The sequence below is a fragment of the Corynebacterium amycolatum SK46 genome, from assembly GCF_000173655.1.
In the GTDB taxonomy this organism is placed as follows: domain Bacteria; phylum Actinomycetota; class Actinomycetes; order Mycobacteriales; family Mycobacteriaceae; genus Corynebacterium; species Corynebacterium amycolatum_A.
In genome coordinates, this window is the sequence record NZ_ABZU01000005.1 from 1 (window position 1) to 57,671 (window position 57,671).

Annotated in this window: 41 protein-coding genes (1 of these 41 running past the window's edge); 22 read left to right on the plus strand and 19 right to left on the minus strand. The window is 58.6% G+C overall.

Annotated elements, in window-relative coordinates:
• Positions 1–158 precede the first annotated feature (158 nt).
• The gene (locus CORAM0001_RS04605) at positions 159–2,546 is read left to right on the plus strand and encodes an MMPL family transporter (RefSeq protein ID WP_050773599.1); all 2,388 of its coding nucleotides are present in this window, start codon (positions 159–161) and stop codon (positions 2,544–2,546) included.
• A 77-nt stretch (positions 2,547–2,623) separates the two neighbouring features.
• Here the strand turns inward: CORAM0001_RS04605 and CORAM0001_RS04610 are convergent, their stop codons facing one another.
• The 3 genes from CORAM0001_RS04610 to CORAM0001_RS04620 are packed head-to-tail and all read right to left on the minus strand — an operon-like array spanning position 2,624 to position 5,825.
• Positions 2,624–3,271 (minus strand): response regulator transcription factor, encoded by a 648-nt coding sequence (locus tag CORAM0001_RS04610; protein ID WP_005510456.1) that lies wholly within the window; start codon positions 3,269–3,271, stop codon positions 2,624–2,626.
• Positions 3,268–4,437 carry a sensor histidine kinase gene (locus CORAM0001_RS04615; RefSeq protein ID WP_005510470.1) on the minus strand — a complete coding sequence of 390 codons (1,170 nt, stop codon included), beginning with the start codon at positions 4,435–4,437 and terminating at the stop codon, positions 3,268–3,270. The genes CORAM0001_RS04610 and CORAM0001_RS04615 overlap by 4 nt, the downstream gene beginning before the upstream one ends.
• A 56-nt stretch (positions 4,438–4,493) precedes the next feature.
• Positions 4,494–5,825 (minus strand): MFS transporter, encoded by a 1,332-nt coding sequence (locus CORAM0001_RS04620; protein WP_005510569.1) that lies wholly within the window; start codon positions 5,823–5,825, stop codon positions 4,494–4,496.
• 153 nt (positions 5,826–5,978) lie between these two features.
• Between CORAM0001_RS04620 and CORAM0001_RS04625 the strand changes: the two genes are divergently transcribed.
• The 3 genes from CORAM0001_RS04625 (at position 5,979) to CORAM0001_RS04635 (ending at position 10,469) form a co-directional block, all read left to right on the plus strand.
• Complete coding sequence (locus tag CORAM0001_RS04625) at positions 5,979–6,458, plus strand: universal stress protein (RefSeq protein ID WP_005510532.1); 480 nt, start codon at positions 5,979–5,981, stop codon at positions 6,456–6,458.
• A 196-nt stretch (positions 6,459–6,654) separates the two neighbouring features.
• Positions 6,655–6,849 (plus strand): DUF2613 domain-containing protein, encoded by a 195-nt coding sequence (locus CORAM0001_RS04630; RefSeq protein WP_005510537.1) that lies wholly within the window; start codon positions 6,655–6,657, stop codon positions 6,847–6,849.
• A gap of 29 nt (positions 6,850–6,878) precedes the next feature.
• Complete coding sequence (locus CORAM0001_RS04635) at positions 6,879–10,469, plus strand: alpha-(1->3)-arabinofuranosyltransferase domain-containing protein (protein WP_040361200.1); 3,591 nt, start codon at positions 6,879–6,881, stop codon at positions 10,467–10,469.
• 6 nt (positions 10,470–10,475) lie between these two features.
• On the opposite strand, the gene CORAM0001_RS04640 is transcribed toward CORAM0001_RS04635, so the two are convergent.
• Positions 10,476–11,768: an acyltransferase family protein gene (locus CORAM0001_RS04640; protein WP_005510473.1), complete on the minus strand. Its 1,293-nt coding sequence runs from the start codon at positions 11,766–11,768 to the stop codon at positions 10,476–10,478.
• A 196-nt stretch (positions 11,769–11,964) separates the two neighbouring features.
• Here CORAM0001_RS04640 and pgfA point away from each other — a divergent pair, with 196 nt between their 5' ends.
• Positions 11,965–13,125, plus strand: a complete 1,161-nt coding sequence (pgfA, locus tag CORAM0001_RS04645; protein WP_005510513.1) for a cell envelope lipid trafficking protein PgfA — start codon at positions 11,965–11,967, stop codon at positions 13,123–13,125.
• An 81-nt stretch (positions 13,126–13,206) separates the two neighbouring features.
• Positions 13,207–15,039 carry an MmpA family trehalose lipid delivery protein gene (locus tag CORAM0001_RS04650; protein WP_005510534.1) on the plus strand — a complete coding sequence of 611 codons (1,833 nt, stop codon included), beginning with the start codon at positions 13,207–13,209 and terminating at the stop codon, positions 15,037–15,039.
• On the opposite strand, the gene CORAM0001_RS04655 is transcribed toward CORAM0001_RS04650, so the two are convergent.
• On the minus strand, positions 15,019–16,197 hold the full coding sequence (locus CORAM0001_RS04655; protein WP_005510451.1) for a glycosyltransferase family 4 protein: 1,179 nt from the start codon (positions 16,195–16,197) through the stop codon (positions 15,019–15,021). The genes CORAM0001_RS04650 and CORAM0001_RS04655 overlap by 21 nt on opposite strands.
• A 93-nt stretch (positions 16,198–16,290) precedes the next feature.
• Here CORAM0001_RS04655 and CORAM0001_RS04660 point away from each other — a divergent pair, with 93 nt between their 5' ends.
• The 15 genes from CORAM0001_RS04660 (at position 16,291) to CORAM0001_RS04730 (ending at position 36,130) form a co-directional block, all read left to right on the plus strand.
• Positions 16,291–17,163 carry a class I SAM-dependent methyltransferase gene (locus tag CORAM0001_RS04660; protein WP_005510563.1) on the plus strand — a complete coding sequence of 291 codons (873 nt, stop codon included), beginning with the start codon at positions 16,291–16,293 and terminating at the stop codon, positions 17,161–17,163.
• Between the two features lie 173 nt (positions 17,164–17,336).
• A complete protein-coding gene (locus tag CORAM0001_RS04665) occupies positions 17,337–18,407 on the plus strand; it encodes an iron-siderophore ABC transporter substrate-binding protein (RefSeq protein ID WP_040361202.1) in 1,071 nt (356 codons plus the stop codon).
• 122 nt (positions 18,408–18,529) lie between these two features.
• Positions 18,530–19,450, plus strand: a complete 921-nt coding sequence (locus CORAM0001_RS04670) for a FecCD family ABC transporter permease (RefSeq protein ID WP_040361237.1) — start codon at positions 18,530–18,532, stop codon at positions 19,448–19,450.
• Positions 19,447–20,502, plus strand: a complete 1,056-nt coding sequence (locus tag CORAM0001_RS04675; RefSeq protein ID WP_040361204.1) for a FecCD family ABC transporter permease — start codon at positions 19,447–19,449, stop codon at positions 20,500–20,502. Before CORAM0001_RS04670 ends, CORAM0001_RS04675 begins: the two co-directional genes overlap by 4 nt.
• Before the next feature lie 36 nt (positions 20,503–20,538).
• Positions 20,539–21,345, plus strand: a complete 807-nt coding sequence (locus tag CORAM0001_RS04680) for an ABC transporter ATP-binding protein (RefSeq protein ID WP_005510445.1) — start codon at positions 20,539–20,541, stop codon at positions 21,343–21,345.
• Positions 21,346–21,385: 40 nt separating this feature from the next.
• The gene (locus CORAM0001_RS04685; protein ID WP_005510463.1) at positions 21,386–22,387 is read left to right on the plus strand and encodes a siderophore-interacting protein; all 1,002 of its coding nucleotides are present in this window, start codon (positions 21,386–21,388) and stop codon (positions 22,385–22,387) included.
• A 238-nt stretch (positions 22,388–22,625) separates the two neighbouring features.
• Positions 22,626–23,861 carry an acetyl-CoA C-acetyltransferase gene (locus CORAM0001_RS04690; RefSeq protein WP_005510480.1) on the plus strand — a complete coding sequence of 412 codons (1,236 nt, stop codon included), beginning with the start codon at positions 22,626–22,628 and terminating at the stop codon, positions 23,859–23,861.
• Positions 23,862–23,935: 74 nt separating this feature from the next.
• On the plus strand, positions 23,936–26,167 hold the full coding sequence (locus CORAM0001_RS04695; RefSeq protein ID WP_005510475.1) for a 3-hydroxyacyl-CoA dehydrogenase NAD-binding domain-containing protein: 2,232 nt from the start codon (positions 23,936–23,938) through the stop codon (positions 26,165–26,167).
• 442 nt (positions 26,168–26,609) lie between these two features.
• Positions 26,610–27,887 carry a type IV toxin-antitoxin system AbiEi family antitoxin domain-containing protein gene (locus CORAM0001_RS04700; RefSeq protein WP_005510572.1) on the plus strand — a complete coding sequence of 426 codons (1,278 nt, stop codon included), beginning with the start codon at positions 26,610–26,612 and terminating at the stop codon, positions 27,885–27,887.
• 31 nt (positions 27,888–27,918) lie between these two features.
• Positions 27,919–28,662, plus strand: coding sequence for an MOSC domain-containing protein (locus CORAM0001_RS04705; RefSeq protein WP_100066787.1), 744 nt, complete (start codon positions 27,919–27,921; stop codon positions 28,660–28,662).
• A 48-nt stretch (positions 28,663–28,710) separates the two neighbouring features.
• A complete protein-coding gene (locus tag CORAM0001_RS04710; RefSeq protein ID WP_005510567.1) occupies positions 28,711–30,330 on the plus strand; it encodes a protein adenylyltransferase SelO family protein in 1,620 nt (539 codons plus the stop codon).
• Between the two features lie 483 nt (positions 30,331–30,813).
• Positions 30,814–32,559, plus strand: coding sequence for a peptide ABC transporter substrate-binding protein (locus CORAM0001_RS04715; RefSeq protein ID WP_005510425.1), 1,746 nt, complete (start codon positions 30,814–30,816; stop codon positions 32,557–32,559).
• Positions 32,560–32,563: 4 nt separating this feature from the next.
• Positions 32,564–33,490, plus strand: coding sequence for an ABC transporter permease (locus CORAM0001_RS04720; protein ID WP_005510533.1), 927 nt, complete (start codon positions 32,564–32,566; stop codon positions 33,488–33,490).
• Entirely contained in the window at positions 33,483–34,451 is a 969-nt protein-coding gene (locus CORAM0001_RS04725; RefSeq protein ID WP_005510560.1) for an ABC transporter permease, read from the plus strand. The genes CORAM0001_RS04720 and CORAM0001_RS04725 overlap by 8 nt, the downstream gene beginning before the upstream one ends.
• Positions 34,448–36,130, plus strand: coding sequence for a dipeptide ABC transporter ATP-binding protein (locus CORAM0001_RS04730; RefSeq protein ID WP_005510499.1), 1,683 nt, complete (start codon positions 34,448–34,450; stop codon positions 36,128–36,130). Before CORAM0001_RS04725 ends, CORAM0001_RS04730 begins: the two co-directional genes overlap by 4 nt.
• Before the next feature lie 226 nt (positions 36,131–36,356).
• Here the strand turns inward: CORAM0001_RS04730 and CORAM0001_RS04735 are convergent, their stop codons facing one another.
• The 8 genes from CORAM0001_RS04735 to CORAM0001_RS04770 form a co-directional block, all read right to left on the minus strand.
• Positions 36,357–37,100: a response regulator transcription factor gene (locus CORAM0001_RS04735; RefSeq protein ID WP_005510450.1), complete on the minus strand. Its 744-nt coding sequence runs from the start codon at positions 37,098–37,100 to the stop codon at positions 36,357–36,359.
• Positions 37,101–37,106: 6 nt separating this feature from the next.
• The gene (locus CORAM0001_RS04740; RefSeq protein ID WP_005510555.1) at positions 37,107–39,710 is read right to left on the minus strand and encodes a sensor histidine kinase; all 2,604 of its coding nucleotides are present in this window, start codon (positions 39,708–39,710) and stop codon (positions 37,107–37,109) included.
• Between the two features lie 46 nt (positions 39,711–39,756).
• Positions 39,757–40,347 (minus strand): K(+)-transporting ATPase subunit C, encoded by a 591-nt coding sequence (kdpC, locus tag CORAM0001_RS04745; protein WP_040361209.1) that lies wholly within the window; start codon positions 40,345–40,347, stop codon positions 39,757–39,759.
• Positions 40,348–40,428: 81 nt separating this feature from the next.
• A complete protein-coding gene (gene kdpB, locus CORAM0001_RS04750) occupies positions 40,429–42,537 on the minus strand; it encodes a potassium-transporting ATPase subunit KdpB (RefSeq protein ID WP_005510541.1) in 2,109 nt (702 codons plus the stop codon).
• Positions 42,534–44,186 (minus strand): potassium-transporting ATPase subunit KdpA, encoded by a 1,653-nt coding sequence (kdpA, locus tag CORAM0001_RS04755; protein ID WP_005510487.1) that lies wholly within the window; start codon positions 44,184–44,186, stop codon positions 42,534–42,536. The genes kdpB and kdpA overlap by 4 nt, the downstream gene beginning before the upstream one ends.
• Positions 44,183–44,509: a potassium-transporting ATPase subunit F gene (locus CORAM0001_RS11395; RefSeq protein WP_208854634.1), complete on the minus strand. Its 327-nt coding sequence runs from the start codon at positions 44,507–44,509 to the stop codon at positions 44,183–44,185. Before CORAM0001_RS11395 ends, kdpA begins: the two co-directional genes overlap by 4 nt.
• A 451-nt stretch (positions 44,510–44,960) precedes the next feature.
• A complete protein-coding gene (locus tag CORAM0001_RS04765) occupies positions 44,961–45,641 on the minus strand; it encodes a YdhK family protein (RefSeq protein WP_005510497.1) in 681 nt (226 codons plus the stop codon).
• A 76-nt stretch (positions 45,642–45,717) separates the two neighbouring features.
• Positions 45,718–47,217 carry a YeeE/YedE thiosulfate transporter family protein gene (locus CORAM0001_RS04770; RefSeq protein ID WP_005510430.1) on the minus strand — a complete coding sequence of 500 codons (1,500 nt, stop codon included), beginning with the start codon at positions 47,215–47,217 and terminating at the stop codon, positions 45,718–45,720.
• 204 nt (positions 47,218–47,421) lie between these two features.
• On the opposite strand from CORAM0001_RS04770, the gene CORAM0001_RS04775 reads away from it, so the two are divergent.
• Complete coding sequence (locus CORAM0001_RS04775; protein ID WP_005510458.1) at positions 47,422–48,432, plus strand: hypothetical protein; 1,011 nt, start codon at positions 47,422–47,424, stop codon at positions 48,430–48,432.
• Here CORAM0001_RS04775 and CORAM0001_RS04780 read toward each other — a convergent pair.
• From CORAM0001_RS04780 to CORAM0001_RS04805, 6 genes are all read right to left on the minus strand, one after another.
• The gene (locus CORAM0001_RS04780) at positions 48,429–49,223 is read right to left on the minus strand and encodes a CDP-alcohol phosphatidyltransferase family protein (RefSeq protein ID WP_005510429.1); all 795 of its coding nucleotides are present in this window, start codon (positions 49,221–49,223) and stop codon (positions 48,429–48,431) included. The genes CORAM0001_RS04775 and CORAM0001_RS04780 overlap by 4 nt on opposite strands.
• Before the next feature lie 657 nt (positions 49,224–49,880).
• Positions 49,881–52,553, minus strand: coding sequence for an AMP-binding protein (locus CORAM0001_RS04785; RefSeq protein WP_005510512.1), 2,673 nt, complete (start codon positions 52,551–52,553; stop codon positions 49,881–49,883).
• Positions 52,554–52,570: 17 nt separating this feature from the next.
• Positions 52,571–53,437, minus strand: coding sequence for a hypothetical protein (locus tag CORAM0001_RS04790; RefSeq protein WP_157752532.1), 867 nt, complete (start codon positions 53,435–53,437; stop codon positions 52,571–52,573).
• 322 nt (positions 53,438–53,759) lie between these two features.
• Positions 53,760–54,755 (minus strand): hypothetical protein, encoded by a 996-nt coding sequence (locus CORAM0001_RS04795; RefSeq protein ID WP_005510564.1) that lies wholly within the window; start codon positions 54,753–54,755, stop codon positions 53,760–53,762.
• Positions 54,756–55,860: 1,105 nt separating this feature from the next.
• Positions 55,861–56,025: a hypothetical protein gene (locus CORAM0001_RS11330; RefSeq protein ID WP_005510474.1), complete on the minus strand. Its 165-nt coding sequence runs from the start codon at positions 56,023–56,025 to the stop codon at positions 55,861–55,863.
• 925 nt (positions 56,026–56,950) lie between these two features.
• A protein-coding gene (locus CORAM0001_RS04805) for an aldehyde dehydrogenase family protein (protein ID WP_005510437.1) crosses the window boundary here: on the minus strand, positions 56,951–57,671 show its end. 848 nt of this gene lie beyond the right edge of the window; the window shows 721 of its 1,569 coding nt (coding positions 849–1,569); the start codon falls outside the window, past its right edge; the stop codon is at positions 56,951–56,953.

Consider the following 57,671-nt stretch of genomic DNA (forward strand, 5'->3'; position numbering starts at 1 on the left):
CGCCCGAAAAATGACTTGAAAGTGCTATAAACTCCCACAGTTTCACATTTGCAGCCCATACCAAAAATACAGCCTGAAGCCCTGCCACCAATCCTATCTCCCGTGGTCAGCGCTATAATCGATAGAAAGTATCCTCAAAATTTGAAAACGTTATAGTTATGGCTTCATTTTTGTACAGAATCGGAAAATCGGCCTATCTTCACCGCTGGCGTTTCCTCATTGTGTGGCTGCTGCTCATCGCGGGTATGGGCACCGCGACTGCGACGCTGTACAACGGCACATCGGAAAACTTCACCTTTCCGGGCCTTGAATCTGTAGAAACTCAGAAAGAGATTCAGCAGCGCTTCGCCACCGACGAAGACCAATTACTCGCCCCCACGGGCACTGTGGTGATTAAGGCTCCAGAGGGCAAGACTCTCGACGACCCAGCTGTCGCAGGTGAAGTCAATGAACTGGTCGCCGCCATGCGGGGTTCTGAAGGCCTGGCTAAGACCGACGAAATTGTGCCACCAATAATGGCCGCCGAGGGGATGAAGCAGCAGGCGGTCCCCGCAATGCAAGCCCAGGGCTACCCCGAGGAGCAGATCAATTCGAACCTGGAGGCCGTTTCCCCACTGAGTGCCGATAAGACCACCGGTACTATTTCTGTGACTTTCGATGCTGCCACCAGTATGGATATCGAAAGCGGAGTCCGGGATGCGTTCACGGCAACCGTCGAAAAGCACAAGGGTGACCTGGACGTAGCCTGGTCGGGCAACGCATTCCAAATGAACGAGATTTCCGCGACTGCGGAAATTATCGGCATCATCGTGGCCGCATTCGTGCTAATCGTTACCTTCGGCAGCTTCGTCGCAGCCGGTTTGCCACTGCTGTCGGCCGTTATTGGACTGGGCATTGGCATGGCTGGGATCTTCGCCGCCACCGCTTTTACCGACACCATCTCCACCATGACACCGACGCTAGCTTCGATGATTGGCCTGGCTGTCGGCATTGACTACGCACTGTTTATTCTGGCTCGCTTCCGCAATGAGCTGGTTGCACACGTCAATGCATCCAATCTCGAGCCGAAGGACCTGGCTGCCGAGTTGAAGAAAATCCCGCGCGATGAGCGTGCGCATTTGGCCGGCCTAGCAGTGGGCAAGGCTGGTTCTGCGGTTGTGTTCGCAGGGCTGACCGTTCTGATTGCGCTTGCGGCGCTGTCGATTATCAATATCCCGTTCCTGACTGCCATGGCGCTGGCCGCGGCGTTCACCGTCGCTATGGCGGTACTCGTTGCCATCACGCTGCTGCCGGCTATTCTCGGTCTGTTCGGTACGAAGGTTTTCGCAGGCCGCGTGCCATTTGTGAAGGCTCCGGACCCGGAGAACGACACCCCGACTATGGGGCTGAAGTGGGTACGCATTGTGCGCAAGCGCCCACTGGCGTTCGTTTTGGGTACCGCCGTTGTCCTCATTCTGTTGGCCATCCCCGCTGCAAATCTCCGTTTGGCCATGCCCTCCGACGGCATGATGGCCAAGGGCTCACCCAACCGCACGGCATACGAAATGACCGAAGACGCTTTCGGCCCCGGCCGCAATTCCCCGATGCTGGCGCTGGTGGATTACAAGGAGCTCGCCGCGCCGGAGAAGCAGAATGCCATGATGGCTGCCCTGACAGAGCTACAGAGTGTCGATGGCGTGGTAAATGCCCAGGTGATTGCCACCAACGGCAATCCGCAGGATCCGCGTGATCTCGGCGATGCCGCCCAAATTCTGATTACTCCGGCCTACAGCGCGACCGATGAGCGCGCTGCCGACCTACTGCAGTCCATCCGGGATACAGAGGACAAGTACAACGAGGCCACGGGCGCACGCTACTCCATCACCGGCGTCTCGCCCATGTACGAAGACATCTCCCAGAGGCTTTCCGACGTGCTGTTGCCCTACATCGGCATCGTGCTCGTCTTGGCCTTCCTGCTACTGATGCTTGTCTTCCGCTCCATTTGGGTGCCGCTTGTCGCAGCGATCGGCTTCGCACTGTCTGTGGCCGCAACCTTCGGTGTCACTGTCGCCCTGTGGCAGGAAGGCGCGCTGGGCATCATCGATGACCCGCAGCCGCTCATTTCCTTCCTGCCAATCATGTTGATTGGTATCGTCTTCGGCCTGGCCATGGACTACCAGGTGTTCCTGGTTACCCGTATGCGCGAGGGCTGGGCCCACGGCAAGACCGCAGGAAATGCCACGGCCAACGGTTTCAAGCACGGTGCCCGCGTGGTCACTGCTGCCGCACTGATTATGATTTCGGTGTTTGCCGCCTTCATCCTGATGGATGAACCGTTCATTAAGGTCATGGGCTTTGCCCTGGCAGCCGCAGTTCTCTTCGATGCCTTCATTGTCCGCATGACCTTCATCCCGGCAATGATGTTCCTGCTCGGCGAGCGCGCCTGGAAGATTCCGGGTTGGTTGGACAAGATCATTCCGGCTGTGGATGTGGAGGGTGAGAACCTCAATAAGCAGTTCGGCGATGCTGGAGTAGTCGCTAACACTGAGGCTGCTGAAGCCAAGTAGCACCAGTTAGATAGCCATAAGCCCCGCACCGGCTCCGATCTCGAAGGAGTCGGCGCGGGGCTTTTGCGCAGCACAACCTAAGCCGACGGCGATGGCGCGGTATATCTCAGCCACCGCAACACTGCTTTGACACGACGGTTGTTATCTTCCGGTTGGAAGCCAAGCTTCAAGAACACATTCGCCACATGTTTACTCACAGCGCCTGCGGTTAGTACCAGGCGTTTTTCCATTTCCTTATTACTGAGCCCCTGCGCCATCAGGTCGAGCACTTCGCGCTCACGTGGAGTCAGCTCGGCGATGCCGTCCTGCTTTGCGGCCAGTAGCGTCGAAACCACTTCAGGATCGACCACGGTACCGCCGCCGCGGACCTCTTCCAGTACTGCGACGAAGTGCTCGACATCTGAGACACGTTCTTTCAGCAAGTACCCAAAGCCACCATGCTGCAGCAGGCAATCCAGGTAGCCGGCCGCCACGTATTGGCTGAGCACGACAACCGGCTGGTCGGGGTTGACCTGGCGAAGTGTGGAGACCGCGAGCAGTCCGTCGTCACGCATGTTCGGCGGCATCCGGACATCGGTGACGATGACATCGAACGCCTGCTCCTTGACTGTGGCGAGAAGCTGATCCGCATCGCCGACGGCGACGACCTCGTGCCCCAGCGCCCGCAGCAGGCCGGTCAGCCCCTCGCGCAGGAGTACGGAGTCCTCTGCCAGCAGTACTTTCATCGCGTCCTCCCTTGGCGAATCGGCAGTTCCAGCAGCAATTGGGCACCACCATCGGCGTTGGTGAGCGTCACAGTTCCACCGAGCGCTGCCGCCCGTTCGCGCAGGCCCGCAATGCCGGTTCCACTGTCATGCTTTACGACGTCTACAGCGTCTGCACTCGTTGGTTTTTCCAGGCCTTCGCCATTGTCGCGCACAGTGACCGTAAGCGTACCCAGATGAGACACGAGCGCCTTCTTCGGAGTCTGAACCGCGAGAGTGATATCAGCTCGATCGGCATGGCCATGCTTGGTGGCGTTGGTCAGACCCTCCGCTGCGCAGTGGTAAGCGAGCAACGCTGTGGTTTCGTCAATCGGGCCGAAGTCGGAGACACCGTCCTCACGAACAGAAACCTCCATGCCAGAGTGCGCTGCCAATTCCTCTACTGCTGCGACTAGGCCATTTTCGAAAAGCACTGGCGGGGCAATACCAAGCACCACGGAGCGCAGCTGTGCAAGAGCCTGCGTTGCATTGCGGTCGGCGGCGGAGAGTGCCTCGGCTACTTCTTCCTCAGTCTTGCCCATGCGAGCAGCGGCAATGTTGAGTTTCAAGGCGGTCAGGTGTTGCTGTGGACCGTCGTGAAGCTCGCGCTCAATCCGACGGCGCTCGCCTGAGAAGGAGTCGATGAGCACATCGCGGGACTGGCTGACTTCCTCGCTGGATGGTGCGAGGATGACGCGGGAGAGCCAAATGGACAGCAGGCCGGCACCGAGGTTGATGGCGATGGTCAGCACTAAAGAGAGGATGGCGAAAACCCAGGCAACACCGATTTTCTGTGTGGGGTCAGTCAGAGTCCAGCTGAAAAACTGCACTTCATCAACCAGGAATGGTGCAGCGAAGAGCACTCCGACAGTGAACCCGCCGCCGACCCACGCTGTGAAGGTGACAAAGCCAATGGCCAACTGGACGAGCAGGTTGACGAAGTTGCGGATGTCGAACCAGCGATTGGTCACGCGGTTGGCAATTGGGGTGCCGGACCACGATGCTGCCCAGCGGGAGAGCCAATCGGCACCGCGGCCGATGAGCGGAATCCAGGGCAGAAGAAAAGCGGAGACAATCAATCCCGGAATGAACAGCAGTCCGAGAATAAAACTCCAGGCCAGAGCGATTAGATTCTTTTTCTTTGTCATAGTTTCAAAGCTAAGTTGGCCCGTGCCCAAATACAGTGGAGCTAACTCCCCTAAATTCAGTCGAGCTGAATACGTCCCGGCTTCTTTTCGCCGATACCTCGGTCGGCCAGTTCGTCATCAATGTACGTTGGCCGACCGACAATCAACCCCAGCACTGCCAGCACCACCGTGGTGCCAAGCAGCACGACCAGAATCGGCGTCCACGTTTCCGCGGTTCCGGCGGCCACGCCTACCAAGAATGGTCCAACTGCGGAGAAAATGTAACCGATTGGCTGCACGAAGCCGGACAACCTCGCGGTCAGCTCATGACTGCGCGTGCGGCCCGGAATCAGTGCGATGGCCATGGGGAAACAAAAACCACCGACTCCCAGCAGAAACGCAGCACCGATTGCGTATCCCACACCAGTTTCCGCCGCTCCCCGCTGGTCAATCAAAATCATCAATGCATAGCCGAGGAAGAAAAGGCAGCCGAGGCCAAAGGCGACGTAGGACATGGTGCGGAGCCGTGCAATCAGTGGCGGCATCAGCAGACCACCGATGATGCCCAACCCTTGAACAATCATGGACGCTGCAGTGGCTATGTTTACGCTGATGCCAGCGTCGATAAGCATTTTCGGCATCCACCCCATGAGCACGTAGGCGTTCATCGACTGCACGCCGAAGAAAACCGCCAGCGCAATGGCTGTCGGCGACTTCCAGATTGGCGTATTTGCCGAGGAACTGACCGGCGCCTTCGGGTAGTCGAATCCGATGCGCGCACGCAGTGGAACCCACACGATGAGCTGCACAAAAGCGGTGATCGCCCATGCGGCAATAGCCCAGCGCCACATGTCGATACTGTCTGCGGACGCTTCGGGTGAATCGCTAATTAAAAACGCCGTCGCCGGCCCCAGGCCACCACCAAGAGCGAGCATGCTGGAGTACAGCATCATCAGCACAACCGTATGACGGCCGCCGTGCACCTTAATCCACGCAGGTAGCAGCACATTTCCAAGCGCAATGCCAGCAACCGACAACGCGGTAAACAACAGGAATAGCCAGATGCTGCTCACCCACGGGCGCACCGCAAGGCCAACAAAAAGCAGCGTCGCCGACAGCGTCAGCGCGCCGCTTAGGCCCATCCGCTTGCCGACGGACACCGCGGACAGGCCAATCGCGAAGAATGCGAGCCCCGGAATGGCCGTAATTAGACCACCAAAGGCCGAAGATGCACCGAGGGCGGAAAGGAGCTGATCGAGCACCGGGCCGATCGAAGCGATGCTCGGGCGCAAGTTCAACGCCGCCACGATTACGGCAAGCACAAGCAGGGGAACGCTGAGTGCAATGGCGTTCTTCGCGGGTCCAGCAGCTCTTGCTTGTGACTGCCCGGGATTTTCTTCTGTCGCCATAACTACGGACGTTACCTTTTCCCGATGGAACTGAATACCTTCAAGAACTGGCGTGCTTAGTCGCGCTGTTGTCCTATCCTGGACTACAACGACAGCTTTTTTCTTTATCTAGTGATATTTTCGGCTAACTCTGACGTAAGGATTGAACTGAAAATGGTTGAACCGATTTCTGATTCCATGCTCATTGCCTACGACGGCTCCGACGAAGCCAAGCGGGCGCTGGCCTACGCCGGAAAACTGCTGCGCGTTAAGAAGGCCTACATTCTGACTGCATGGGAGCCTCTACAGCGTGCTGCTGCTCGCACTGCTGGCGCCTCTGGCATGATGCAGCCCGACTGGGATGCCACTACTGAAGACGGCGATCCGGCACACGACGAAGCTGTTCGTATTTGCCGTGAAGGTGTTCAGATTGCCGCCGAGGCTGGCTTCGTCGCCGAGCCCTACTTGGTAGAGACTGAAACTACTATCTGGTCGGCCATCGTCGATGCAGCTCACGACCTCGATGCGGGCGTGATTATCTCCGGCACTCGTGGTGTGACTGGCTTGCGTGGTCTGTTTACCGCCTCGACCTCTGACGCGTTGCTGAAGAATGCTGGCCGCCCAGTCCTCGTCGTCCCGGGGGAAAAGGAATAATTTCTAGAAAATTTTTAAAAACTTACTTAGCTGATAGAAAATGGGTTAATCTCTCAACTAAGAAAACTCAATGACCGATGAAACCACCCAAAATTCAAGGCAGGGAGAGATTCCCAGCTGTTCCACTGGTTTACAGAAGTCACAGAGTGTAGTTTCATAAACAGTATTGACTTAATGCACACGAGGAGTCCTCAACATGGCATACGAAACTGATTCCGAGCAGCGTCGTAGCGTTGGCCCTGCCCTGGCCTCGGCGCTCATTGGCGCCCTTCTCGGTGGTGCCGCTATCTTCGGCATCGGCCAGGCTCTGACCGAAGACCGAATTCCGGAAGCACAGGCTGTTTCCACCGATGACGCTCTGCTTGGCGGTGTCGAGTACGGTCAGCGTTAAGCCTTTAACGCTAACCCTCCTTTAAAGCTATGCCCACCTTTGTTCGAGCGCGTAAGCGCGTGCTTGTACCTTGGTGGGTTTTGCTGTGCCTGCTGGCATTCATTCAGTCCCCCGGCAAGACTGTCGCTGACACAAAGCACGACCTGACGGAAGACCCCATCGGGTTTTTGTCCGCCTCGCTCAACATGTGGTCAGACACCATGCCACTGGGACAGCTTCAAAACCAGGCATATGGCTATCTCTTTCCACAGGGTGCATTCTTCGCACTGTTCAGCTTGCTGCCCGATGTCCTAGCGCCCGGCTGGATCATCCAGGCGCTGTGGTGGAGTCTTACTCTCTGCTTGGCTTTTACTGGCGCATATCGCGTGGCCGAAGCTATAAACGTCGGCACGCATACCTCTCGCGTACTGGCGGCATTGCTGTATGCGTTGTCGCCGCGAGTGATTACGACGTTGGGCGCGATTTCGTCCGAGACCTGGCCCGTGGCACTGGCACCGTGGATTCTGCTTCCGCTCCTGCGAGTCGCGGCCCGGCGCGAGGAACTGCCCTGGCGTGCGACTGCCCGTGCCGTATTGCTGTCCGGCCTAGCGGTACTGTGCACTGGCGCGGTCAATGCGGTCAGTACAGCGGCGGCTTGCATCCCCGCAGGTCTGATGCTGCTCTTCTTCGCTATTACGGGGCCTCGCCGCGGGCGTGCGTGGGCGATGCTCGGCGGTTGGCTGGCTGCGTGTGCAGCAGTCAGCATGTGGTGGATCGTGCCTCTACTACTGCTGGGCAAGTACTCACCACCGTTTACGGACTACATTGAGTCCTCCGGCGTGACCACTCGTTGGTTGAGTCTCGGCGAAACGCTCCGCGGTTCCACCTCGTGGACCCCGTTCGTCTCTTTCGAGCGAGTGGGCGGAAATGCGCTGGTCGCGGAACCTATTCTCATTTACGCCACTCTGGCTGTGGCGGCGATTGGTCTGCTTGGCTTGGTCATGCGCTCACTGCCGCTGCGTCGAATGTGGCTGATGATGATGCTCATCGGGCTTGTCATCATGACGGCCTGGACGGAACCATTCGGGCTGGTGTGGGAATCGGCTCGAGAGGTGCTCGATTCCACGCTCGCAGCAGTACGCAACCTGCACAAATTCGACACAATTGTGCGCCTGCCGCTTGTTATCGGCTTCGCTCATGCGACAGCCCAGCTGCCATGGCCGTGGCGAGAGCCGGCGAGCGAGCGCACGAACGAGACGGCGAGCGATTCAGCGACCACTGGCTGGCAGCAGTGGCTGCATCCGGAGAAGCACCCGCGCGCTATCGCATCGATGCTGGTTCTGGTGGTTATCGCCAGTGCCACCGCCCCTGCGTGGAGCGCACGCCTCGCTCCGGCAGGCGGTTTTTCCGAGGTTCCGGGCTACTGGCACGAAGCTGCCGACTGGCTGAATGAGCAGGGCGAGGACACCCGCACGCTGGTGGTGCCTTCATCTCCGTTTGCTGATCAGACGTGGGGCAATACTCGCGACGAGCCGCTCCAGCCGCTTGCCGACGTGCCCTGGGCCGTCCGCGATACCGTGCCACTAGTACCCCCAGAGGCGATTCGCGGCCTCGATGGTCTGCGCAATTCGCTGACTCGGGGCCGTGAGGTACCGGCACTGGATGCCACTCTGCGCAACAACGGCATCGGCTATGTGCTGGTCCGCCGCGACTTGAGAGTTACCTCAAGGGGCGATTCGCTGCGCGCCATCACCTCTACGCTGCAGGACTCTCCGACCATGGAAAAGGTGGCGGAGTTCACGGACGAGGACGGCCATACTGCTATCCAGATTTGGGGCGCGGGCCCGAAGGAGCTACGCAATCACGCCCTTTCACCGCGGTTGGTGGACACTACACAGGTGCCGCTGGTCGCCGGTGGCCCCGAAGTGCTCCCGAGGCTTGATGAAGTCGATTCCGATGCCCCGGTGCGCATCCTGTCCGGCAAGAACGCCGGCACTGTCACCGACACTCCCGCACGCCGCGGCCGCAACTATGGCGAAGTCGTCGGTGCGGAGTCAGCAATCCTGGCCGAAGACGAGGACTCATATGTCCGCAACCTCGTTCCGGACTACCCCGTCGCGGGACTGCCGCTAACACAGACAGCAACGGGTCGCGCCACAATTGAGGTTTCATCGTCGGCCTCTGAGCCATACAACGTCGGTGGTGCATCGGCGGACCACTCGGTCAACGCAATGCTCGACGGCGACACCTCCACCTGGTGGGAGCCCTTGGCGAGCAAGAGTCAGGCTGAGTGGGTCAAGCTGTCGTGGAAGGAACCGACCGATAACGCAGTGCTCAACCTGACCGGCGCTCGCGTTCCGGTACAACTGCGCATCCAGACCGATACGGCTTCCAGCTCCGTACAGTTGGTTCCGGGGGAAACGACTCGCATTCCGCTGCCCGGCGGCAAGACCACATCTGTGCTCATCACAGCAAAGATTGCTCCTGTGGGCTTTGCTATCTCCGAGCTAGGACTGGTGATTCCAAAGCGGGACACTGGCTTCGACGCATTCGAATCCACCAACTCCGATTCCGATGAAGAGGCGGAACCTTCCGCCGAGGATATAGCGGAGGACCTCACGCCGGTTCGTGTCCCGGTGGTGCCGAATTCCTCGTCGTTGGCTCAGCGTTGGGTCTTTGGCCAGGAGATTCACGAGGGTACGCTGGTGCGCCTGTTCACCGTTCCGAAGCCGGTAAAGGTGAAGGTCGATGCTGATACCTGCCGCAGCAGCATCGGAGACCCGTGGGCCAACCTCCAACGAGGTGACGGTTCTGATCACCGCGAGCTGACCTGTGGTGAAGAGATTGAGCTCTCACCGGGGCCATGGCGCATCGATGCCAAGTCCGATTGGGTATCGCTGACCTCGACTGACTACTTCGCGCCGTCAGCCGAGCAGCAGAAAGTCACGCCAATCGACCTGAACAATCCTATTGACGCTGCCGACCACGATCGCATCGTGTGGTTGCCAATCTCTGTCAATGCTGGCCACGAGCTCCGTGTCGGAGGTGCCGCCATGAAGCCGGTAACGGTCTCTGGTTGGCAGCAGGGTTGGACAATTCCGGCTGGAATTGGTGGTGCGGTCGAGCTGACCTATCCACCGCAGCAGACCTGGCGTACTGGAATCCTCGCAGGCGGTGCGCTCGCAGCCGTGTACGCACTGGTCGCTGTGGGGCTGGCTTTCGCTTGGCGACGCTTCGCTCTCACCTCCCCGATTCCCGCATCTTCGCTGAACAATGACTTGCCGCGGGCGGCTATTGGCATTGCGGCTGCCACGACAGTGACGATGGTATCCAGCTGGCCTGGCGTGGTGGTTGCCCTCGTGGTGGTTGCCGCTACCCTTGGCGCGGTTTTCTGGGCACGGAAGCGTGGGGACGTCGTCAAGCCATGGCTGAACGTGCGAAACACACTAATTGTGGCGCTTGCTGCGACGATGTCGATTGCGGGCTTGATGCTGGCGGCGAACCCGTGGCCGAAGGATGACTACGCCGGTGCCGGCTGGCCGCTTCAGTTACTGCTGACGGCGGCGCTGACAATCGTGGCGTGCTGCTCGCTACTTTCCGGTGGCGCTCCTGATGACGACACCGACAACACCGCTGATTAAAAGCCGTTAGCGGTTGACCCAGACACGTGCGAAGAAGCGGCGGGCGGGTTCCTCGACGAGCGCGTAGGAGGCGGCGGCCACCGGAATCGACAGTGCGACCGTGACAATGGTGACACTGAGCAGATGGCCGGTGAACAGCTTCACGCCAAGCAGCGGGAATGCAATGGAGAGCATAGCCACGTGCCAGAGGAAGATGCCGTACGACCAGCGCCCCAGCGCCTGCATGATGGGGTGTTCGAGGAAGCGCGACTCCGGCGCCATCGTCCAGGGGCCGATGATGGCGGCACCGAAGACCAGACCGCACAGCAGGCGGCGAGTGAATTCCCAGTTGGTGAGCTCTACAAGCCCTTCGGGCCCCAGATAGGAAGCCAGGACCAGCGCACCCACGGCAATCGCCAGCCACAATGCGCGACGGCGCGCCCAACGCTGCATGGTTTCCACCTTCGCGCGGGCGGCATCGGTATCGACGCCCTGGAGCGATTCCAGTTCGGCGAGAATCATGCCAGCTGCGAACCAGGAAAAGTGTGCAATCGGCTGAATATGTGGGTTAACGCCTTCTGGGTACGGCAGTGGCAGGTAAGGCCAACCGAAGCTCAAGATCGCGAGCAGGGAAATCGCCACTATGCGGTGCCCCTGCTGGCGATGCGGGTCCAACCGGCTAAGCCCAATGGCAAACAGCGGCAGCGAGATGTAGAACGCGACCTCCACCGACAACGACCACAGGTGCGTCAACCCACCGTGCAGCGAGCCGGAGAAATACACCTGTGTCAGCGTCAGGTTTGTTAGCCAGATCTTGAGGTCCGCGCCGCGACCCACCGGCAGTGCGATGAGCACAATAAGCACCAGCACCCAGTACGCGGGCATAATGCGCGCGACGCGCTTCTTGTAGTACTTCGCCCAGCTCTTCTTCCGTCCGCCGTCGGCATCGGCCAATGCTTTACGACGGGGAATGCCGCCGTAACCCGAGCGGTGAGAACGCCACAACAGGAATCCGGACAGCACGAAGAAAACGGCCACGAAGAAGTCGAAGCGGCCGAGGATACGCTCCCACAGGGCTCCCACATCATGCCCGGTCTGGAATGCGACGTGCGTACCGATGATGCCCATCGAAGCCACAGCTCGTAGGCCCTCCAGCGAAGGAAGGAAGCCTGGGCGGAATGTGGTGGCAAAGCTCGATGCAGTGGTCGATCCCGAGCTGGACCCCGAGCTGGATGCAGTGCTCGGCGTAGAGTTCGGCACAGAGCTCGACACTGTGTCTTGCCCAGCGTTTGGCGCTGCCGCAAATGCCTTGGACGTCATAGTACTTTCTTACACGGATACCAGAATGAGTAAAATCACTTGTATTTTATTATGAAATAAGTCCTGTTCAGGCCGGTTTTTCCAAAATTCTTTTGTTTTCCCGACAAGTTATTTTTAAAAAACGCACCACATAACTCCTAACTTCCTGCTAGGTTTTGCAGCAGAAAGTTACGTACAGTTAAAGGACTATCCGCTGATGAAGAGAACTCTCGGACATGCACTGATTATCATCGGTGCTGCATTGATTGTCATTGCCGTCCTTCTGCCAACCTTCCTGGTGCCTCGCCTCCGGGTCATCCCACTTGACACTGTGAGCGACACCGTCACGGAGGTGCGCGACGGCACTCTGTTGGACTCCAGCCAGCTGGGCAAGAATGAGCCAACGCCAAACCGCAAGAATGACCCGCGCTGCAAGGCAGAGACGGACGAAGAGAAGCGCGATCTCCCGGTCCACTGCTTCATCAATGACAAGACCCCTATCCAGTCGAAGCGCCACGTGGAGATTGAGGAGCCGGCTGACGACAAGATTGCAACCCTCCAGGTCGGTACCACTCTGCTGCGCGATGACCGCGAAGAGCCGAAGAACCTCATCAACGCGACCCTCGACCGCATCACTGTTGACCGCAGCACTGCGTACCCGGTAGATGACCCGATCTCCAGCGTTGCTATTAACGCACCGCAGGGTGGTTCGGACACCAAGCCGCCGACGTTCACTCGTCCGGGCATCCAGTACCAGTTCCCGTTTGGTGCTGAGAAGAAGTCCTACCCGTACTTCGATGTTCAGGCTATGCGTAACTTCGAGATTGACTTCGTCGGTGAGGAAACTCAGGATGGCGTCAAGGTCTACAAGTACTCCATGACCATTCCGCCGCAGAACCTCTACGAGTCCCTGACCGAACACTTCACTCGCGACGGCCGCAAGCTCACCGAGGCTGACAAGTCCTCGCTGGCTTCCATGCGCCTGAGCTTCCCGGCTCACAAGTGGGGCCTGGAGGGTGACGACGACGTCGAGTTGGATCGTTACTACACCAACGTCCGTACTGTCCGCGTCGAGCCGACCTCTGGTGTGATTGTCAACGGTACTGAAGAGATGTTCATGTACTACGCCAAGGACGACAAGGAAGCTGAAGAGATTGCTTCCAAGGCTGGTCGTGAAAAGGAGGCCAAGGAGCAGAACCGTACCGCGATGAAGTACACCGCTCAGTGGGACGAAGGCTCCAAGGGCCGCCAGATGGACCGCGCTAAGGAAGCACGTAAGTCGCTGACTATCGGCGGCACTGTCGCACCGTGGGTCCTCGGTATCCTCGGCCTGGTCCTCATCGTGATTGGCTTCCGTGTTCGCAGCAAGTCTGCCTAAGACGCCAAACTACGGTGCCTCAGGCTCTCGCTTACCCTAAGTATCACTGAGGAAAGCGAAAAATAATTTAATATAGGGCACGTGACACAACGTTTCCGCACTACTCTGACCCAGTCGGCTCGCTCTCATTCGGAGCGAGTCGCCTGGGTTTTTGTGTTGTCGTGGATTCTCTTGCTGACCGCTGCCGTTTGCTGGCCTCTCTTTGCACCCCACAAGGCCCCGGCTGATGGTCGCTTTGGGGCACCGATGTTCCTGCTGCGTGACATGGTCATCCCCAATCACCCACCGCTTACCGACGCGGCCCTGGGACTCAGCTCCGCTGCGGCACGAGCTGTTCCGCAAGACACCGCTCTGTGGGCACTGGGCTACTTTGTGGATGCCAGTCATTGGGTGCGCTTCGGCATGGTTGGCGCCTGTTTGATTGGTGGTCTTGCGGCTGCTGAGCTCGCCCGCAGGCTCACTCGCCACGGCTCGGGCACCAGTAGCGTATCCGGTGCGAGCCTTGTCCCCATGACTCCGAGCTTGGCCAGCCAGCTGATTGCACCGACGATGCTGCTCTGGAACCCGTTCGTGGTCGAGCGTTTACTCCAGGGGCAGTGGTCACTGGTCATCGCCGTATTGCTACTTCCGGCAGTTGTTCTGGCAACGCAGATGGGTAGCGCCTTGTGGCGCACCAGTGCCATTGCCGCTGCGGGCCTCACACCGACCGGTGCCCTTTTGGCTGGTATCACCGGCATTGTTGCCGCTCGCAATAACCGCGACCGCGCTTGGATCGCGGCCACAACAGTAGCAGTCAGTTCACCGTGGCTGGTGGCATCTTTGCTGAACCCGAGTGCAGCTGGGTCCTCCGATGTGGCTGGCGCTGCCGCATTTGCGGCCAGAGCAGAGGCTCACGTCGGCACGCTCGGAAGCCTGTTGGGATTGGGTGGCATCTGGAATAAGCAGGCTGTGCCACTGACGCGCGAGGTTGGTTTTTCGGCGATTATGGTGCTGGCACTCCTGGTGCTTATGGGTCTGGGATTCCGTCGGGTCTGGCATTCGCAGGAGCGCTGGCGGGGGCTGATTATCACTGGCGCCACGGCCATCGTGCTGGTGGCTCTCGCCGCAACAACGCCGGGCATTTTGATGATGGGTTGGGCGCTCGAGCACATCCCGGGGGCAGGCCTGCTTCGTGATGCGCAGAAGTGGATCGCGCTCGCTGTCCCCGCGTATGTCATCCTCGCCGCCAGCGGTGCGGAGTACCTGGCACGCCGCGCTCGCGGCGCCACCGCCAATATCGGCCAGTGGTTGGCTACTGGCGTCAGCGCGCTTATCATCATCGCCGCTGTCCCCACGCTGCCCGCCGATGTCGCTCCGCTCCGCCCCATTCCGTCATGGGAGGGCTGGTCGGCGGTTTCCGGTGTGGTCGCGCTTGACGACGATCACGTTGCGGTTCTACCTGCCGGTTCTTACCGCATTATTGATGGGCGTCCTGTCCTCGACCCGGCTACGAAGATTTTGCCCGCTCCGGTGGTGAGCTCTGGCGAACTGATTGTCTCTGGGCAGTCGGTGTCTGGCGAGGGAGCCACAACCGTTGAGCGCACGCTGCTCGGTGGTGCGAAGAGGCAGGAGGAGCTTGAGTCTGCGCTCCAGAGTCTTCGAGACCAAGGCGTTGGCTGGGTCCTAGTGGAGAATTCGCCCGGCAACTTCGGCGACTCCGCTGACATTGTGGCAGCGTTAGATCCCGTCTATGAAACCCCTGACCTGCAACTATACCATGTCCCCGGCGTTATCGAGCCGGCCACACAACCAAGCCCGGGGGCCTATGCAGCTGCGTGGACAGCCTTTGGAATCTGGACTCTTTGCCTACTCGCTGGGCTGCTGGCGGGACTACTGACTGGAGTAATGGAAGCGCTACTGCCCCGCCGCAGGTAGCAACTTGTCCAGTGTTGGGTTTTCCAAGACATTCAGAACTGCCTCGCCGGTCTTGTCCCAGCCAAACTCTGCGGCACGCGCGACGCAGGCCTTGGACATGGCGCGATGCAGTTCGCCGTTATCGAGAATCTGCCGCGTCTTGGTAATTAGGTCCGCTTCATCGCTGGCCAGCAGGCCAGTTTCACCGTCGTTGACCGAATCGCGCAAACCCGCCGAGGAGCGGTAACCGACCGTCGGCACGCCGTGCTGCGCTGATTCGATGACGGCGAGCCCCCAGCCCTCCTTGCGCGAAGGCATCAGGTGCAGACACGCCTTGGAGAGGATGCGGTGTTTGTCCGCCTCGGTGACCTGCCCGTGGAATACCACGTGGTCCGAAACACCCTTGTCACGGGCATATTCCACGAGGTTGTCGTGCCACCATCCCGAGCCAATAACATCGAGAATCGCACCTGGCCGATCTTGTACAAGATCTGCAAGCACATCGATGGCGTGCTCAATCTGCTTATGCGGGACCAATCGCGACAGCGTCACCAGATGCGGCGCTGGACCGTCGCACTCGGATAGGTCCGCCATGATTTCAGTCGACTGCAACTCCTCCGGAATCGGGTCCACACCATTGCGGATTACCGCGATACGCCCCGGAGACACTCCGAGTCCTACCAGTTCAGCGGCACTTGGCTCGGAAACGGTGATGTAGCGGCAGCGGCGGTGAATCATCGGCGACAGACGCGACTCGATGAACCACCCCAGCTTGCTAATAATCGGCCCTGCCACTGGCCACTGTTCGCGGTGGCAGTGATGTGTCAGCAGCACCGTCGGCGCGCCGGAGAAAATCCGCGCGAAGAAGGGGACACCGTTTTGGGTATCGACCACGACATCCGGCTTGCCGCCGAGCGCCTTGGCAATTGGGCCCACGCCAAATCGCGCACCCAGCATCGCAGTCCAGGAGCGCACGTAGACGGAGAAGTTTCCACCAGCGCGGGAGAAAGTCACACCGTCACGACGCGAAAGGGCTGGTGCGCCTGGGTAGTTGGCCGTGCGGAACACCACAGTATGGCCTTGGTCGGCAAGGTAACCTGCGACGCGCTCCAAATAGCGCTCACTACCTCCACCTTCGGGATGGCCAGTGTCGCGCCAACACAACAGTAAGATTTTCATAACAATATGAGCCTAACGCTCGGCGCGACTTTCGTTGCCGCTTTAGCTCAAATCCATACTCCCAAACCCAACCAGTCCATTAGATTGTTTGACGTGACCAGCTTTCGCTTTCCCGCTTTTATCGTTCCGCCCGCTCTGAAAGAGCTCCGCAGCTTTGCTACGCTGTCGCGCTCATTCGGGCTGCTCAACGACTTCAAATACGAGCAAACCGATCCCGATATCTTCTACGGGCACCTGGCCGAGGACACCATCGGCCTGCTGGAAGGCATCGCGGCTGGGGCGAATGCTTCGGTGGGCACCGCCGGTACGGCGGGGTCGGCGGGCGCAGGGGGCACGTCGTCAAGCGTTACGACGAATACCGCACTGCGCGGCAAACGCATCCTTGATGTCGGCGGCGGCCCCGGTTACTTTGGCCGCGCATTTGCCCAGCGTGGCGTGGAGTATTACACCTGCGAACCCGATGTGGGCGAGATGGCGGCGGCGGGTATCAAGCTGGAGTCGTCGGTACGCGGATCGGGGCTGGAACTGCCATTTCGCGATGATGCTTTTGACCTGACGTACTCGTCGAACGTTGCCGAGCACGTGCCCGAGCCGTGGACGATGGGCGAGGAAATGCTGCGTGTGACCAAGCCGGGCGGGCTGGTCGTTTACTCGTACACCATTTGGTACGGCCCGTTCGGCGGCCACGAGATGGGGATGACGCACTACCTGGGCGGCGACCGCGCGCGGCGCATGTATGAGAAGAAGCACGGCAAGCGACCGAAGAACTACTTTGGCGAGTCCCTGTTCAAGGTCGGTTGCGGTGAAGGCTTGAAGTGGGCACGCGCTGCGGCGGAGGCTGGCGACTGCGAACTACTGGCCGCTTTCCCGCGCTACCACCCATGGTGGGCCTGGTGGATGGTGCACGTGCCGGTGCTGCGCGAGTTCGCGGTGTCGAACCTGGTGCTGGTGCTGCGGAAGCGGTAGGGGGGGATTCATAGAGGAAGCCTTTAGCGCCCCTCAACGCACACCGACACTTTAACCCCAACACGACCCCTGCTTTTAGGCTAGCCTGCCCTTTGTTACTCTTGCCGGCATTCGGTAAACTGCTGGACTCGGAAGTACTCAACGAGACTCTTCGCACACAACAAAGGACCTACATGAACAAAACCTTCAGGACCCTGGCAATCGCGGTGGCCAGCGGAGCCATCGCATTCACCATGGCAGCCTGCGGAAGCAGCGACACGAGCAGTGAAAACAATGCCAGTAGTGTCAGCGCCTCGGACGCCAACACACAGTTACCTGTGACCATCAAGCACGCGTTCGGCGAGACCGCTATCAAAGAGGCACCGCAGCGAATCGCAACTGTCGGCTGGGCGAACCATGAAGTCCCGCTTGCTCTGGGACAGGTGCCCGTTGGTATGAGCAAGGCCACCTACGGTGACGATGACGGCGATGGCATCCTCCCGTGGGTTGAAGACAAGCTGAAGGAACTCGGCGCAGACTCCGGAGACAAGAAGCCGGTGCTTTTCGATGAAACCGACGGCATCCCGTTTGAAAAAGTCGCAGACACAAAGCCTGACATTATTCTTGCTACTTACTCCGGGATTTCGCAGGAGGACTACGACACACTCTCCAAGATTGCGCCCGTCGTTGCCTACCCAGACATGGCATGGGGCACATCATTGGAAGACATGATTCTGATTAGCTCCAAGGCGATCGGCAAGGGCGATGAGGGCAAGAAGCTGTCCGAGAACTTGGACAAAACTATTGCCGACGCTCTTGAGAAATACCCGAACCTCAAGGGCAAGAAGGCACTCTTTACCTCCTTCGGCGGCAGCTCCGACCCGTCCAAGCTTGGTTTCTTCTCCACCGAAGATCCACGTATGGGATTCCTCGTGAACCACGGTCTTGCGGCACCGAAGATCGTCGAGGAACAGTCCAGGACTGCCGATAAGTTCTGGGTTGAAGTCTCCACTGAGAACCCGGAGCAATTCGATGACGTCGATGTCATCATCTCCTACTCCTCGGGCGATAAAGCCGAGGATGACAAGAACGTCAAGGATATGCAGGCGGATCCACTGCTTTCCAAGATTCCGGCGGTGAAGAACGGCAACATTGCCTTCCTTGAAGATGGCCCGCTAGGAGCCGCCTCGAACCCCTCTCCGCTCTCCATCCCATGGGGCATCGACCGTTACTTCGCAGCGCTTAACGAAGGATTGAAGAAGTAATAGTGCCAACCTCAATCCAGGCTGCTTCAGCAAGGTCCACTCCCCTGCCTTCGACTACCACCAAGTCAGCTGTATTTGTTCTCTTGCTGATACTTGGACTGGTATCGGTGGTTCTGTCGGTGATGTTCGGCATACGCAGTATTACGTTCACCGAGGCGCTTTCCGCCTTAGGCGGAGCCACCGACACCGCGGGAGAAGCTGCAGCGTGGACACGCATTCCGCGTACCGTGCTGGCACTGTGCGCGGGCGCAGCGCTCGCCACCTCGGGCGTAGCCTTTCAAGCTGTTACTCGAAACCCGCTCGCAGACCCCGGAATATTCGGGGTTCTTGCTGGCGCTTCTCTATCAGTTGTTATCGGTATTACCTTTTTCAACATCAGTCGCACACTGCCGACAATGCTGATTGCGTCAATGGGCGCCTTCGCAGCTGCAGTGTTTGTCTACTGCGTGGGATCGATCGGCCACGGCGGCGCCACTCCACTCAAGCTAGCTCTTGCTGGAGCTGCCACGGCCGCCGCCCTATCCAGCCTGACCAGCGCCATCTTGTTGCCGCGCGCCGATGTCATGGACGAGTTCCGCAACTGGCAAATCGGCTCCGTCAGCGGTGCGCAGTGGGAATCACTGACGGCCGCCTTCCCGTTACTTGGTCTCGGGTTCATCATCGTCTTTTTCACCAGCAGCGGCCTCAACGCACTCTCTCTTGGCGATGATGTCGCCACCAGTCTCGGCATCAACTTAACCCGCACACGAGTCCTGGCAACACTCGGCGCGGTGCTGCTCTGCGGGACCACCACTGCCGTCACTGGTCCGATTGCCTTCGTCGGTCTCATCGTCCCCCACGTTCTCCGGATGATTCTCGGAACCGACCACCGCGTTCTCATCCCAGCAAGCGCTCTGGCAGGAGCAGTATTGCTCACGCTTGCTGACACCGTCGGACGCCTCATCGGTGACCAATCCGAGATTGCCGTCGGCATCATCATGCCTTTCCTCGGAGCCCCACTGTTTATTTGGATCGTGCGACAGACAAGGATGCGGGAACTATGACAAACCTCGCCCCCGAAACGCGCCCGCAGAATAGGGTCAGCGAACTAGCGACCGCTATCCAAGAACAACGCGGTCACGCCCGAATTCGTTTTACGCTCACATTATTGGTTCTGGCAGCGATCACGGCCGTACTGTGGCTACTGAGTCTCATGCTCGGAGACTCCTTCTATTCCCTTGCCGATGTCATCAGCGTCATTCGCGGTGACACCGTCCCCGGGGCATCTTTCACAGTGAGAGAGCTACGCCTACCACGCGCCACGATTGCAATTGTCGCCGGCTTTGCGTTTGGCGTATCGGGAATAATCTTCCAAACGATGCTGCGAAACCAGTTAGCCTCACCGGACATTATCGGTATTTCCGCTGGTGCGGCCGCTGCCGGTTCGACCATGATTGTGCTGTTTCAGTCCTCTCAGACTGCCGTGTCAACGGTGGCGCTGATGGCGTCGTTAAGCGTGGCAGCCCTGACCTATCTATTGGCGTTGAAGTCGGGGTTTACTGGCACCCGCCTGATTCTGACGGGAATTGGCATTGCTGCGATGCTGCAGGCGTGGACCACCTACGTGTTGTCGAAGGCTTCCGCGTGGGATCTGCCGACGGCCACACGTTGGTTGACTGGATCGCTGAATAACATCTCGTGGGAGCGCGGATTACCGCTGGTTACTACCGTTCTTGTTGTGACGCCGCTGCTATTGATTGGCGCGCACAGGCTATCAATCTTGGAGCTTGGCGACGACATCGCCACCTCACTCGGACTGCGCGTGAACCTGCTTCGCGGAGCTCTTATTGTCGGCGCCGTCATGCTCATCGCAGTGGCAACATCCGCAACCGGACCAATCTCATTTGTCGCATTCATGGCAGGTCCGATAGCGACGCGAATCTTTAGGCCCGGCGCGAACCTCATAGTGCCATCTGGATTGGTTGGAGCCTTCTTGGTGCTTGCCGCAGATTTAGCCGGCCAATACCTCTTCGGTACGCGTTACCCCGTCGGCGTTATTACCGGCGCGCTCGGAGCGCCCTTTTTGATTTACCTGCTCGTCAGAACATCTCGATAGCTGCGCTTTGTTCATCAAACCAAGGAGTCACTCACCGTGTCCGCACAACTGAATGCTCAGTCCCTTACCTCTGGGTATGGGGAAAAACCCATTGTGAAAGACCTGACTTTGTCATTCGAAGCAGGCAAGATTACTTCGATTGTCGGACCAAATGGTTGTGGCAAATCAACGTTTCTACGGACGCTAGCTCGATTGATTCGACCATCAGCTGGATCCGTCGAGCTGGACGGCAAGGAGCTGGGTTCCTATTCTTCCCGCGAATTGGCAAAACGGCTCGGGCTGCTTCCGCAGAGCCCCATCGCTCCTGACGGCATCACTGTTGCAGATTTGGTCGGCCGTGGTCGAACCCCTTACCAGGGAATTCTGGGCCGCTGGAGTTCAGCCGACTACGACATCGTCGCCGAAGCTATGGAAGCTACCCGAGTTGCAGACCTCGCGGGGCGATGCGTCGAAGAGCTCTCCGGTGGCCAGCGTCAGCGTGTGTGGATTGCGATGGCACTCGCGCAGCAAACCGATGTGCTGCTTCTCGACGAACCTACAACCTACCTAGATCTAAAACATCAATTAGAGGTCCTGGATTTACTAACTGATCTCAATCATCGCCGTGGCACCACCATCATCATGGTGCTGCACGACCTCAACCTGGCTGCTCGGTATTCGGATGTTCTCGTCGCTATGCGCGACGGCCGACTGCATTCCGCAGGAGCGCCTGTCGACGTGCTCACACAAGAGTTGACCCGGGAGGCGTTCGACCTCGAGTCACTGATTATTACCGATCCAGTCTCAGGGCTGCCCACGGTGATGCCCATTGGGCGCCACCACTCGAAACTCGCCCAGCACTAGCTCAGTAGATGTAAGCAACTCATCAGATTTAAGGATTCCCATGGGATACCAGCCACACCGCGTCCGCGTCGCCCGCACGCGACAGATTTCCCCGCACTTTCAGCGCATAACACTTCACGGCGTGGAGAATGTCGGTCCGAAGGACACAATTCGGGACATCCGTATCAAGGTCATTATCCCAGCCGCTGGTCAGCTTCCAGCGCTGCCGAAGGAGAATTGGTTCGCTACCTGGCAAACCCTTGACCCCGAGACTCGGGGCTATGTCCGCACGTATTCCATCCGCGCTTTTCGACGCAACTTGCCAGACGACGCTCCCGATGAACTCGACATCGATTTCGTGTTGCACCCCGATGCCGCTGGACCAGCCTCTGCGTGGGCTGCAAAGGCACAGGTCGGCGATGAGCTGCTCATCATCGCACCGACACGAGATGATGAATCCGGCACTGGCATCGAATTCGCCCCTGGAGCTAGTAGTCACATCGTGATGCTTGGAGATGAAACTGCCTTACCTGCAATTGCGAAGACCCTGGAGGAATGGCCAGCGGAAGTGCAGGGAGAGGTGTTTATTGAGATTCCATGTACAACCGATGCCCAGGAGCTAGAGGTGCCATCTGGAGTCTCGGTGAAGTGGCTGGCGCGAGCGGAAGATGAGCACGACACTTCGGGCGAGCTGCTGTACTCCAATCTGGTGAAGCTTGTCAGCAATGCGCTAAGCCCGGTCGCGCGAGAAGCCCTGTCAAACGTTCTCGAGGGGAATACGGCGGCGACCACTGCGTCGACAGGCGGGGATGACCCCAACTTTCTGGTGTGGGAGACTCCAAGCTATTCCCAGTCGGGTGAAGATATTTCCAATTCCAGCGACGAAGATAAGGCCAACGCCGAATCCCCGAATCCGACACTAACCGGGACCTACTTTTGGATTGCGGGCGAGTCTTCAGCGGTGATTCGGATGCGGAGGCTGCTGGTGAAGGAATGCCACGTTCCGAGGAAGCAGGTGTCGTTCATGGGATATTGGAAGCGGGGTCAGGCAGCGAAGGGATAGTTTTTAAATCTGCTGCGCTGCCAGGTGACTGAGGCTCAGCCGGATTGGATGGCTGATTGGAAGGCTGACGGCACTCAAACTACTTATGTAATTACCCCCGGTTTCTCCCATAACCGCAGGTGGGAGACTACGGCGAGTCAACTTTCTCCCCAGCACCCCTCAAATCACCCCCGGCAATCCGCCATTCGTTATAGAGTGACGCACGACACTTTACGACGAATCTGTGAGGTAAAAACACATGACTTCCGCCACCATTCAGCCGGGCGGCGAAGCCTTCATCTACGAGGCAATTCGCACCCCGCGCGGCAAGGGCAAGAAGGACGGCTCCCTCCACGAGGTACGCCCGGTATCACTTCTCGTCGGCCTCATCGACGAAATTCGCAACCGTTTCCCTGACCTGGACGAAGAGCGCATCAGCGACCTCATCGTGGGCTGCGTCAGCCCGGTTGGCGACCAGGGCGCGGACATTGCCCGCACCGCAGCACTCACCGCAGGTCTGCCGTACCGCACCGGCGGTGTCCAGATCAACCGCTTCTGCGCTTCCGGCCTCTCCGCCATCAATTTGGCTGCTCAGAAGGTCCGCTCCGGCATGGACGAGCTCGTCCTCGCCGGCGGCGTCGAGTCCATGTCCCGCGTGCCAATGATGTCCGACGGCGGCGCAATGGCGATGGATGCACAGGTCTCGTTCGCGACCGACTTCGTCCCGCAGGGAATCTCCGCTGACTTGATTGCATCGCTCGACGGCTTTGACCGTGAGTCCCTCGACGAGATGGCCGCACTCTCCCACGCCCGTGCCGCAAAGGCTTGGTCTGAGGGCCGCTTCGACCGCTCCGTCGTCCCAGTCAAGGACGCGAACGGCCTGACCATCCTCGACCGCGATGAGACCATCCGCGAAGGCGTTTCCGCAGAGTCCCTCTCCGGCCTGCGTGCTGCCTTCACCATGATGGGCGAGCAGGGCGGCTTCGACGCTGTTGCTCTGAAGAAGTACCCACAGCTCGAGTCCATCAACCACGTCCACCACGCAGGTAACTCCTCCGGCATCGTCGATGGCGCTGCACTGACCCTGGTTGGTTCTGAGAAGGCCGGCGCAGACATGGGTCTGACGCCACGCGCACGCGTTGTCGCCACCGCCGTTAATGGTGTCGAGCCGACCATCATGCTCACCGGTATCGAGCCGGCTGTTCGCGAGGCTCTGGCCAAGGCCAACCTGACCGTCGACGATATCGACGTCTGGGAAATCAACGAGGCGTTTGCCGCCGTCGTCAAGCACGCTCAGCAGAACCTGGGCATCGACTACGACAAGCTCAACATCAACGGTGGTGCGATGGCCATGGGTCACCCGCTGGGTGCAACCGGTGCCATGATCACCGGCGCCGCAATCGATGAGCTGCACCGCACCGGTGGCCGCTACGCCCTCATCTCGCTCTGCGTGGCTGGCGGCATGGGTGTTGCAACCATCATCGAGCGCGTCTAAAGCAAACCGGAACGAAACTCACAGCGACAATTACCGCGGTCACACCGCGATAACCACAAAGGACTGACTGATTTATGAGCACAGATAACATGTTCCGGTGGGATCAGGACGACGCCGGAATCGTCACCCTCACCATGGATGACCCGAATGCGCCGGTCAACACCATGAACAAGACCTTCCAGGACGACATCCGCGCCACCGTGGAGCGCCTGGAAAACGAAATTGGCGACGGCTCTGAGACCTCCATCAAGGGCATCATCATCACCTCCGCGAAGAAGACCTTCTTCGCAGGTGGTGACATCAAGCAGATGTCCAAGGCCACCGAGGACGATGCAGCTGACATGTTCGGCATGGTCGAGGACATGAAGGCCTCCCTGCGTCGCCTGGAGAAGCTCCCGGTGCCAATTGTTGCTGCCATCAACGGCGCAGCACTGGGCGGCGGCCTCGAGGTCGCGCTGGGTGCTAACCACCGCGTTGCTGCCGATGCCCGCGGTTCCAAGATTGGCCTGCCAGAGGTCACCCTCGGCCTGCTGCCGGGCGGCGGCGGTGTTTCCCGCGTCGTTCGCATGCTGGGCATTCAGGACGCACTGATGAAGGTCATTCTGACCGGCGCGCAGATGAACCCGGCCAAGGCTCTCGCAGCTGGCCTCGTTGACGAGGTTGTTGCCCCGGAGCAGCTCATCGACACCGCTCGCGCATGGCTGACCAGCGAGAATGCTAAGGCAACCCAGCCGTGGGACGAGAAGGGCTTCAAGATCCCGGGTGGCGACCCGAAGACTCCTAAGTTCGCAATGAACCTGCCGTCCTTCCCGGCAAACCTGACCAAGCAGCTCAAGGGCTCCCCGATGAAGGCTCCGCGCCTTGCTATGCAGGCTGCCATCGAGGGTTCTCAGGTCGACATCGACACCGCACTGCGTATCGAGTCCCGCTACTTCACCGAACTGGTCACCGGTACCCAGTCGAAGAACATGATGCAGGCGTTCTTCTTCGACCTCAACCACGCTCAGGGCGGCGGCTCCCGTCCGCTGCAGGCTGACGGCACCCCGTACCCGAAGCGCGAGTTCAAGAAGGTGGCCGTTGTTGGCGCCGGCATGATGGGCGCAGGTATCGCCTACGTGTGTGCAAAGGCTGGCATGGAAGTTGTCCTGAAGGACATTTCCCTGGAGAACGCCGAGCGCGGCAAGTCCTACTCCGAGGGCCTGGAGGCGAAGGCTCTCAAGCGCGGTCGCACCACTGAGGAGAAGTCCGCAGCACTGCTGAACCGCATCAAGCCGACCGAGTCCTACGACGACCTGGCCGACGTCGACCTGGTCATTGAGGCCGTCTTCGAGAACACCGACCTCAAGCACAAGGTTCACGCCGAGATCGAGGCCGCAGTTCCGGAGACCTGCATCCTGGGCTCCAACACCTCCACCCTGCCGATTACCGAGCTGGCTTCCCACGTCAAGCGTGAGAAGGACTTCATCGGCCTGCACTTCTTCTCCCCGGTGGACAAGATGCAGCTGATCGAAATTATCTCCGGCGATAACACCGACCCGGCAATCCTGGCTGCTTCGCTGGACTTCGCTGTTGCGATCCGCAAGATTCCGATCGTCGTCACCGACTCCCGCGGTTTCTACACCTCCCGCGTCATCGGCACCGTTATCAACGAGGCCCTGCGCATGGTTGCCGAGGGCTACGACCCGGCCATCATCGAGGCCGCTGGTCGCCAGGCTGGTTACCCGGCACCGCAGCTCCAGCTTGCCGACGAGCTGAATCTCAAACTCATGGAGAAGATTGCTGGCGAGACCCGCGCTGCCGCCGAGGCTGCCGGTCAGACCTTGGACGAGGGCGGCGTACCGGCTCTGGTCGAGGCCATGCTGCACAAGTTCGAGCGCCCGGGCAAGCTCGAGGGCAAGGGCTTCTACGAGTACGTCGACGGCAAGCGCTCCGGTCTCTGGCCGGGCCTGTTCAACGAGCTCCGTGAGGAGCTGAACATCACCCCAATCGCTCCGGAGGACACCGACCTGCAGGAGCTGGTCGACCGCATGCTCTTCATCGAGGCCATCGAGACTCAGAAGTGCGTCGACGAGGGCGTTCTGCTTCACGACGCCGACGGCAACATCGGATCCATCTTCGGTATCGGCTACCCGGCCTGGACCGGTGGTACTCGCCAGTTCATTAAGAACTACGATGGCGCCACTGTTGTCGACCCGGCTGCAGCTCACCCGGAGCGCCGCGGCGTCGCGGGCTTCGTCGAGCGCGCCGAAGAGTTGGCCGCTAAGCACGGCGAGCGTTTCAATGCTCCGGAGTCTCTGAAGAAGTAGGGCTCTTTTCGCCCCGGCTAGCTAGTTCACTAGTTCATACGGCTTAGGCCATACAGCACACCAACCAGCCCCGACCGGCAGTTTTGAACTAACTGCGGGTCGGGGTTTCGGCTTTTCGAGGGAAGGTTGGTGGACTTGGATCCGTCGTAAAGCGAAAACAACGGTTATCGCCATTTAACAGGGGTGTTTTGACGTAGACTCGCATGTTTGGTGGGCTTCAAATTAGAAACTCCCAGGTCAGCTTCCTGGATTTGGGCAAAAAGGCACCAAACATGCGAGTCTAGGTAATTTTGACCCTTGTAAACGCCTTTAACCGTTACTTTTGGATCTGCAGTCTGACTCAATTGATGTGTTATCCACAGTCCGAAAACTATCCACAGAAAGTTGATTTTCAACGGTCTTTGGCCAGCGGGCTTCCGCACCATCGATGAGAATGTCCGCCATGCGGAAAACGAGCGAGCTCATTTTCAATTCCTCCGGAATTGTGCACCTGCGAGAACAGACTCATATCAGCCGAAATACAGCACGAGGAATTCTCAGCCGGGCGGTCGAGCGCGGCGAACTTGTTCAGTTGTTTCGGGGCACTTACGTGGATGCACGAATATGGCCATCTAACAGCGATTTTCCACGAGGAATTCTTGCCATTAAGGCGGAACTCATCCGGGCACGGATTCAATGCATTGCCATTTCACAGGCACACCCAGATCGCGCATTAACCGGAATCGCAGCAGCGCTGATACATGGCCTGTCACTGCTCGATATTCCGCAAACGCTGACGCTCAGTTCCAGTGTAAAAAGTGGGTCGTCGACACTTAAAACACACCATGGCCTGCAATTTCATCAGAATTACTCAGCATTGCCCTCAAGTGCCACGACCACCATCGATGGCGCGCGGGTCACTACTCTGGCGCGAACCGTGGTTGATATCGCTGCTGCTCAGCCGCGCGTCGACGACGCCACGCGCCGCAAACCCGAGGTCTTTCGACGCTTTGCCGAAGCTATCGCGCTTGCCGACGGCGCCCTGCGCGGCTCGGTCGGAACACTTGGCTCGACGGGAATGCAGCCTCAGCAAGCCCTGCCGTGGCCGGAGGCGCCGCCGCGCTTCGAGCCACCAAATTGGGATATTGAACAGGAGTTTCCGCAGCTCGCAGCGCCGCGGCATGTGGCCATTTCCAGTACTGATTTCTTACCCCACGTGCACGACCAACGGGGTCGAGTGCGTGGGCCCCGCACGCTGGAGGTGCTGATGGTGGCATCGCCGTGGTCGGAAAGTGCATTTGAGTCGGTGACAAAGGCGTTGCTCGTGGAGCTAAAGCTGTCATTTGTGCAGCAACCGCGAATAGTAGATGAGACCGGGGTGTTCGTTGCGCGTGTGGATTTCCTGCTTCCGGCTCACGGAATCATCATCGAGTGCGACGGGCGAATGAAGTACGAGCCCGCGCAATCGAGAATGCAATCAACAGTGCAATCAGAAACGCGCGCTGGCGCCGGCCAACACCACGCGGGCACAGCAAGGATCTGGCATGACCGGCGTCGCGACTACCAACTCACCAACCTCGGCTACGCCATCATCCACCTGACGTGGAATGCAATCTTTGACGGCTCTGCGGCGGGCATGATTCGAAAGGCATTGGCAGCCTCACCGACACCGCGCGGACGCTGGTTTGATGCCATTACCACACTTCCAAAAGGCGCATACAAATTCTCCTTTTCTGGCTAAAACGCTTCCAGTCAGATGACAGACTCAAAACATGAGCCCGCAGACCCAGCCAAGCCACCAGCGACCAAGCCAGGAACAACCAAGCCACCAACTCCCAGAACTCATCGGCCGAGTGCGCCGTGTCCGCACCGGCCCGGTAGTGACGCAAAAGTGGAGCGGCCGTGAAATCAGCACCGGTGCCGCCAAATCACCACGCACGGGCCGCGTAATAGTCGCAGAAAACGGCCTTGACAGCGACGCGCAGGGCAATTTGAAGGTCCATGGTGGGCCAAATAAGGCGATGTGCTGCTGCCCATTCGAGTTCATGACTCAGTGGGCGGCTGATGGATTCGATTTGCCGGAGGGCGCTTTCTTCGAAAACCTCACGCTGGAAGGCCTTCCTGACCAGGCGGTTTATCTGGGTGACATCTTCGAACTGAACGATCTGACAGTCCAGGTCACGCAACCGCGTCGTCCGTGTGCCACGGTCTCGGCACGCTGGCGTGACCGCCGACTGCCCAGGCTCATGCAGTCGAAGTCTCGTTCCGGCTACTACCTGCGGGTCCTTCATCCCGGCACCATCGCTGAAGGCGACACCATGCGGCTGGTCAAACGTCTTCCAAGCGCCGTCTCTGTTGCAGAGACCAATCGCGTCATGAACATCGACCGCCAGGACATCGAGGGCATCCACCGTCTCCTCGCCGCCCCTGAGCTTCCGGAGCGGTGGCGGGCAACGCTCTATCGCCGCTTAAACGGCGAGCTTGAAGACGACACCGCTCGCCTCGGCAAGCCTTGAGCATAAAAGCGCATATTCTCAATCCGGCCTACCCGTTAAACTGCGCACATGGCTAGAAACGTCGCTGATCTGCCCACCGCACTGCCTGAACTCACAATCTCTCAGGAGGGGTTCGCCGCCCCATCGCCGCAGCTGGTCATGCTTAACGACGAGCTCGCAACCCAACTCGGCCTCTCCCCACAGTGGCTCCGGTCAGACGCTGGCCTGAAGTTCCTCACTGGCCACGGCGCCGATCACGGAGTCGACAGCGGCGCCGGCACCCCACCCGGCGCATACACAACCCCGATAGCCACGGCCTACGCCGGCCACCAATTCGGTAACTTCGCAGGCCTACTCGGTGATGGCCGCGCGCTCTTGCTTGCCACAGTTGAGGCTGAACCGGGGCTGACCGGGCTGCCCTGTCAGGCCAACCAGCCCGACTACCCCAAAGAGACAGCCCACAGCGACAGCACCCAGTCCTACGAGATTCAGGCCAAAGGCACAGGGCCCACACCCTTCTCCCGTGGTGGCGACGGTAAAGCCACGCTGACCTCCGCCCTGCGGGAGTATCTCATCAGCGAAGCCATGTATGCGCTCGGCATCCCGACCACCCGCGCGCTGGCGGTCATCACAACCGGCGAAGAGATTTACCGCGGCTCGCAAACCCCATTCGACGGCACCGACCCCACCACCGAACTTCAACCGGGTGGCATCGTCGTGCGCGTAGCATCCAGCCACCTGCGAGTTGGCACGTTCGAGCTGGTCGCTCGCTCCGGAGCGGACACCGGAATCATGGATCGGCTCATCGAGTTCGCCGCGCAGCGGCATGGCTACGAGGGTTCGGCGGAGTCGGTTCTCCGGGACGTCGTCAAGCGGCAAGCCAATCTCGTTGCGACGTGGCTGGCCTGCGGATTTGTCCACGGCGTGATGAACACCGACAACGCCAGCATCGCGGGCGAGACCATCGACTTCGGGCCGTGTGCGTTTCTGGATGCGCACGATCCGCGGGCGGTGTTTAGCAGCATTGATCACGGCGGTCGATACGCGTACGGCGCGCAGCCGACGATTGCCGGGTGGAACATGTCGAAACTCGCGGAGACGTTGCTACCGCATTTCGCAGGCACCCCGGAGGATGCCCTCGCACGCGCCCGCGACATCCTGGGCGAATTCGCCGACGAGTTCACCGATGCGCTCAGCCGCAGGTGGCTGCCCAAGTTGGGGATTCTCCCCTCGCTTTACGACGACCCGCTGGCCATCCCCTTGGTGCATCAGTGGCAGGCGTTGCTGGCGAAGTTTGGGCTCGACCATACGAATGCTCATCGGGCGCTGATTGAGGCTCTGGCCGATGGTGATGGGCAGGATTTCACTGTGCTGACCGCGCTGTCTGATAATCCTGCGTTCCCCGCCGCTGCGGCTAAGTGGGGGCAGTTGTGGAAGCGAACGCGGGAGGAGCTAGGAATCGAGCAGACGACGGCCCTTTCGCTGATGGAGGCAACCAATCCGCTGTATATTCCGCGAAATTACCTGGTCACGGAAGCGTTAGCGGCGGCAGGGGCGGGGGATTTGACCGACTACCGGCACCTGCTGGAGGCGGTAACCAACCCCTGTGAGTCGCAAGACGCCCCAGCGGGGTTCACTGAGCCGGCACCGCGGGAGTTGGGTGCTTTCCGCTCGTACTGCGGGACTTAATGCGCTGCCTCTTCCTCTTCCTGTACCAAAACCCACTTCCTCTTCCAATGCCACTTCACGACACGGGTGTCACCTCGTGCCAGCTGTGGAGGTGGCATGAGGTGACGCAGGTGTCGTGAAGTCGCGAAGTGTGGCCGGGCAGGAGCCCAGCGGTGGGACAGCCAGCGATCCAGCAGTCTCAACCCCTGCGGGGGTGACAGGATGTTACAACGTTTCACTACTGCACAGGATTAACTCCCCAATCGAGGGTAAAAGACACCGTCAAATAAGGGATGGATCGCCTGATTAATACTCATATGTTTTTTGGACTTGTAAGGTTAGAGACTGTATTGAACGGTCGTATCCAAACCTTAGAATCCACCACACCCAAGTTCTCACCACCACCATTGCTTATACAGGTAGGAGGTGGGTATCTAAGTCATTTGGAGTGAGCCGATCACCAAATTCATATCGCCTATCTGGCAGAATCTAGAAAGGCTCGCGATGCATAGACCCGTTGCCTCCGGCCCCTTCCACACCCGGCAGAAACTCCGGCGGAAGCTCCGACAGCGAGAGAAGTTCCGTGCCACAAAACTGCACGCAACAACGCTCAGCGGAAAAGGAAAGTTCGCGCTGCATGTCCGCCAGATTCTGGCGGCTTTGCTGGTAATCGCCTTGCCAGGAAGCGCGCTCGCTGCCTGCAGCACTGACCAGCAACAGGTCGGCGCGGGGTTCATCGTGGTCCAGAACTCCGAACCACAGTCGCCGCTGTACACCACTGACACCAATGAAACCGGTGGTGGCGATATCCTCCGCATGCTCTACTCAGGTCTGGTGCGCTACGACACCGACGGCTCGATGATCCTGGACCATGCGGCAGAAATTAAGCCCAACGAGGACTCGACTCATTTCGACATCACGCTGAAACCGGGCTGGACCTTCCACAACGGCGAACCAGTCACCGCGCAGAGCTACATCGATGCCTGGAATTACGCTGCCTACGGCCCGAACCTGCAGAAGCAGCAGTCCTTCTTCGCCAACGTGCAGGGTTTTGATGCTGTCTCTGGCGAAAAAGCCGCGACCAAAACCATGTCAGGTTTGAAGAAGGTCGACGATCTGAAGTTCACCGTAGATCTGACCAACCCAGATTCCTCCTTCCCGCTCAGCCTCGGCTATGTCGCATTTATGCCGCTGCCGAAGGCCGCGTTCGAAGACAAGAAGGCTTTCGGTGAACACCCAATCGGCAACGGCCCCTACAAGATGGCCGAAGGCCGCGCTTGGCTGCACAACAACCAGCTAACTGTGGTCCGCAATGATGACTTCGCCGGTGAGCACAAGGCCCGTAACAACGGCCTGGTATACCGCTTCTACTCGGACATGGACACCGCATACGCGGACCTTCAGGCAGGCCGCCTGGACACTCTGCCGCGCACCATTCCACCAACAGCTCTGGCCAGCTTTGAAACCGACTTCCCCGATTCCAGCGCAAATGTCCCGACCTCCTCCTCGCAGTACTTCGGAATTCCGCGAAATCTGCCAGGTTTTTCGGGTGAAGAGGGCAAGCTTCGTCGTCAAGCGATTTCCATGGCGATTGACCGGAAACTAATCACTGAGAAGATTTTCTTCGACACCCGCACTCCGGCGCGCGAGTTCAGCTCGTTGACGCTTGGCGACCTTGACCCGAACGTACCGGGCCAAGAGGTGCTGGAATACAACCCGAAGAAGGCCCGCCAACTGTGGGCCGAAGCCAACAAAATTGCGCCGTTTACCGGCTCGTTCGACATCGCCTATAACGCCGACGGCGGACACCAGCAGTGGGTCGAAGCGGTGACCAACATGATTGGCGAGACCCTCGACATCGATTCCCACGGCAAGGCCTACCCGACCTTCAAACAGCTGCGCGATGAAATTTCCAACGAGACTATCACCAGCGGCTACCGCACCGGCTGGGCAGCTGACTACCCATCAGTGGCCAACTACATGATCCCGCAGTTCGTCACCGGCGGCTCCTCGAATGACAACCACTACTCGAACCCGGAGTTCGACAAGCTTATCCAGGACGCTGCTTCAGCCAAGAGCGCAGAAGATGCCAAGCCAATTTATGTGAAGGCTCAATCTGTGCTGATGGAGGACCTGCCAGCGATTCCGCTGTGGTACCCGAATGCTTCGGTGGCGTGGAATCCGAAGCTGCGTAACGCCGTGGTGATGTGGGACGGCATTTTGGACTACCCGATGATTGAGAAGGACTAGCACCATGGGTTGGTACATCGGAAAGAGACTCCTGCAGATGGTGCCGGTATTCTTCGGTGCCACACTGCTGATTTATGCAATGGTCTTCGCCATGCCCGGCGACCCCATTGCCGCACTAGCCGGCGACAAGCAGCTGCCACCTGAGCAGGTCGCTGCACTGCGCGCCCACTACCACCTGGATCAGCCATTCTTCGTCCAGTACTGGGAGTACCTCAAGGGGCTGTTCACACTGGATATGGGCGAGACCTTCTCCGGCCGCTCGGTCGGCGAGGAAATTGCGCTGGCCTTCCCCATTACGATTCGCCTGGCGCTGATGGCCGTTGCCATTGAGGCAATCTTCGGCATCGGCCTCGGCGTCATTGCCGGTATGCGCAAGGGCGGCTTCTTCGACTCCACCGTTCTGGTACTGTCCCTGCTGGTTATCGCAACTCCGACCTTCGTACTTGGCTTCGTTGCCCGCTACCTCTTCGGTGTGCGCTGGCAGATTGTGTCCCCCACCGTCGGTAGCGATGCCTCCTTCACCTCCCTGCTGCTGCCGGCATTCGTGCTGGGGCTCGTCTCGGTTGCCTATGTGCTGCGGCTGACACGCTCTGAGGTCTCGTCGGCACGCCATGCTGACTTCGTGCGCACCGCCCGCGCCAAGGGCTTGCCAACCTCTGAAGTCACCCGTCGCCACATCTTGCGCAACTCGCTGATTCCCGTTGTGACCTTCATCGGCGCTGATCTCGCTGCTCTGATGGGCGGCGCAATTGTCACCGAGGGCATCTTCAACGTGCCCGGTATCGGTGGCCTGATCTTCCACGCCGTCCAGATTGGTGAAGCTCCCACCGTGGTCAGCATCGTGACCATCCTGGTGGTTATTTACATGTTCGCCAACTTGCTCATCGACTTGCTCTACGCAGTCCTGGATCCGAGGATTCGTTATGCCTAAGCCAGATTCGACGCAATTGAATTCGACTCAGCCAGAAAAGCAGGCCAACACCGTGCATACCGGCACCGCCCAGGCGACGAACCCCGACCACAAGCAGTTGCCGGATACCCCGCCACTGGGGCTCTGGGGTTCAGCCTGGCAGAATCTGCGTTACCGCCCACTGTTCTGGGTTTCCGCAGTCATCATTTTGCTCTCCATCGCAGTGGCCGCGTTCCCGTCGCTGTTCACCTCTGTGGATCCGTCGGCAGCTAATCTGCGTGACTCGCTGGCCCCGGCCCGCGACGGCCACCCGATGGGCTTCACTCAGCAGGGCTACGACGTCTACGCCCGTGTCATCTACGGTGCCCGCGCCTCGGTCATCGTCGGCATCGGCGTCACCCTGGCAGTAACCGTGGTGGGCATCATCCTCGGCGCCATCGCTGGCTATCTCGGCGGTTGGGTCGATGCGGTGCTCTCTCGCATCACGGACATGTTCTTTGCCATTCCGCTGATCCTGGCCGGCATCGTGCTGATGCAGCTGTTTACCGAACGCACCATCTGGTCCGTGGTCTTCGTGCTCGCCGCCTTTGGCTGGCCTCAGATGGCGCGCGTGGTGCGCTCCTCGGTGATCTCGGTGAAGAACGAGGAATACGTCACTGCTTCCAAGGCGCTCGGCCTGTCCAACACGGGCATCCTCTTCCGCCACGTGCTGCCGAACTGCCTCGCCCCTGTGATCGTCATGGCCACGACCTCGCTGGGTATTTACATCGTCGCCGAAGCCACGCTGTCCTACTTGGGCATTGGCTTGCCGACGACCACCGTTTCCTGGGGCAACGACATCTCTGTCGCACAGCAGGTGCTCCGCCAGGCCCCGTCCAACCTATTCTGGCCAGCACTCGCCTTGGCGATTACCGTTCTCGGCTTCATCCTCATGGGTGACGCTTTGAAGGATTCTCTCGACCCGAAGGAGCGTCGTCGATGAGCACCGACACCAACAAGACCGCGGCACCGATCCTCACCCTGAAGGACGTCTGCATCGGCTTTCCGACGACCACAGCGTCCGGCCGCCGCAGTAAAGAGCTAACCGATGTGGTGCACAACGTCGACCTGGAGGTTTTCCCCGGTGAGACGGTCGCCATCGTCGGTGGGTCCGGCTCCGGTAAGTCCACTACTGTCCACGCCGCGCTGGGTCTGCTACCCGGTGATGGCGAAGTCACCGGTGGCACCATCACCTTCGATGGCCGCGACATCACTCACCTGACTGACCGCGAATTCGTCGGCATCCGAGGCAGTGGCATCGGCCTGGTCCCCCAGGATCCGATGACCAACTTGAACCCGGTGTGGACCGTCGGTGCCCAGATTAAGGAAGCCCTGCGTGCCAACAACATCGCCACAGGCTCCGAAGCCCACAAAAAGGCCATTGAACTGCTGGAACAGGCTGGCCTTCCCGACGCTAAAAAGCGCATTGACCAGTACCCACACGAGTACTCCGGCGGTATGCGCCAGCGCGCGCTGATCGCCATGGGTCTGGCTGCACGGCCAAAGCTGCTGATCGCCGATGAGCCCACTTCCGCGCTCGACGTGACCGTGGCGAAGAAAATCCTCGACCACCTCGACAAGCTCACTAGCGAGCTCGGCACGTCCGTAGTGCTGATTACCCATGACCTCGGCTTGGCTGCCGAGCGCGCTGACCGACTCGTCGTTATGCAAGCAGGACGTGTCGTGGAGACCGGCTCTGCCCTTCAAGTCCTCACGCACCCGCAGCATCCGTACACCAAGCAGCTGATTGCCGCCGCTCCGTCGCTGGCTGCCCGGCGCGGTGACCGCGTGGTGGCCGCACCGACGACTGCGGACCACGAGCAGAAGGAAATTCTTGTCGCGAAGAATCTGGTGCGCGACTTCGCCATCCCGGGCAATCGTCCGTGGCGCAAGGACACCTTCCGCGCCGTCGATGACATCAGCTTCACGCTGCGTCGCGGTCGCACCATTGGCATCGTGGGCGAGTCCGGTTCGGGCAAATCCACCGTGGCCAACATGGCGCTGGGTCTGCTCGATCCGACCGAGGGCGAAGTGCTTTTCGACGGCAAACGAGTCCAGGGCCGGAATCGTAAAGAGGAGCTGGAACTGCGACGTCGCATTCAGCCGATTTTCCAGAATCCATACGCGACGCTGGATCCGATGCGCACCGTGCATTCCTCCATCGAGGAGCCATTGCGCATTCACAAGATTGGTACCAAGAAGGAGCGTGAACAGCGCGTATTCGACCTGCTCGACCGCGTGGCACTGCCAGCCGAGATGGGACGCCGCTTCCCCGGTGAGCTCTCCGGCGGTCAGCGTCAGCGCGTGGCAGTCGCGCGTGCGCTGGCGCTGAATCCTGAGGTTGTGGTCTGTGACGAGGCCGTTTCCGCCCTCGACGTGGTGGTGCAGGCGCAGGTGCTCGAGTTGCTGGCTGAGCTGCAGGAAGAGCTGGACCTGGCCTACCTGTTCATCACGCATGACCTCGCGGTGGTGCGCCAGGTAGCCGATGAAATCATCGTGATGGAGCACGGCAAGATGGTCGAGCACCGTCCAACGGATGAGCTCTTCGACCGCCCGGAGAAGGAGTACACCCAGCGACTACTGGACGCCATCCCAGGTGCGTCGTTGGATTTGGATCTGTAGCTGGGCGGTGCTCCGCCCCACCCCACACACACGCAGCACTTCACTCCACCCTCTGGGCGGGGCAGATCGCACTTCACGACACCTATGTCACCTCGTGCCAGCTGTGGAGGTGGCATGAGGTGACATAGGTGTCGTGAAGTCGCAGGGAGGGAGACGGAGCCGGGTCGGGAACTGGGCGGGCGGGAACGTGCAGGCGGGCAAGCAAGGACGGGCAAGCAGCCGGCTGCTACTCCTCGTCCAGCACCATGCGATAACCGACCCCCACCTCAGTGCGCAAGTACTTGTTGTGAGCCTGCTGAGGCTCAATCTTGTGGCGCAGCTGGGAGATGTAAACGCGCAGGTAGTTGGTCTCTTTTTCGTACTGGTCACCCCAGACGGCCTTGAGAAGCTCCAGTTTGGTCACCAGTTCGCCACGATGCTGCACCAGGTAGACCAGGATGTCCCACTCGCGCGGGGTCAGATGCACGAGCTCGTCCGCCACGAGAACTTGCCGTTTGGCCAGGTCAACCATTAGATGACCATCTGCGGAGGCCACCTTCGGCACCTCTTCGACCACTACTTTGCTAGCACGCCGCATGGTTGAACGCAGCCGAGCCAACAACTCCCCCATCGAGAAAGGCTTGGTGACGTAGTCATCGGCCCCTTCATTGAGGGCGTTGATTTTCCCCGCCTCGTCGTGACGTGCGGAGACAATCAGCACTGGAATATCGCTCCACCTGCGCAAAGAACGCAGAACTTCCAGGCCACTGACATCGGGCAAGCCCAGATCCAGGAGAACGGCGTCGGGCTTCCACTCGCTGACCGCGGCTAACGCCCGCGTGGCCGTTTGCGCGACACGTGGCTCGTAACCGCGGGCTTTTAAACTGACAAGCACAGTGCGGGCCATGGCGACATCATCCTCGACGATGAGTATCTTTCGCCCGGGTTTGTTGCCAGCCTGACCAGCGGGTTGTCCTGAACTGAGATTCATGGAATCCTACTTTCTCTCGCCCATTGCACGCGGCAACGTCAGCACGAAGGTAGCACCGCCGCCGGGTGTCTGTTCGGCGCGGATGGCGCCTCCCATGGCGTCGGCAAAACGCGAGGCGGCGGCAAGTCCCAGACCAAGGCCCTGAGATTGTGCCGAGTAGTCGCCAAGGCGTTGGAACGGTTGAAAAATCTCCTCCAACTTATCCTCCGGGATGCCCTTACCGTGGTCAATGATCAAAATGTCTATGCATGCGCTCGCAGCGATAGCACCCAGCGAGCCCATAACCGGCATGTCGGCGGGACCGCGCACACCGCGCTCGCTGGGCCGCGTACGAATGGTCAGGCTCGACTCCGGTGCGTACTGACGGCCGTTGATGACGATGTTGGAAACAATGCGCTGGATCAGCCCAGGATCGCCTTCCACCATGCAGGCGTCATGGTCAATATCGCGGTCAATGTGACCTGCGGCTTCCGGCAGCTCCGCACATACCGCGTCCACAACATCGGAGACGCTAACCGGCACACTTTCCACCCGCTTGGTGCTGGAGTCGATGCGGCTGGCATCGAGTAGGTTGCCAATGACCACCTCTAGGCGGTCAGCGGAACTCTCGATTGTCTCCATGAGGATGAGACGCGTTTCGTCGTCAAGCTCGACGTCCTCCATGTTCATGCTGGAGATCGCAGCCTTGATGCTGGCCAGCGGTGTGCGCAGGTCATGTGAAACGGCGGTCAGCACCGCGCTGCCCACGCGGTTGCCCGCCTCGAGGGCAGCGGTGGCGCGGCGCATCGCGGCGATTTCCTCCATGTCCATGAGCGCCCGAATGCGGGAACCGTGAGCCGCAATCATGGCAGTCTCAGCGGCGGTGAGTTCACGGCCACTGAGCACAAAGCGCAGGTCATCGCCGGAGCTGACCTTAGTCATCGGCAGCTCTGTCGGCCACGGTTCGGACAAGCCGTGTTCGGCGGTGGTGACAATGGTCAACCACTTCTTGCGCTCTGAGGAGTAACGCTGCACGTCCACGCGCTCCATCGAGAACGTATCCGCCAAGCTGTGGACCAGGTTGGACATGTTGTCGCCATCGTGGACGACACCGTGTGCCAACTCGGACATTACGACTGCCTGATGCAAACTCCTGTCCGCCATCTCGCGGCGGCGCTCGGAACGCTCCACCACCGTCGCCACAGCCGCCGCAATCACACCGAAGAGCAGGATTTGAGCCAAGCTGGCCGGCTCGGTGATAGTCAGGGTGTTCACCGGAGTGGTGAAGTACCAGTTTGCCAGAATTGAGGAGACCACCACTGCCGCCAGCGCTGGCACCAACCCTGCCGCCATAGCGGCGAAGACTATCGGCATCAGATAGGTCAGCAGCAGTACGCCCAGGAACTCCGGGCCGGTGTCCAGCTGGTAGAGCAGCAACGTCAGTAGCACTGGCCCCACCAGTGCCAGCAGCCAACCGGTGATACGTCGCTCCTTGGAAAAGCGAGAGCGCAGTTTCTTGCGCCGCTTGGCTTTCTTCTCTGAGCTTGAGGAGATGATGTGCACATCGATGGGCCCAGCCTGGTCGATGATGCGCTGCGAGGTACTTAAGCCCACATAGCGCCGCAGTCCTCGCTCCGAGCCAATGACCAGCTGCGATGCATTGACCGTGCGGGAGAACTCCAGCAGAATTCCCGGCACATCATCGCCCACGATGGTGCGCCACTGCCCACCCAGCGACTCGGTGAGATCCTGCAGCTTGCGCAGCCGACGCAGATACCCGCGGTCAAGGCCGTCGTCCTCGCCGGTAATGTGCACGACAATCATCTCGCGGCCGGCCACGCGACCGCTCATACGAGCACCGCGGCGAATCATGGACTCCGCGTTCTCATCATCGCGCACGGCCACCACGACGCGCTCACGCGTGGTCCAGTGGTCGTCGATCTCCTCGTCTTCGCGGTAGGCATCCAGCACCTCCTCGACCTTGTCAGCCAGCCACAAAAGTGCCAGCTCACGCAGGGCGCTGAGGTTGCCCGGGCGGAAGTACTTGCGCAGCGCTAGTTCCGCTTGCTCCTTGCGGTAGATTTCGCCGCGAGACAGGCGGATGCGCAGGGCGTCCGGGCTCAAGTCGATGAGCTCAATCTCGTCCGCATCGCGGAGGACACGGTCGGGTACCGTCTCCATCTGGCGCACGCCGGTGACGGCCGCAACGACGTCGTTAAGCGATTCTAAGTGCTGGATGTTCATCGTCGAGATGACGTCGATGCCTGCGTCGAGAAGCTGGTAGACATCGTGCCAGCGCTTGCGTTGCTGAACGAACTCGTTGTCCGGCTCATCAGTAACGACGGTGTGCGCGAGCTCATCGACGAGGGCGACCTCGGGATGCATCTCGATAATCGCATCAACATCCAGCTCACGATAGGTGTTGCCGCGGTAGGACACCTTTCGACAATCCAACACTGGCAGGCCTTCGATGAGCTTCTTCGTCCGCTCGCGACCGTGGTGTTCCACCAGACCAATGACTACCTCGTGCCCACGGGAGTACAGATCGTGCCCTTCGCTCAACATGGCGCACGTCTTACCCACGCCCGGGGCGAACCCCAGGTAGACCTTCAGTTTTCCTCGCTTGGCCATTTCTTACAGACCTTTACTTGCCATACCTTGCCCAATCGCAGGATGCTTACTGTCCGTCTGTCAGAGCGGCGTTCAGCTTTACGATGTTGACCAGTCGCCCACCATCCTGCGAGCCCTGTTCCGTAATTGCTTTTTCACTATTTTCCGAGATCAACCGCTCAACCTCTGCCTGTGGCAGGTTGCGCTCCTTGGCCACGCGCGGTGCTTGCAGCTGTGCGTACTTCTCGGAGATATGCGGATCCAGACCGGAACCGGAGGCGGTGACTGCCTCCACCGGTACCTGGGCCGGGTCGATGCCCTCGCGGGCAGCGACATCGGTACGGCGCTGTTCGATTTCAGCCTGGAACTCCTTGCTATACGGCGACACGTTCGATGCCGAAGACGACATCGCGTCGTAGCCATTATCCCCCGCAGCAGACGGGCGCGGGTAGAAAAATCCCGGCTTTGTCACTTCTTGGGCAATGAGCTCCGAGCCCTGGGCCTTGCCTGCGGAGTCATACATCATTGAGCCATCAGCGTTATCGGACCAGATTCGCCCCGCTACCCAGATTGCGGCTGGGTACAGCAAGCCGATAACCACGGTGAGCAGCAAATAGGCCTTGATCGTGGTGGATACCAACCGAAAGTTCTTGTTCATGTCCTTCTCGATTCTTTTCACATGTTGCGAGATGCCAAGTGCTGTGCGCTGGCTGCGCCGTTTGGCGCGAGGCCAAGGCACTTACATCCCGAACACTCCGGAGAGCAGGAGGTCAATAATTTTGATGCCGACAAACGGTGCGATGATGCCACCGACACCGAAGATGAGCAGGTTGCGGCTCAGCAGTGAGGCAGCCGACCCGGCGCGGTACTTCACGCCCTTGAGAGCCAGCGGAATCAAGGCGACAATCACGAGCGCGTTGAAGATCACCGCAGACAGGATGGCGCTTTCCGGTGAGTGCAGGTTCATGATGTTGAGCTTGTCCAGGCCAGGCAGCGCCGTGACGAACATGGCTGGAATGATGGCGAAGTACTTCGCCACGTCATTGGCAATGGAGAAGGTGGTCAGCGCACCGCGGGTAATCAGCAACTGCTTGCCAATTCCCACCACATCAATGAGCTTGGTCGGGTCCGAATCCAGATCCACCATGTTGGCCGCTTCCTTCGCCGCCGAGGTACCGGTATTCATTGCCACACCCACATCTGCCTGCGCCAATGCAGGAGCATCGTTGGTACCGTCACCGGTCATGGCGACCAGGCGTCCCTTCGACTGCTCCTTGCGAATCAGCTCCAGCTTCTGCTCCGGGGTAGCCTCAGCGAGCACATCGTCAACACCGGCTTCCTTCGCAATCGCATGCGCCGTAATCGCATTGTCGCCAGTAATCATGACGGTACGAATGCCCATTTCACGCAGCTGGTCAAAACGCTCACGCATGCCAGGCTTAACGACGTCCTTGAGATAAATGACACCCAGCACACGTCCGGACTCACCGCTGGTTACTTCGTCACCGCCAAATACTTCGGCGACCACCAACGCGGTACCGCCCGCCTCCGAAATGCGCTGGACAATGCCATCGACCTCAGGTGGCACGGTGGCGCCGATGCGCTTCATCAGCTTCACAATCTCCGTTGCAGCACCCTTGACCACCTTGCGGTTCTTCTCGCCGCCGGTAGCCGGGAACTCGATGCCACTCATACGAGTCTGCGCCGTAAAGGGAATGAAGGTTGCATTGGCGTAGACGGACTCGTCGATGCGCTCATTCGATTCGGTTTCCGCGAGCTCGACAATGGATCGGCCCTCCGGGGTTTCGTCGGCAAGAGAGGAGAGCTGGCAGGCGTGCACCAGTTCAGCGTGCGTGGTGTCGCCGACCTCGGAGAACTCCGCGGCCTGGCGGTTACCGAAGGTGATGGTGCCGGTCTTGTCCAGCAGCAGCGTCGCGACGTCGCCGGCGGCCTCAACTGCACGGCCCGACATGGCCAGCACATTGTGCTGCACCAGGCGGTCCATACCGGCGATGCCGATGGCGGACAGCAGTGCGCCGATGGTGGTCGGAATCAGGCAGATCAGCAGTGCGACCAGGACTAATGGGTCCTGCTCGGCGCCGTTGAAGACGGCCATGGGAGCCAGTGCGATGACAACCATGAGGAAGATCAGGGTCAGCACGTGCAGCAGGGAGCCGAGTGCCAGCTCGTTCGGGGTCTTCTTGCGCTGTGCGCCTTCGACCAGGCCAATCATGCGGTCCATGAAGCTCTCACCGGGCATGGTGGTGACCTCAATGGCGATGGCGTCGGAAAGCACGCGCGTACCACCGGTGACCGCGCAGCAATCACCGCCAGCCTCGCGGATGACCGGCGCGGACTCGCCCGTGATGGCGGACTCATCGACGCTGGCGGCACCGACAATCACGTCGCCATCAGCGGGAATGGGCTCGCCTGCGGAGACCACGACAATGTCACCCGGCACCAGATCCGTGGCCGCGACCTTGGTGGTCTGTGCGGCTGGATTCTCCAGCGCTGCGGCGGCATTGGTGACCTTGTTGAGTTTGAAGGCATCGGAGGTGGTGCGCGAGGCGCGCAGCGATTCCGCCTGTGCCTTACCGCGGCCCTCGGCGACGGCTTCGGCCAGCGTTGCAAATAGGACGGTCAACCACAGCCACACCGTGATGGAAATACTGAAGAGCGAGGGGTGCGCAATGGCCAGGACCAGCGTAAATGCGGCACCGACTTCGACCAGGAACATCACCGGGGTGGCGATGAGCTGGCGCGGATTCATCTTGCTCAGCGCCAGTGGCAGAGCCGCTTTCAGTGCGCTGGGTGAAAATGCGGAAGATGCGTTGGAATTCTTGCTCATGACAGGGCCTCCGTCAGCGGGCCAAGGACGAGGGTTGGTAGGAAGGTCAGGGCGCTGACGATGATTGCGATGGCAACGGTCAGGCCGACAAACTGCGGTCGGTGAGTTGGCAGGGTGCCTGCGGTCTCGGCGGCTGGTCGCTGCTTGGCGAAGTCACCGGCCAGACCCAGCACCATGACAATTGGCAGGAAGCGACCAAACAGCATGGCGAAGCCGAGGCTCATGTTGAACCACGGGGTATCGGCACCGAAGCCCGCGAATGCCGAACCATTGTTGTTGGACGCGCTGGTGAAGGCGTAAATCAGGTCGGAGAAACCGTGCGGCCCCTCGGCGGAAACAGAGTCCAGCGTCGACGGCAACATGGTGGAGATACCGACACCTGCCAGCACCAGCACTGGCATGACCAGGATGTAGAGGCAGACCTTGGTGATTTCCGAAACACCAATGCGCTTGCCCAGGTACTCCGGGGTACGGCCGACCATCAGGCCAGCGATGAAGACGGTCAGGATGGCGATGATGAGCATACCGTAGAGGCCAGAGCCCACACCACCAGGGCTAATCTCACCCAGCAGCATGTTCAGCATGAGCATGCCGCCGGCCAGTGGCGAGTAGCTGGAGTGGAAGCTGTCCACCGCGCCTGTCGACGTCATGGTGGTGGTCACCGCAAAGAAAGAACTTGGCAGCACGCCAAAGCGCATTTCCTTGCCCTCCATGCCGCCACCTTGGAAGACCTGCAATGCAGTCTCGCTGGACATAACAACAGCCAGAGAGATGAAGTAGAGCACCGCCATGGTGGAAAGAATTGCCCAGCCCTGGCGCTTGTCACCGATGATGACACCGAATGCCTTGGTCAGCGACACCGGAATCAGCAGGATAAGGAAGATCTCCAGCATGTTGGTCCACGCATTTGGGTTCTCAAACGGATGCGCGGAGTTGGCGTTGAAATAGCCGCCACCGTTGGTGCCCAATTCCTTGATGACCTCCTGCGATGCCACTGCACCGCCCGGGATGGTCTGGCTGCCACCGGTGACCGTTTGAATGGTCTGTGGGGCCGAGAAATTCTGGATGGCACCCTGCGAAATCAGCAGAATTGCACCGATGGCGGCGATTGGCAGCAGCACGCGCAGGACGGTGCGAGTCAGATCTACCCAGAAGTTGCCGATGTTGCCGTCACCGTGGCGGTTGGCCAGACCGCGAACCAGCGCTACCGCCACTGCGATACCGACTGCGGCGGAGACGAAGTTCTGCACTGCCAGGCCAGCCATCTGGGTTAGCACTGTCATGGCTTCCTCACCGGAGTAGGACTGCCAGTTGGTGTTGGTGGTAAACGACACCGCGGTGTTCCATGCCTGGTCCGGAGAGACCGGGCCCTTGCCGTGGTTCAGCGGTAGCCACTGCTGAACTCGCTGCAGCAGGTAGACGAAGATGACGCTGACCGCAGAGAAGCTGAGCACGCTGGCGGTGTACTTTGTCCAGTGCTGGTTGGCCTCTGGACGCACACCGATGGCGCGGTAAAAGCCGCGCTCAATACCCAAGTGCTTGTCAGTGGTGAATACCCGCCCCATGTAGTTGCCGAGCGGGATGTACAGGATGGCCAGTGCGGCCATCACAATGATTACCGGGACGAATCCCATAATGACGTTGCTCACGAGAATCGCTCCGGATCAATCAGGGCGACTAGGACATAGCCCAATGCCGCCAAACCTAAAATGGCGCCGACGATCAATTCCCACGTCATAGTTTCTTCACCGCCTTGGCGCAGCCCTGCAGCAGCAAAAAGGCCGTGACGGTGAGTAGAAGAAGCAAAATGTCTACGAACATGACAGTTACTAAAACACTCATACGTACCGTCGCGGGCACCTATTAACGCTTTTTTAACACCTCCTGAACTGGTGTTATGCGCTGTGAGGTGCTCGAATGCGCCTCTGATTAAGAAAGTGCCAATGCAGGTATGCAGCGAATTAATAGCCACTTCTGGGACCGAGTGGGGAGGGAGAGCTGGGCAGGCGCGCTGGTGTCGCCGACTTATCGATGGTTTTCCGTGACCTGTCGATGACTTCCCTTGTCTTATCGATGGTTTTCCACCACTTATGCGCACGCTGTGGGGTCTACCTGAGCACTTGTCGATGCGTTATTCACTGATGGCCACGCTATAGCGCATCGACAGGTGAATAGCTCATCGACAAGTGGCCGACCGCCCCTGCCCCTCGCCGCCCCTGCCCTCGCCGGCCCCGTCCCCGCCGTCTCCGCCCCAGCCGGACCACGCGCTACCCGAAGGTTTTTGGACACGGAGCATAGGCGCGAAGCATAAAAAAACCGGGCACCACACTTCCTGCGTGATACCCGGTTTTAATGGATTGAGTTAGGCCGAAGCAACCGGCCCGAAGCAACCAACCTAGAAGTGGCTGACTAAGCCTGACTAGTTAGTCCTCCGGTGCGAGCTCGCTTTCAGTAACCCACTTGTGGTTCTTCATGGTCATGCCATCTTCGTCGATATCAACCATGTAGACCGGCTCCTGGGTGGAGTAATCAACAGTGCCCTTGGCACCCTTCATGCCCGCCATATGCTCGGCATTGATGGTGATCTCGGAGCCGTCGGCAAGCGGAGCCTCGCCTGGGTTCTCCAGCTCCTCATGAACGACCCAACGGTGATCCTTCACCGGTTCACTGCCATCGGTCGGGGTGTAGGAAACGGAGTAGGTAGTAGTGTTGAAAACTCCAACAACCTTGCCTTCTGCACCCTTCATGCCCGGCATGTGATCGGCGAGAACCTGCACCTCACTGCCGACCGGGAACTTCGCATTGTCCGCCGGAATCATTCCCTCTGGAGCCGGACCGCCATCGGCCGGATGATGATGGTCTGCCATCGCGTCGTCGCTATCGTCTCCATGATTGCCGTGGTCGCCATGCTCATCGGCATCGTCCATATCATCCATGTCGTCATGGTCCTCAGAGCTGGTGGCCGACACGGAAGAGCTAGTTTCGCTAACAGTGCTGCTTTCCTCAGTATTAGCCGAATCATCGGAGGAGCAACCGGCCAGCACAAGGACGCTGGCGGCACCCGCGGCTACGAGAGCATCTAGTGGTCGAATATTCTTTGCCATGATTGAGCTCCTTTGTTGTTGATGTCAATCAATCTATGCCCTCACCCTAACAACGCTCCTCTAACGCCACCAGGGCTTATCGCCCGCGGCGGACGGAAATCGTCCAACCAGCCTCGCCGGTCTGCTCGAAGTTGGTGACCTCGTGGCCATCCTTCGCAGCCCAGCGCGGAATCGCATCCGTGGCCTGGGTGCAGTCGAATGGAATCACCAGCTCCTCGCCGATCTCAATCTTGCCAATCGCGTCCTTGGCCTCGATCAGCGGGAATGGGCACACCGCGCCGACGGTGTCGAGCTCGTAACGCCCGCCGCCCAGTGGCTTGAGCTTGCCGTCTTCCTGCTTTACGACGCTCCGGTCGAGCAACGCCACCGGCGCGACAGCAAAGGCACCCGCCAGCGGGGAGGCCTCGGTGCCAGCGGCACCGGCACCTTCGCTACCCGGCAGGGACACAGGCGAAGTAGCAGCCGAAGTGACCGGAGCCGTTGCCGATACCGCCGTGTCGTTGGTGGCCGTGTCGTTGGTGGTGGAAGGGGTGCTCGGGACGTCGTTAAGCGAAGGTGCGGACGGCTTCAGCCAAAGCTTTGCGGCGATAGCGACACCTGCGGCGATGGACGCCAGCGCAAGCCAACCCTGGTAGCTGAACAGCGAGGTCTGAACCATGCCGTTGCCGACGGTGCAGCCGCCGGCCCAGGCAGCGCCGACGCCCATGCAGATGCCGCCGACGACCGAGCGTGCGCCCTGGGTTGCGTCCGGGACGCGGAGGCGGAACTCGCCAGAGGCCTTAGCCGCGATGAAAGAGCCGACGAGGATGCCGAGGACGAGGAGGACGCCCCAGTCGAAACGCTCGGTGTCACCAGTGACAACATAGTTGGCAAGGTTGGAGGACGGGGTCGTGATGCCGAGGCCGTCGTTGCGGCCGGTGGCAGCGGACAGCGGCCATGCGATAACGCCAAGTACACCGACGATGGCGGCGGTGGCGTACACATGCCAGGCCTTTTCAGCCAGGATGTGTGCCAGGCCGGTCTTGCGCGGCGCCAGAGTCACCGGACGCGGTCCGGAGAATTCTTCGCGCAGGTAACGGACGGCGAGGTAAGCCGTCAGTGCGCTGAGAGCGATGACCAGTGGCCAGATGCTAATGCCGAGCGAGGCATGGATACTGGTCAGTCCGACTGTGCGGTCCTTCAGGGCATCCTGCAGGCCGCCCAGGAAGCCAGTCTTCATGGCAGCAGCGGACAGAGTATAAAAGACCAGTGCAATCCAGGAGCCGATCAGGCCCTCACCGGAGCGGTACCAGGTGCCCGAGGCGCAGCCACCGGCCAGGACGATACCCAGTCCGAAGATAACGCCACCGACGATAACGGCCAGTGGTGCCAATTCCTTGTATTCGGGAGTAATCACGCCGGCGCTGGTCAGGGCGGCCAGGCCGATGGCGTGGACGGAAATAACAATCAGCAGGGCGACGAAGCCGCGCCAGCTGCGCTGAGTGAAGATATCGCGCAAGAAGCCGGTGACGCAGAAGCGTCCTCGCTGCATAACAAAGCCGAGCACGGCGCCCAGCGCTAGTCCTGAGATGAGCATGAGAGTGTTTCTCCTAAATATATGAGCCAGTCCGCCATCAAAGCCATAATGAACAGACCTGTCTATTAGTGGATTAGAAGCTACTCTACACAGCGAAAAAAGTCCAACTTAATGGCATTTCCACAGGGCAGGACACTCACCAATAGACAGACCGAACCGTATAGCTGCTGGCGATAAGCACAAGTTGTGGCAAGCTAAAACACTATGAGCGCACAGAATTCAGCCCTGGCTGGGCACCAGCGACTCCTTGCAATGCGCTCGATACTCGACCTTCCTTTTACCCATGCTTTCGCCCTTGATCCCCAGGCGGTCATCGATATTTCCGGCGTGGCCCGCCTCAGCGAGCTCAATGCCAAAAATGCCGTAATAATCGACAGCTTGCGTTCACTCGCCCACACCAACACGCAGGACTTTTACGCCATCGATGACGCGGCAGAAGCTTTGGGTACCGCCTTGCGAATGGCGATTTCCTCCCGGCAGCTACTCTGGTTCAGCTCACTACCCCACAGTGATGTCGACAAGGTGCAAAACATCCTCGGCGGCGACATCGTTCATGTGGTGGGCCCGGAACTGGCCGTCGATAAGCTCGATGGAAGCACCCTCGAGCTTCCCGATCACCTGAAGCAGCGCGGAGAACCACTGGTGCCCATCGCTATCTCGCCAAGCGAGCTGGTGCAGGCCTGGGCACACGGCAGCCTCGAGCAGCAAAAACTGCTCGCTTACCTGCTGGAGGGCACGAATACGCTGGTCATGCAGCAAAAGGACCTGCATGCGCTGCGCAAAGTCGGGACCAAACTCATCGAGCGCAACCCCGTCTGGCGACTGCTCTACAACCCGAAGGTGCTCGCCTATCTGGCGGTGATGGTCTACTCTTCGCTCCGCGCGCTACCTGTGGTTTTCGTCCCCGGATTCCACGGCAATGTCTGGGTTCTGTGGAGCATCGACATCATTACCGCTATCCCCTACACCTGGGGAATTGTCGAGATGATTACTGGCCGCTCATTCGGCCGAAGAATGCTGGGGCTCCTGATCACCCTAGTGACTTTCGTCTCGCCCTATGTCTACTTCTGGGCCAACGGACGCGATTATCCGATGTGGGTCACCATCTTTGTCATCGCGTTAATTGTCGCAGCCTGCGCCGTCGAATACGTCCGCTGGCTGCGCGACCGCGCCATCTCCGCAATCCTGCGCCAACCACCCACCATCTGCCGCTAGCGACCGCTGAGCGAGCGCCGCACGCCCCCGACAATCAGCCAGGCACCGGCGGCGACATTGACAGCCACAAGCTCGTGGATAGACGTCTTGCTTAACGACGCTGCCATCGTCTCACTTGCGATGAGCATGCCGGTCGAGAGAATCCAGATGAACGTTGCGGCAATGTTGGCAATCCGGCCGCGTTCCACGCGGAATGGATGCGTGTAGTGCAGCGGCACCAACGTCATTGCGCTGAAGATGAAAATGGCAGCGATGCACACCGCCATGGGCGCGTTCCATACCCACAGCAAGACCGCCACGATGTTCCACGCGGCAGGGAAACCAACGAAGTAGTAGTCGCCGGACTTGGCGGCTTCGTTGGCATAGCAGAACATCGACGACACCAGGACCAGAATCATCAGGGCGATCGCCAACGGACGTGGCCCCAGCGGCAGATACATGACCATAAAAGCGGCGGGTATGGCTGTCCAGGTGAGATAGTCGACGATGTTGTCCACCACTGCGCCGTTAAACCACGGGACGACTTCCTTGATGCGATGTTTACGCGCCATATTGCCGTCGACACCATCGACGACAAGGGCAATGCCCAACCAGAGCCACATCCAGTGCGGGCGACCCTCCAGCAGTGCGACCACAGCCAGCGTCGCCCACACCAAACCTGTCAGTGTGAAGGCATGCACCGCCCAAGCGATGACATGCTGACGCCGGGTGAAGGTCTGGGTTTGCGAGCTTTCCAGATGAGAGGACATCATCATGCCTTCAGCATCGGCAGTTGAAGCAGAAATGGGCATGGCTAGGATCCTTCATCGGCGAATTGGTCGGAGAGTACGGTCAAAAGAAAAACGTACAACCGCGAATACCAATCACGGCTGTACGCCACTCGAATAATTCTGCAGCAGAGTATAATGACTACTCACTGTTTTCCCGTATCTACGGGGAGATTCCTTCTAACAATGGACAATCACAAACGCGGAATGCAATAAACAGCCACCTTGCTACCGGCGGAATAGGCACCATGGTCACATTGGAGATAACAGGATCTGGAACAACTCACCAGCGGTCGTAGAATCACCAATACGTAAAAGTACGACACTAGGAAACCAACGGTTTAAATCCTTAGCTGATGAAATTCAAAATGAGATTGGTCCAGACATGAATCGATACGCCTCGAACTTGTCGATAGTCTTCGCGTCTTATGGATCAGCTCAGATACTGCAGCTCGCGATGAGGCTGCGTACTTTGGCTCCTGTGTGCTTTTAGATACGTTAACCCGAGATGCGTTCTCTTCATTATTTGCCGCGCCTCCGGATGTACCTACTAGGATTCTATCCAAGTACACACTGTGCTTTTATCCGCTGTGCTCCAAAAAGTCTTCGTCTGATTACAGCTCGATAATCACCAAAGAATCTTGGTCCAGTACATTGTTAACCGGCCTTTGTTTATTCAATTTATCCCGCGTTCGATGCTGCCTCACTAGTAGTGAGCCATTGAGCTACAGCGATATCGTGCGGAGGATCGAGTAGAGCAAAGTGATCAATACCAAGTCGATCAAAAGTTGCTGACGGACAGATTTTTGACCATGCTCCGCTCGGCGCCACGCGCTCTATCTGCGCATGTGCGGTTTCTCCTCTGTCTGCGACTGCCCCGTCATAAGCAATATCTTCCCCAGTCGCGCCTACAAGGATTCGCGTTTGGGGCAGTTGCCCAGCAATCTCATCTACGTCGCAGGATCTGAGAATAGAAGCATTGAGACGATAAATCTCCCATGCGTTACGCAGAGCTTGGGTTCCTTCATTCATCGTGGCCATTCCTGTAGCTACTGCGGCATTGAGAAGTTCGTCCCAGGCAATGTCGTCTTCGCGAACTTCGGCTACCTCACCAGTGGCTACGGGGCCACGAAGAAATCGCGCACCGTCACCAGGTATAGCCAATCCTACCTGAGCAAATACGAGGAATGCCGTCCTTTCCGGAGTGGCATGTCCACTGGGGTCTGGCGGATCGATAAGGTGAGCCGAACAGCAGGTGAACCCACGGGAAGCGAGCTCGACTGCTACTGCACGCGCATAGACTCCGCCGAGGGAGAACCCAGAGAGACGCAAGTCTGCATCAATTGGAATTTCTGCAGCAATCGCGTCAGACATAGCGGAGACCGCCGTGGCGAATCCGCCTTCGAGATCCTCCCGCGCATTCTCACATGCACTGACCTGGTGAGAATCCGGCAGCAAACGAGACAAACGTAAATACCGGGTAACGGCACCCGACATCGGAGGCAGAAACACCCAGTGCACTTCCTTAACAGAATGGTCACCTGTGCTGTCGCTCTGTGCTGTCCCGCGCAGCCGCACGAGCCCTTGACCTGACGACAAATGTCCTGCATGCACCCCAGCACGAGCCCGGTGAGAAGCATCGATGAGATCTCTCACATTCCCACCGACGATGACCGGTAAGGGCACATCTACATCTAGCTCGCCGAGAAGAGCCCCACGCACCGAAACAGCGGTTAGTGAATCCGCTCCAGTCTCAGCAAAGCTACGAAGATCTTCCGGATCACCTACATACCGCCTCCAAATCTCCGAAATTGCGAAGTCGAGATCCAAACCGGCGCGGGCGGAGTCCCTATCTGCGCTACGAGCAAGACATCGTAATAGACTCGCAGTCGCTTCTGGATTGCGCTTACCTCGCGCCGTCAGCGGAATCTCGCTGGCCATACCTAGTAGCCGAGGCACCGCATACCAGGGAAGTTCGGTCTTGCAACGACGACTGACCGCACGTTTGATCATATCCTCGCCGCTGCTGACTTCTTCAACTGCAGAATCTTGGCTGTTCCAAGACTCGGAGCTGCGTACGGTGTCAGGGACAATAAGGCACCCCAACGCACCATCGACGCGTACAACATGGGCTGCGCTCACCCCATCCACAGAGGTAACAATCCCTTCCACCGTGGCCGGGTCGACACGGTACCCGGATACCTTCAGCATTCGGTCACGACGCCCTTCGATAACCCACCTTCCGTCTGCAAGTACTTGAGCGGCATCTCCAGTGGCATAGGTATCTCCGTTATGCGATTCGAAGCCACCTACACGCTTCTCTAAGTACCCAAGCCCTACTTGCACTCCACCAATGATGAGCTCGCCATCTCGCAGGGAATAGGTAACACCAGGAAGTGGAGTACCAACGGTAATGGGTTCATCCGGCGCAAGATTGCCATACGAAGTCACAACTGTGCATTCGGTCGGCCCGTAACCATTGAGCAGCCGTGCTTCCGGCAGTGCTGCGGCCCAACCACGGATGGCGACGGGGTCAGGGGCTTCACCACCGGCCATCACAAGGCGCACAGAAGACTGATGAAATGCTGATGCTGCAGAAGTGTCGGCATCCATAGCAGTACCGACAGCATTGAAGACACCAGTGGGGAGGCTAAGTACGGTGATTCCACGGGCACAAACTTCGGCAGCAAGAGCAAATGGATCTGTTGCGATAAGTCCTGGAGAAGCTGGTATGACTGGGCACCCAGCATGTAGAGAAGTGCCCACCTGCTCCATGGCCAGGTCAAAGGCCGGATTGGACAGCAGCAATCGACGATCTTCGGAGGTCAATTCGTATAAATCGCAAGTCGATTGGACAAAAGATTTGAATGCACGCCGTCCGATAACAACGCCTTTCGGTGTCCCGGTTGAGCCGGACGTGTAGGCGATATATGCCGGGATGTCGTTGTTACTTGCTGATGCAAACTGCGATGTCAGTCCGAATCTCCGAGGTTGGGAATCTGGAGACGCTAAGTCCAACATTGGACAGGGCTGAAAGGATTCGCCTTGCTCTGACTGTGAAATCGTCCATGCGAGAACAGCTGCTGGAAAAAGTTCGCTGAGCAGAACTGGCTGCAGCATTTCAGGTAGGTGAGGATCAAGTATGGCAGGGACGAGGCCACGTGCCCACAGTTCGGCTAGGGTCGCCGCATGCGCCTGAGGAACGAGATCACGTATTGCAACCACACTCCCGGGGGGAAGGGCCGAGTTATCCAGCAGAGTGGAAAGGGCGTTACGGCATGCCTCTTGCATATTTGAATCGTCCCCGTTGCTCGCTACTGAACGGTCATCCAAAGCGATATCTGATGCATACATTGTTCTCCTTATAGTATCTAGATAGATTCCGTCGTCGCCGCTGAGAGCTCTAGACGGTTATGATTTCGCTTTCTACTACCCAGCAGCGTTATTGCGATGAGAGCAATGACGACGACGAATCCGAGTACAGCTTTAGTGCCCGCTGCAACTGCAAGCGCTGACCCTGCTGCCGCAGCAATTTGCTGACCAAGCATTAAACTGGACGAAACCTTTTTTGCACAGCCGGGATTCGAAATTGTGCCAATATACAGCCCTGGAATCATTACAGCGAATCCGAATACAATGCCGAGGGCGAGTAAAGCTGCCAGAATGACTGGGACTGATGAAGATGGAATGGCAACTGCTACACATGCAATGATGACTAGTCCGCATACCGCCACGCCCCTTATAAGGGGAATCAAAGAAAGGTTGATGCGGAGACCCGAAACTATGATTGATGTCACAATCATTCCTGCGGCAAGAAAACTCGGCGGTAAGGCAGACGTTGACAGTGCAGCCCCGGAGGCTACCAAAACGGAACTGGCCGCAACGAGTGACGCGAAGACACCAGCGAACATTGCAGGAGTCAGCACAAAATACTGCCACTGCCCTTTCGCCTGTTCAGAATCTGACGTAGCGGAGGCCACTGACTGTCTGACTCCACCTTCCCCTTGATGTGAAGTTACTGCAAAGAGACCCACACCTAAGAGAAGAATCACCGGAGCAATAAGCCACATCATACGCACGTGTGAGGAAAACAGTGGTAGGTGCGCGTATAGCGGAACTACGAGAGATGCAATACCCCCTGCGAATGGCCACAGTGCAACGATACGGTGGAATGTGCTGGGATCAGATGTAGATTTCGCCAGCGGAAGAAATCCACCAAGAATGATGCCTGCACACATTCCGAAAAGCAGTCTGCAAACTCCCATACCCCAGACTGATTCGGCGCTAACGGTACCCCAGGAAAAAAGTAAAACAAGAGGCATAATCATATTCAAGCCTCGGACAGTCAAGATCCGAGAATAGAATGTGACGACAAGCCCGAGTGCCAGTCCTAAGAGGTAGATAGGAGTTCCCAGTAGTCCTGTTAGCCCCATGGTCTCGAGGACGGAGCCGACCAGTGGCGAAACTCCGTTATCAGTGGACAACGCAATGATGATGAGTACGGCCCCGAGCTGGTGCCCAATAGCTCTCGAGAAGAGCGGTACCCGCGCCTTGAAGCCCCTAACCATCGATAAGATGATTGGTGCCAGGAACCACGTGAGCTAGGTGAGGGACAATGGAGTCCACATTTACTGTCTTCATAATCCACCTACGCGAGAGCTCATCGGGAGCCTTTAGTTCGCCTACATCCTTCGCATGAATGCAGTGATTATTAAAAGTAATTAACATGTCGCCGACAGGTAAGAAGATTGGCAGTTTCAAGTCATGAAGCATGTTGGAAACTTCAGCAACCGCAGCCTCTGCCTCAGGGTCGATACCAGTGGTGCGCCCTTCAAAGAACCGCAGATTTTGGAGTCTGTCCAAAATCGGGTGAAGTGAGGCCTCACCAAGCTCTTTATCACCGACAACGCTTAAATCGTCAAAGGGGGTGTGGAATCGTGGCTGGCGCAGCAGCTCCCTAAGAGTTGGACTGCACCTTTCAATCAAATCAGCATTCCTCACGAACGAGGTATAAACCTCATTTCGCGAATCATTCCGCATACTGATCATGTGCACAGCATCGGGGCGAACATAGTGATTCGCTAAATCCTTATGGAATCCAATTGCCCCGCGAGCCTTCTGTGATTGCGTCGAAAACATCCCTCGTTTAGGGTGAATATCTTGATGAACATCTCCATCATTAACATTGCGGTAGCCGATTGAAGGTGTTCCACAGAGCTCCGCGAGTGCTGTCAACATACATTCAGCCACCCACGTGCGTTTTTGCACGTACTTCTGCCCAATCGGGTCATCGTTGCCTAATTCGGGAATTTCAGAGTCAATAGGTGCCCCGGCAATCCAGACAACAGGCTGACGATCTCTGTCGCGTCCTTGAAGAATACTGCAAAACTCTGCAAATCTTCTGAAAACATTTTCGGAGGACACACACTGTCTCACTGCATGTACATGTGCTTCGTACTGCCGATACGGCGATTGCCAGATTTTTTCAAATAGCGAACGAATTTCATCGCGCTCCTCTTCCGTGAACCGAAACTCAGCTTCCACAGACCATGGCATTGAATACTCCTTGAAAATCGACTGCAAGGCCAATATAGAAACGGTACCGAAACCCTTGTCACGGATTTGTGCTTTTTGCGATTTTCCAACTCTAGAAATTCTGTCTTAATCGTGAAACGATTACCATCATCGGCAGTGTGTACTCAACACAGACCTTCGAGGCCCTCGCGCAGACCCCGTTCCTTGATGCTGTCCATATCATCTAATCTGCAGATAGGCTATAATTTCCTTAGTGGCCATATGACCATATGTCTATCCAGCTCTTTGGCCAGACAGACACTTATTCTTCCCATAGACGGGGCGCACTCGTCATTGCATATACCGGCCTCAATACTCCTGCGCTAGGAATGCTTACAGTTCAACTTCTCGGGGCGGAGCACAGCTAATTTCTTGAATGATTTCACCGATAATTCGAGGAGACTTCTGTCGATAATGACTGGGGAACCCGGGAGCGAAATCAGTGCCGAGTTGTCTGATGATCCTTGCCGGGGCAATACATCGCTATGAAATGGGTATCGCAGGCGACTTCGATCTGTGGGACTTTGGAGAATGATTCCTTCGTGTTCATCCCATATTGGATGACCAAAAGTGTTTATACGTGCACTTTGCGGCACGAAGCAAAACGGCACAGATGAAAGATGTCACATAGCACTCATGGAGGCGCCATAGGAGCGACAGTGCTGGCTGGCTAGAAATGAAGCAAATATATCTTTCATAACGACAGGTCTTCACCTACGTTACGTCCACTACATGAAGGTTTCTGAGACTCAAGCCATTTTGGCCGCATACCTTTTACCTGCAACATGGTTTAATCACGTCGGCGCACGCGCCAAAAAAGGAATCAACACCACGACAATGACGTTTCTGACGAAGGAATACATAGCCGAATCCGCCGAGGTGTGTACATCCTTTCTCGTGTCGTGGAAGATTCGCTCACGGAACTCCGGGCGACGTGGCTTTTCGACAGACTCAGGGGGGCCTTAGCGAGGAGCACTTTCAGGAAAAACAAACCAATCGTTATCTCTCATTCTCGGCCGTGAGCCTCTTCATGTTGGGAGTTATCACTCCATCGACGCATATTTTTACTTCTTCAAAGTGGAAACAATCATCGGCGGCTGATATTTCCCATCACACCACTAACCTGCCGGACGTCGATTGGGAAACTATCCATGGTCTTCCGGTGACGACCGTGGCACGGCCAATCCGCGATCTGGCGAGAGACAACCTTGATGAAGATCACCTCCACCATGTGAGCGCGGACAGAATTCATAACCAACGCCTCCGCCCTTCAGAGACTGCCAAGGTGATTGATTCCTATGCCTACTAATATGGCAGTGACTCAGGTGATGGCATAGTGACAGAATCGCTGCGACATTTTCCGAAAAATGGAAACATGACGGCGCAACAGAAGCCGAACTCTACAGCATGAAGATTATCTATGATGATTGGGGCAATGCTATGGGAAGCGCTGCATTGTCAGCGCTGACTCAGCAGATGCCAGGAAAATGGTTGTCAAATAGCAAATTACTACTGCCCAGATTACAGCGTTGATGCAAAGTGCGATGAAATCAGTTCCACCACATGAGGAACAAACCTAAGACTAGCGTTGACCCAGTTTATGAATCGCCTGGTCGGGAGGACAGCGTGTCATGAGCTCCGCGTCGCCAGTCGCTAGTATTACCCGCAAGCGGATCCAACTCCTGGCGAAGCTTCGTAATGGAGCGCGACGCCAATCGGTGATGGTAGAGATGTTCAGCACCAATTTGTATTCGACATGTTCCTAACCCGAATGCTTGCTCATGCAAACTGTGATCGGGTTCTGAAAGGTGACACGAGTCCTCTTCTGCGTATTGGCTCTGGCCAACGCAGCCGTGATATTGGCCTAGATCGCCGGGAGCAAGCCCTCCGGCAGAAGCCGCAGGCGCTTGTCAAGGAGCCCGGATCAACGGATTCCGGTTTTTAGCTTCAATTTGAAAGAACCTGCCAGAGATAACCGGAATCCGATGGTTCGGGCTCGAGAGGCGTTCAATGTAATTCTCAGAATCGGAACACAGCAGGTCATTCTCTTCGGCGTGGATATCTGTACCCCACAACGCCTCGATGCACTAATCGACCTAGTGAAAAGCAATCCGGTCATTGATTATGAAGCGCTCCCAGCCGACACCTTCCAGCTGCGATTGCGTTGAAAATGCGACCTAGCGACGATCCTCGAACCAACCGGTAACAGCCGGTGCTGTGTTCTCGTAGACCAGCTTGGCTTCGGTGTACTCCTCCAGGCCGGTCGGACCCAGCTCGCGGCCAATACCGGACTGACCAAAGCCGCCCCACTCGGCCTGTGGCAGGTAGGGGCCAAAGTCGTTGATCCAGACGGTGCCGTGGCGCAGCCCGCGGGAAACGCGCTCAGAAACCTCGCGGTTGGATGTCCACACCGCACCGGCCAGGCCGTATTCGGTGTCGTTGCCAATCTCGATGGCCTCATCAACCGTGGTGAAGGTCTCCACCGTCACCACCGGGCCAAAGGCTTCGTCGTGAACGCAGTCCATCTCGCGAGTGACCTGGTCAATCACGGTTGGGAGGTAGAAGTAGCCGTCGGCAAGCGAGGCGGAACCGTCAGCGGTGGCGCCGGTGGCAATCTCGCCGCCCACGCGCACGCGAGCGCCCTGCTCACGAGCCCGATCGACGTATGCCGCGACCTTATCCAGGTGCTGCTTGGAAATCAGCGCACCGGTCTCGGCCTTCTCATCGAGTGGACCGCCGAGCTGGATGTGCCCGGCGCGCTCGACCAGATCGCCGACAAACTTCTCAGCGATGGACTCCTCCACCACCAGACGAGCACCCGCCGAGCAGACCTGACCGGAGTGCAGGAACGCAGCATTGAGGGCATTGTCCAAAGCGGCTTCGTAGTCAGCGTCGGCG

What these genes read in the sequence shown, in the direction of transcription:
- CORAM0001_RS04605 (WP_050773599.1), top strand. Translation starts at nt 159, where the DNA reads ATGGCTTCATTTTTGTACAGAATCGGAAAATCGGCCTATCTTCACCGC.
- CORAM0001_RS04610 (WP_005510456.1), bottom strand. Translation starts at nt 3,271, where the DNA reads ATGAAAGTACTGCTGGCAGAGGACTCCGTACTCCTGCGCGAGGGGCTG.
- CORAM0001_RS04615 (WP_005510470.1), bottom strand. Translation starts at nt 4,437, where the DNA reads ATGACAAAGAAAAAGAATCTAATCGCTCTGGCCTGGAGTTTTATTCTC.
- CORAM0001_RS04620 (WP_005510569.1), bottom strand. Translation starts at nt 5,825, where the DNA reads ATGGCGACAGAAGAAAATCCCGGGCAGTCACAAGCAAGAGCTGCTGGA.
- CORAM0001_RS04625 (WP_005510532.1), top strand. Translation starts at nt 5,979, where the DNA reads ATGGTTGAACCGATTTCTGATTCCATGCTCATTGCCTACGACGGCTCC.
- CORAM0001_RS04630 (WP_005510537.1), top strand. Translation starts at nt 6,655, where the DNA reads ATGGCATACGAAACTGATTCCGAGCAGCGTCGTAGCGTTGGCCCTGCC.
- CORAM0001_RS04635 (WP_040361200.1), top strand. Translation starts at nt 6,879, where the DNA reads ATGCCCACCTTTGTTCGAGCGCGTAAGCGCGTGCTTGTACCTTGGTGG.
- CORAM0001_RS04640 (WP_005510473.1), bottom strand. Translation starts at nt 11,768, where the DNA reads ATGACGTCCAAGGCATTTGCGGCAGCGCCAAACGCTGGGCAAGACACA.
- pgfA (WP_005510513.1), top strand. Translation starts at nt 11,965, where the DNA reads ATGAAGAGAACTCTCGGACATGCACTGATTATCATCGGTGCTGCATTG.
- CORAM0001_RS04655 (WP_005510451.1), bottom strand. Translation starts at nt 16,197, where the DNA reads ATGAAAATCTTACTGTTGTGTTGGCGCGACACTGGCCATCCCGAAGGT.
- CORAM0001_RS04665 (WP_040361202.1), top strand. Translation starts at nt 17,337, where the DNA reads ATGAACAAAACCTTCAGGACCCTGGCAATCGCGGTGGCCAGCGGAGCC.
- CORAM0001_RS04670 (WP_040361237.1), top strand. Translation starts at nt 18,530, where the DNA reads ATGTTCGGCATACGCAGTATTACGTTCACCGAGGCGCTTTCCGCCTTA.
- CORAM0001_RS04675 (WP_040361204.1), top strand. Translation starts at nt 19,447, where the DNA reads ATGACAAACCTCGCCCCCGAAACGCGCCCGCAGAATAGGGTCAGCGAA.
- CORAM0001_RS04685 (WP_005510463.1), top strand. Translation starts at nt 21,386, where the DNA reads ATGGGATACCAGCCACACCGCGTCCGCGTCGCCCGCACGCGACAGATT.
- CORAM0001_RS04690 (WP_005510480.1), top strand. Translation starts at nt 22,626, where the DNA reads ATGACTTCCGCCACCATTCAGCCGGGCGGCGAAGCCTTCATCTACGAG.
- CORAM0001_RS04695 (WP_005510475.1), top strand. Translation starts at nt 23,936, where the DNA reads ATGAGCACAGATAACATGTTCCGGTGGGATCAGGACGACGCCGGAATC.
- CORAM0001_RS04700 (WP_005510572.1), top strand. Translation starts at nt 26,610, where the DNA reads ATGCGGAAAACGAGCGAGCTCATTTTCAATTCCTCCGGAATTGTGCAC.
- CORAM0001_RS04705 (WP_100066787.1), top strand. Translation starts at nt 27,919, where the DNA reads ATGAGCCCGCAGACCCAGCCAAGCCACCAGCGACCAAGCCAGGAACAA.
- CORAM0001_RS04710 (WP_005510567.1), top strand. Translation starts at nt 28,711, where the DNA reads ATGGCTAGAAACGTCGCTGATCTGCCCACCGCACTGCCTGAACTCACA.
- CORAM0001_RS04715 (WP_005510425.1), top strand. Translation starts at nt 30,814, where the DNA reads ATGCATAGACCCGTTGCCTCCGGCCCCTTCCACACCCGGCAGAAACTC.
- CORAM0001_RS04720 (WP_005510533.1), top strand. Translation starts at nt 32,564, where the DNA reads ATGGGTTGGTACATCGGAAAGAGACTCCTGCAGATGGTGCCGGTATTC.
- CORAM0001_RS04725 (WP_005510560.1), top strand. Translation starts at nt 33,483, where the DNA reads ATGCCTAAGCCAGATTCGACGCAATTGAATTCGACTCAGCCAGAAAAG.
- CORAM0001_RS04730 (WP_005510499.1), top strand. Translation starts at nt 34,448, where the DNA reads ATGAGCACCGACACCAACAAGACCGCGGCACCGATCCTCACCCTGAAG.
- CORAM0001_RS04735 (WP_005510450.1), bottom strand. Translation starts at nt 37,100, where the DNA reads ATGAATCTCAGTTCAGGACAACCCGCTGGTCAGGCTGGCAACAAACCC.
- CORAM0001_RS04740 (WP_005510555.1), bottom strand. Translation starts at nt 39,710, where the DNA reads ATGGCCAAGCGAGGAAAACTGAAGGTCTACCTGGGGTTCGCCCCGGGC.
- kdpC (WP_040361209.1), bottom strand. Translation starts at nt 40,347, where the DNA reads ATGAACAAGAACTTTCGGTTGGTATCCACCACGATCAAGGCCTATTTG.
- kdpB (WP_005510541.1), bottom strand. Translation starts at nt 42,537, where the DNA reads ATGAGCAAGAATTCCAACGCATCTTCCGCATTTTCACCCAGCGCACTG.
- CORAM0001_RS04765 (WP_005510497.1), bottom strand. Translation starts at nt 45,641, where the DNA reads ATGGCAAAGAATATTCGACCACTAGATGCTCTCGTAGCCGCGGGTGCC.
- CORAM0001_RS04770 (WP_005510430.1), bottom strand. Translation starts at nt 47,217, where the DNA reads ATGCTCATCTCAGGACTAGCGCTGGGCGCCGTGCTCGGCTTTGTTATG.
- CORAM0001_RS04775 (WP_005510458.1), top strand. Translation starts at nt 47,422, where the DNA reads ATGAGCGCACAGAATTCAGCCCTGGCTGGGCACCAGCGACTCCTTGCA.
- CORAM0001_RS04780 (WP_005510429.1), bottom strand. Translation starts at nt 49,223, where the DNA reads ATGCCCATTTCTGCTTCAACTGCCGATGCTGAAGGCATGATGATGTCC.
- CORAM0001_RS04785 (WP_005510512.1), bottom strand. Translation starts at nt 52,553, where the DNA reads ATGTATGCATCAGATATCGCTTTGGATGACCGTTCAGTAGCGAGCAAC.
- CORAM0001_RS04790 (WP_157752532.1), bottom strand. Translation starts at nt 53,437, where the DNA reads ATGTGTGCAGGCATCATTCTTGGTGGATTTCTTCCGCTGGCGAAATCT.
- CORAM0001_RS04795 (WP_005510564.1), bottom strand. Translation starts at nt 54,755, where the DNA reads ATGCCATGGTCTGTGGAAGCTGAGTTTCGGTTCACGGAAGAGGAGCGC.
- CORAM0001_RS11330 (WP_005510474.1), bottom strand. Translation starts at nt 56,025, where the DNA reads ATGAATTCTGTCCGCGCTCACATGGTGGAGGTGATCTTCATCAAGGTT.